Raw genomic sequence first — 57,671 nt, 5'->3', positions numbered from 1 at the left:
CTTTGGGTAGAAATCACCCGCTGATTTAGCGATTTCAATAAAGGGCCCGGCCATTTCACTGTGTCGGGCGTTGTTTGCCCCTAACTTGTCTATACAGGATTAGATTATGTCATCTGCAACTCACGACATTCGCGTCTGCCATCTGCATCCCGGTCAGGTTGACCTTGCCACGCTGCGCGCGATTTACTCCGCCGAAAAACGAGAAAACTCGCAGCAACATTGGAGCGTTCGCGTTGAACTGGCCGAGGAAGCGCGCGCGGGCGTGCTGGCGTCACAGGAAACGGTGAACCGCATCGTCGAGTCCGGCAAGGTGGTTTATGGCATCAACACCGGGTTTGGCAAGCTGGCGCAAACTCGCATTCCGGCAGAGCGTCTGGCCGAGCTGCAGCGCAATCTGGTGCTGTCGCACAGCGTCGGGATTGGCAAAGAGCTGGCCGATAACGTGGTGCGTCTCGTGATGACCACTAAGATCCTCAGCCTGTCGCGCGGCCATTCTGGTATTCGCATGGAAGTGATTGATGCACTGATAAGCTTGCTCAATGCGGGCGTGCTGCCGTGTATTCCAGAGAAAGGCTCGGTGGGCGCGTCGGGAGATTTGGCTCCGCTGGCCCACCTGTCGCTGATGCTGATCGGCGAAGGGGAAGTCACCGCGCAGGGCGTTCGCATGTCGGCGGTAGAAGGGCTGGCAACCGTCGGTTTGAAACCTATTGAGTTGGGGCCAAAAGAGGGGCTGGCGCTGCTAAACGGCACGCAGGTATCGACCTCTCTGGCGCTGGCCGGGCTGTTTGAAGCTGAACGAGTCTTCTCCGCAGGCTTGGTGGCCGGAGCACTGTCGCTGGAAGCCATCAAAGGCTCGGTGAAACCTTATGATGCGCGCATTCACCAAGCGCGTGGCCAACTGGGGCAAATCTCCGTTGCAGCTGCAGTGACGGCTTTGCTGGAAGGGAGTGACGTTGTCACCTCTCACGCCAACTGCGGCCGGGTGCAAGATCCTTATTCTATCCGCTGCGTGCCACAGGTGATGGGCGCATGCCTTGATAACCTGCAACACGCTGCCCGCGTTTTGCAAATCGAAGCTAACGCCGCTTCGGATAACCCGCTGGTGTTTGCCGAGAATGGTGATGTTATCTCTGGCGGTAACTTCCACGCCGAGCCGGTGGCCTTCGCCGCCGACATCATCGCGCTGGCGGTGGCCGAAATTGGGGCTATTTCCGAGCGCCGCCTGGCATTGCTGCTCGACACCGGGCTGTCAGGCCTGCCGCCGTTCCTGGTTAATGACGGCGGGGTGAACTCCGGCTTTATGATTGCACAGGTGACCGCCGCCGCGCTGGCCTCTGAGAACAAATCGCTGGCGCATCCGGGCAGCGTGGACAGCCTGCCAACTTCCGCCAATCAGGAAGACCACGTCTCTATGGCGACCTACGCCGCCCGTCGCCTTGGCGACATGTGTTTCAACACTTCCGTGGTGGTGGGCATTGAGGCGATGGCTGCCGCGCAGGGCATCGACTTCATTCGCCCGCTGAAAAGCTCTCCGCTGCTGGAGAAAGAGTTACAGGCCATTCGCCAAGACGTGGCCTATTTGGAAAAAGATCGCCTGATGGCGCCTGACGTAGAAGCCATGCGCCTGTGGGCCAGTCGCGGGCAGTGGCCATCGGTCATTGAAGCTTTGTTACCGAGTTTTAACTGATTAATAAGGAATTCAACATGAATGCACCTCAGAAAACGGCGGTTGCTCGCGCGGTTCGCGCCCCTCACGGCACGGAATTGAGCTGTGAAAACTGGCTGATTGAAGCGGCCTACCGGATGATCCAGAACAACCTCGATCCTGACGTGGCCGAGCGCCCGGAAGATCTGGTGGTTTATGGCGGTATCGGCAAAGCGGCGCGCAACTGGCCGGCCTTCGAAGCGATTTTAGACAGCCTGCGCAAGCTGCACGCTGATGAAACGCTGCTGGTGCAATCCGGCAAGCCAGTGGGGATTTTCCGCACCCACGCTGACGCGCCGCGCGTGCTGATTGCCAACTCTAACTTGGTGCCGCACTGGGCGAACTGGGACCATTTCCACGAGTTGGATAAAGCCGGGTTGATGATGTACGGCCAGATGACCGCCGGTTCGTGGATCTACATCGGCGCGCAGGGCATCGTGCAGGGAACCTATGAAACCTTCGCCGAGGCGGGCCGCCAGCACTACAACAGCAATCTGCGCGGTAAGTGGATCCTGACTGCCGGTCTTGGCGGCATGGGCGGTGCACAGCCTCTGGCTGGCGTACTGGCAGGAGCCTGCGTGCTGGCGATTGAGTGTCAGGAGTCGCGCATCGATTTCCGCATTCGCACCCGTTACTTGGATTACAAAGCGTACAGCATCGAAGAAGCCTTGGTGATGATTGAGAAAGCCTGCGCGGAAAAACAGGCGATTTCCGTTGGCCTGTTGGGTAACGCGGCGGAGCTGATGCCGCAGCTGGTGGCGCGCGCCAAGCAGGGCGGCCTGCGCCCGGATATCGTCACTGACCAGACTTCGGCCCATGACCCGCTCAATGGCTACCTGCCGGAAGGCTGGACGCTGGAGCAGTGGCAGGACAAACGCGTCTCTGACCCGCAGGCGGTGGTGAAAGCCTCTCGCGCGTCGATGGCGAAACACGTGCAGGCGATGCTCGACTTCCACGCCATGGGCATTCCAACCGTGGATTACGGCAACAATATTCGTCAGGTAGCGAAAGAGGAAGGTGTGCTGAATGCCTTTGATTTCCCGGGCTTTGTTCCGGCTTATATCCGCCCGCTGTTCTGCGAAGGCAAAGGCCCGTTCCGTTGGGTGGCGCTCTCCGGCGACCCGGAAGATATCTATAAAACCGACGCCAAGCTGAAAGAGCTGTTCCCGGACAATGCTAATCTGATCAACTGGCTGGATATGGCTCGCGAGCGCATCGCGTTTCAAGGGCTGCCGGCGCGGATCTGCTGGTTGGGCCTCGGCGAGCGTCATATCGCCGGACTAGCCTTTAACGAAATGGTGCGTAACGGCGAGCTAAAAGCGCCGGTAGTGATTGGGCGGGACCATCTGGATACCGGCTCGGTGGCCTCGCCAAACCGCGAAACCGAAGCGATGAAAGATGGCTCCGACGCGGTTTCTGACTGGCCGCTGCTCAACGCGCTGCTTAACACGGCGGGCGGCGCTACCTGGGTCAGCCTGCACCATGGCGGCGGCGTAGGCATGGGCTTCTCTCAGCACGCGGGGATGGTCATTGTCTGCGACGGCACCAAAGAAGCCGATGCCCGCCTGTCACGCGTGCTGTGGAATGACCCGGCAACCGGCGTCATGCGCCACGCCGACGCGGGTTATCAGCAAGCCATCGACTGCGCCAAACGCAATGACCTAAACCTGCCAATGGTGTGAGTAAGCTAAGTTAGAAAGACAAGGGCAGGCGCGAGCTTGCCCTTTTTAATGGCGAGGATTAAACCGGCACGTGAACGTGCTTTTTGATGTTTTTCAGCCAGGTGATCATGGTGAAAGTCATGATAACCAGCAGCGCCCAGGAGCTCCATTTACCCAGATGCACGCCGGACCAGCTGCTGAGCTGATTAGGGTAGCGCCAGATAGTAAAGAAGGTGCTGATGTTCTCCGCCAGCCAGATGAAGAAGCCAATCAGAATAAATGCCAGAATCAGCGGCATGCGGCGTGGGGTATCGTAGGGAGTGAACACCACATAGCTGCGGGCGTAAAGCCCCAGTACCAGCGCGGTGATGTACCAGCGGAAATCGCCAATGTAGTGATGGGTGAAGAAGTTCACGTAAATCAGCAGCGAGCAGATGGCGGCCAGCGTATAGGGCGGGTAGTTGCGCACTTTAACGTCCAGTAGCCGCCAGCACTGAATCATGTAACTGCCCACCGCCGCGTACATGAAGCCGGAAAACAGCGGCACGCCGAACAGCTTGGTGTAGGCGAAATCCGGGTAGCTCCACGAGCGAATGCCCGACGAGGTTTTAAAAACTTCCAGCGCAAAACCGACCACGTGAAACAGCATGATGGCTTTAAACTCATCCAACGTTTCAAGCTTGCTGGTCAGCATCCACACCTGAATAAACAGTGCGACCAGCAGCAAAACGTCATAGCGCGGGACATGGAATATGCCGCCGCGCGGCACCAAAAACACCGCCAAAAAGAACAGTCCGACGAAGATACAGGCGCGCGCCTCTTTCACCCCGAAGAAAATAAATTCGGTTAAAAAGCGGCGAACTCCGCGAATTGGCTGCTTTTCGCGGGGTTGAGTCAGAAATAAATCCAGTCGTTGTAAAGGGCCCATGGTCGTCCTTGAATAAAATCCCCATTGCAGGAAAGCCGCTAAATTTACTTCATCACGCGCAGTTGCGCACGCTCATTATAGAAACGGCGGTAGGCGAGGTAGCCCGCGATGATGGTGGATACGCTGGCGGTGCCGAGCAGCATAAAGGTGACCATTATCTGGTACTTAATGGCTTTTACCGGATCGATACCGGCGAAAATCATCCCGGACATCATGCCCGGTAGACTGACGATGCCGACGGTCTTAGCGGCATCGACGGTGGGGATCATCGCGGCGCGAATGCTGTCGCGAATAATCGAGCCGGACGCCAGCTTGGTGGATGCGCCGAGGCTGAGCATCTCGAGGATTTTTTGCTGGTTATCCATAAAGCGCTGGTTGAGATTGCTGTAACACAGCCCGACCGCCACCATGGCGTTGCCCGCAATCATGCCGGAGACGGGGATCACCTGCATCGGCAGGAATTCAATCGAGCGGCTGAGGATCAGGATCACCAGCGTCAGCGCGGTGCTGGCGGTAATAGCGATAAAGGAAATCGCAAAGCCGTTATCAATATTCCGGCTGCGCTTTTTGGCGTTAAAGGCGGCGTTGAAGCAGATAAACAGCACCATCAGCACGGTGAGCCAGCCGTCATTGAGGTCGAAAATGTACTTGAGCACGTAGCCGACCACCACCAGTTGCACGATAGCCCGCGCGACGCTCCAGATGATGTCCTTTTCTAGCCCGAGCTTCTCGCGTTTACTGACCAGCAGGGCGACGATGACCAGAATGAGGGCCAGCGCCAGTGATTCGTTAGTGATGTTATGCTGGCTCATGGTCGATGCTCTCGGCGGCGCGGTGGCTTAGGGTAATGACGTTTTTGGCGTGGCGGATCTCATTGCTGTCGTGGCTGACCCAGAGTACGGCGAGGTTCTCCTGCTCGACCAAATCGGCGATGATCTGATTGACGTTGTGCTTATTCTCTTCGTCGAGGGCGCTGGTAATTTCATCCAGCAGCAGGATATCGGGCATAAATTGTAGATTGCGCAGCAACGACACGCGCTGCTTCTCGCCGCCAGACAGCTCTTGGGCTTTCTTATCAAGCATATCCGTCGGCAAATTGACGCGCTCTAGCCACTGTTTCACTTTGGCTTCATCCATCTTCTGGCCGCGAATTTGATAAGGCAGCGCCAGATTGTCGCGCACGGTATCGCCAAACAGCGAAGGGGTCTGGAAGCAATAGGAGACCTGCTGGCGATATTTTTCCGTTTTTAAGCCGGTAATATCGTCGCCTTTGAACTTGATGGTACCGCCGGTCTGGGTTTGCAGCGCAGCAATGATCTTCAGCAGCGTGCTTTTGCCACTGCCCGAAGGCCCGGTCAGCAGCGTGAATTCACCCGGATTGAGGGTAAATGAAACGGGTTCCAGCAGGGGGCGTTGATTGAGGGTAAAGCTGACTTCCTGAAGGTCTAAAAGGGGCGCAGACTGCGGCATGGCGTCTTCCTTGGTGGTCCATTGAATGCGCGCATAATACCACTCAGTTTGTGTCAGGTAACAAACTGAGTTGCTTCAAATCGTTTACAAAAGCCTTGGCAGTCGATGGACGGGCTGCATCACAGCCCTTTGGGGATTTCCCGATAGAAACCTATACCAATCAGCCTGCCAAACAGGAAGGGCACAAACTTACGGCTGCGCAACCAAAGCTCCATACGGCCCGGTGGTTTGCTGCGTTTCTTCTGGCCCGCTTTGCTGATCATGATTTGCAAAGACTGGGTTGCCCAAGTAGGAAAGGCGCGACGGCGCTGGACGCGCTGTAAGTGCTTCAACTCCAGCCTGCCTTTGAGCAGCGGGGCGCTGATGATATTGGCGGTAGCCACGGCGTCCTGAATCGCCAAATTCACCCCGACGCCGCCAATCGGCGACATGGCGTGGGCGGCGTCGCCAATGCACAAGATGCCCGGCTTGGCCCACTCTTTCAGGCGGTCGATGCGGATTTTCAGTAGCTTGACCTGATCCCAGTCGGTGATGTCGTGTTGCAGGCGGCTCAGCTCGAAAGGCGACACCTCGGCGATAAGCTCGATAAAGGGCTGTAAACCCTTCTCGCGCAACGCGTCGAGGCTGTCTTTGGCGATGGAGTAGCCGCATTGCCAGTAGTCGCCACGGTCAATCATGATGAAATTCTTTTTCGGCCCGCGATGGCCCATCGACCACTGCGGGTCATCCGCCAGTTTGTGGATTTTCAGCCACAACACGTCACGTGGCGCGCCGAAACGGCGGATTTCCATCCCGGCCTGCTCGCGCACAATAGAGTTACGTCCGTCACAGCCAACCACAAGCGTAGAGTCAATCCGTCGCGACTCGCCGTTAACCACTGCGTTCACGCCTTTAACCACGCCATTCTCTTCAATCAGACCTTTCACCTCGGCGTTGTGCAGCAGGGTAAAGTTAGGCAGCATTGCGGCCTTGCTGCTGATGAAATTGAGGAAATCCCATTGCGGCATAAAGGCGATGAATTTGCACTGGGTCGGCAAGTGGCTGAAGTCCGCCAGCGTGGTCTCCTTGCCGTCGATTTCGCCATACAGCTTCTCAGCGCGTTGATGAGGCAATTGCAAGAATTCGTCGAGAAAGCCTAATCGCCAGATAATTTCCAGCGTTGAGGGGTGAATAGTGTCACCACGGAAATCCCGCAGGAAATCGGCATGTTTCTCCAATACGGTAACGGTAATACCTTGGCGGGCAAGAAGATAACCCAGCATCAAACCCGCAGGGCCGCCGCCAACGATGCAACATGAAGCGGAAGAGTGTTCAGAATTAAAGCTCATGGAACCTGTCCGGCAGAAAATGATTTACATGATAATAATTATCATTTGAAGGGGTGGCGGTCAATCTTTTGACCGCTTTTAAATTCAACTTCAAGGTTGAAATCGTGGGCACCGGCCCACACCGGCAAGGGGGCGCCGCCTCCACACCGGCCCCAAGGTCAAAACCGTGGGCTCGCCGCCCACACTGCTAAAACCTTGCGTTGCCACGCAAACTGGCCCAGAAGGCGCGTAAGCGCGCGTCCTCTGGACTCCCGCGCTTTTTGTTGCTGGAAGATCGAGGCTGCGCAGGGTTAGAATGGACGTGTTTCAGCGACCTTTGTGATCGCCGCGAAATGCCGCCGCTTAGGCGGTCCCCTCGCTGCGGGATTACAACCCGCGTAAAAAGACACGCGGTTTTCCACCTCTTGCTCGGCGTCACTTCTGAACGCGGCCTATGGGCATCTACACCGAACCGTTTCATTCCAATTCAAAAAACAATCCTGAAACTACTGAAACAGCACGGTTGAAATGCCTCAAAACCGCAGTCAGAAATGACGCCGAGGGAGTGGTTCGAGACCCAAGGCTCGAAGCCCGAACTGAGGGAACCGCCTAAGCGGCGGCATTTCGCGGTGTGAACGGAAGTGACTGAAACACGTCCATCCAACTAGCGGAGCGCGCAGTGAAAGAGCCTGGGGGTCCAGGGGGCGGTGGCGATATGCCGCCCCCTGGTCGGTGTGGGCCGACGCCCACGACCTTGACCTTAAATTTGAAATAAAAAAAGGCCGGTCAGCTTTCCCTGACCAGCCTTTCTAACCATCGTTCAAGCGAAACCCTAAACTGCTGGTTTGGCGATCACGTTGCGGTTTTCCATGCGAACTTCGGCGATCTGCACGTCGATGATATCACTCTGACGGTAGGCGACTTCGCCCTTAATCAGTACGGTGCCGGTGTCGGCGCTGCATACCAGCTCGTCGCGCACGCTGTGCAGGAACGGAGCAGGGATGAAGGCGACGGCGCCGATATCTTGTAGGCGAACGCGCAGGCCACCGCGAGTGACGTCGATGATTTCGGCGCTGAACTTGGTGTCAGTACCGACTTTATCTTCTAAGTAACGCGCGTACAGCCAATCACCGACATCACGCTCGGCCATGCGGTTGGCGCGGCGGCGCTCTGCCAGTTGCACGGTCATCTCGTCCTGTGGCTTCTCAGCGGCCTGCTTGGTGATCATCGCCTTCAACAGGCGGTGGTTGACCATATCGCCGTATTTACGGATTGGCGAAGTCCAGGTGGCGTAGGCTTCCAGACCCAGACCAAAGTGCGGGCCAGGAACGGTGCTGATTTCGGCGAAAGTCTGGAAACGACGAATGCGGCTGTCGAGGAACTGCGTTGGCATCGCGTCAAGTTTACGACGCAGCGCGCAGAAACCCGGCAAGGTCAGCAGTTCTTCAGCATTAGCTTCAACATCATTGGCTTGCAACACGGTGATGGCGTTCTCAACCAGCAGCGGGTCAAAGCCGGTGTGCACGTTATAAACGCCGAAACCAAGGGTGTCGCGCAGGGCGATGGCGGCACAAACGTTCGCCGCGATCATCGATTCTTCTACGATGCGGTTCGCAATGCGGCGATGCTCGGCGACGATTTCCAGCACGTTGCCTTTCTCGCCCAGAATGAAGCGGAAGTCAGGGCGGTCTTTGAACACCAGCGCATTCGCGGTACGCCACGCGCTGCGCACGTCACAGACGCGTTTCAGCAGGCGAATCTGGTCAGCAATCACATCACTTTGTGGCTGCCATGCGCTTTTCTCTTCCTGCTCAATCCAGTCGGAGACATCGTCATAGGCCAGTTTTGCTTTTGACTCGATGGTTGCCGCGAAGAAGCGAATGTCGCTACCCAGCGCGCCATCGGCGGCGAGGGTGACGCTACATGCCAGCACCGGGCGCTGAACGTCCGGCCACAGCGAGCACAGGTCGTCAGACAGTTCGCGCGGCAGCATCGGGATGTTGAAGCCCGGCAGGTAGTTGGTGAATGCGCGTTTTTTGGCGATATTGTCCAGCTCGGTGCCTTCGGCCACATAAGCCGTTGGATCGGCAATCGCGATATTCAGTTGCAGGGTGCCGTCGCCGTTGTCTTTAACATACAGCGCGTCATCCATGTCCTGAGTGCTGCCACTGTCAATAGTGACAAACGGCAGGGCGGTCAGGTCTTCGCGAGTCAAACCTTGATCAAGGATTTCTGCAATTTCAGATTTAGGGGCTTCGCGTTCCAGATTATGGCGCGCCAGCGTGACCCACCAAGGGGCCAGATCGTCATCACCGGTGGTGATCCACTCGGTTAATTCGGCCTGAAAACCACGATCGCCTTCTTTCAGCGGGTGGCGACGCATCTCTGCTACACACCAGTCGCCGTCATTGACTTCGTGATTGATGTTGCGCGCGGTGCGGCACTGGATGGCGTCACGCAGCAAAGGATGGTCCGGCACGATAGACAGACGGTCATCTTTCTTGGTTACGCGGCCAACAAAGCGCGTGAGGAAAGGTTCAACCAGCGTCTCAGGCTGAACCACTTCGCGGTCCTTCTCGGTCTGTAAAGAGGCAATCACGCGGTCGCCGTGCATGACTTTTTTCATGTACGGAGGCGGAATGAAGTAACTTTTTTGACCGTCTACTTCAAGAAAGCCAAAGCCTTTCTCAGTTCCTTTAACGATGCCTTCAAGGCGGGGAGTCTGAGAGTGAAGTTGCTGTTTTAGCTGCGCGAGCAGCGGGTTATCTTGAAACATATCGTCCAGAGAGTGGGGTTAAAGTGGCTCGATTAGCGGCAGACAGTTTTACGCGAAATGGCCGCGTGCGGCAAGCAATAACCCCCTCTTTCACGACATAACCTTGTCGCGAAAGAGGGAATGCAGACTTGAAGATTAGGCGATGCGTTGCAGATCGACTTTCTGCTCGCAGCGGCGGATAGCCACCGGGATCGCTTTAGAGGTAGGGGTGTGAGTTTGGTCACCGAAGCTGGACATTGGCACCAGCGGGTTGGTTTCCGGGTAGTAGGCCGCCAGATTGCCGCGCGGGATGTCGTAGCTCACCAGTTTGAAGCCGGTCACTTTGCGCTCGACGCCGTCGGTCCACAGGGTTTCGATTTCCACCAGTTCGCCATCCTTCATACCTAATGCCGCTAAGTCGTCAGGGTGGATGAACAGCACTTCGCGCTGGCCGTAAACGCCGCGGTAACGGTCATCAAGCCCGTAAATGGTGGTGTTGTACTGGTCGTGGGAGCGCAGGGTTTGCAGCGTAAACGGCGCATCCTGATTGCCCTGTGGGATCAGCTGTTCAGGTAGGCTTGCCGCGCTGAAGTTGGCTTTGCCGGTAGGCGTGTTGAATTTCAGCTCGGCCGCTGCGTTACCCAAGTAGAAGCCGCCTTTAATGTCGCAACGGGCGTTAAAATCGGTAAAGCTTGGGATAGTGGCTTCGATATGGTCGCGGATCAGGTTGTAATCGTCCGCCAGCGCCATCCAGTCGAGGTATTTGTCGCCCAGCACGGCGTTAGCAATCCCGCAGACAATCGCCGTCTCGGAACGCTGCTCTGGAGATAACGGGATACCGACACCTTCGGAGGCGTGAACCATGCTGAAGGAGTCTTCAACGGTAATAAACTGCGAACCCGTGGCCTGCATATCCAGCTCGGTACGGCCAAGGGTAGGCAGGATCAAGGCTTCGCGGCCCGGCGTTAAGTGGCTGCGGTTCAGCTTGGTGCTGATTTGCACTGACAGGTCGAGATTGCTCAGCGCCTTCTCGGTACGCAGGGTGTCCGGTGCCGCCGCCGCTAAGTTACCGCCGAGGCAGATAAGCACTTTGGCGTCACCCTTCAACATGGCTTCCAGCGCTTCAACCGTGTTGTGGCCCGGGTTGCGCGGTGGGGTGAATTTGAAGTGGGCTTCCATGGCGTCGAGCAGGGCTTTTGGCGCTTTTTCGTCGATGCCCATGGTGCGGTTGCCCTGCACGTTACTGTGACCGCGCACCGGACACAGGCCCGCGCCCGGCTTACCGAGTTGGCCAAACAGCAGTTGCAGGTTGGTGATTTCACGCACGGTAGCCACGGAGTGTTTGTGCTGAGTGATACCCATCGCCCAAGTACAAATCACGCGCTCTGCCTGCACGTAGATAGACGCCGCTTCGCGAATTTCTTCTTCGGAAAGGCCAGACTGCTCGACGATTTTCTCCCAAGAGGTAGCATCCACCACCGCCAGATACTCATCCACGCCCGCGGTGTTCTGGGCGATAAAGTCTGCGTCGAAAATGGTGCTCAGGCCGTTGGACACGCGGTCGCGATCGGCTTCCAAGAGGGCTTTAACAATGCCGCGAACCGCCGCCATGTCGCCGCCAAGGTTTGGCTGATAGTAGGCGGAGCTGATGCGTCCAGACTTGGTGGTCACCACTTCCAGCGGTTTTTGCGGGTCAGCAAAACGCTCAAGACCGCGCTCGCGCAGGGTGTTGAAACTGACTACTTTCGCGCCGCGATCGGCGGCGTGGCGCAGGCTGTGCAGCATGCGCGGGTGGTTAGTGCCGGGGTTCTGACCGAAGACGAAAATGGCATCGGCCTTTTCGAAGTCGTCGAGACGAATGGTGCCTTTACCCACCCCGATACTCTGCTTCAAGCCAACGCCGCTGGCTTCGTGGCACATATTGGAGCAGTCAGGGAAGTTGTTGGTGCCGAACATGCGGCCAAACACTTGATACAGATAAGAAGCTTCGTTGCTGGCGCGGCCGGAGGTGTAGAAATCAGCCTGATCCGGGCTTTCCAGACCTTTTAAATGGCTGGCGATCAGCGAGAAGGCGTCGTCCCAGCTAATAGGCTCATAGTGGTCAGTGGTGCGGTTGTAGCGCAGCGGCTGAGTCAAACGGCCCTGGTACTCAAGGAAATAGTCGCTCTGTTCGCGCAGTTTGCTCACGCTGTGCTGAGCAAAGAACTCAGGCTCCAAGGCTTTACGTGTGGCTTCCCAGCTGACGGCTTTGGCGCCGTTTTCACAGAAGCTGAAGGTGCTGTGGTTGTCGTCGCCCCAGGCACAGCCCGGGCAGTCGAAGCCGCGACCCTTGTTCACGCGCATCAGGTTGCGCAAGTTAGAAAGGACTTTTTTGCTGTCGAAGACGTAACGGGTGGTGGCTTCTAATGATCCCCAACCACCGGCAGCACCGGTATAAGGTTTGATCTCAGTTTTGAATTTCATATTTTCGCTTCGCAGGTGTCATTCGAAAAGCCGAATGTGATAAGTGACATGCAATCGGCGGTGCTGAATTGTTAAACCGATTGTTAATTTTATGTCACAAGTTTAGGACTGAAGAGGGGATTTCGTCTAATCGAATGGCGCAATCGTGAGATAGAGCGCGTTTATCGCGGGAAATATCAACAAATTGTAACTAAGCCGTTTCATTATGAAACGCTTAGAAAAATAAACAGGGTTTAGTCGTGCGTCTTTATAGTGCACCCTATGCGCCAATCCGTTTTCTCCTGCAAATTTCGCTGTTTTAGCCTTCATGGAACAAGGTTTGGGGAGTATTGAATCTATTTTAGCCACATGCCGAGCTAAATGCGGCCTGTGGCGTTTGGCGTTATAAAGGAACAAGCCGTGAAACGTAGCGTATTGAGTGTATTAACTGGCGTATTAATGTTATCAGCAGGCGCGGCGAAAGCCGTTGCGCCATTAGATTTCCCAGTGGCTCCGCCAAGTATTGACGCAGAATCCTTTGTATTGATGGATTACGGCAGTGGTGATGTGCTGGCGGCGGGCAACCCGGACGAGCGCCGTAACCCGGCCAGCCTGACCAAACTGATGACCGGTTATGTTATCGACCGCGCGCTGGATAAACACAAAATCACCATGGATGACGTGGTCACCGTGCCGCAAGAAGCCTGGGTGGCAGGTAACAAAAGTCTGGCCGGTTCTTCCCTGATGTTCCTCAAGCCGGGCGACCGCGTCACCGTGCGCGACCTGATCCGCGGCATTATCGTGACCTCCGGTAACGACGCCTGTGTGGCAATGGCCGACTACGTGGCCGGCAGTCAGGACGCGTTCGTTGGCATGATGAACCAATACGTCACCTCTATGGGGCTGACCAACAGCCACTTTGAAACTGTTCACGGCCTCGACGCGCCGGGCCAGTACACCACCTCTTATGATTTAGCCAAGCTTTCTCGCGCCATTATTGGTGGCGAACCTGAGGAATATCATATGTATAGCGAAAAGTCGCTGACCTATGACAACATCACTCAGCAGAACCGTAACGGCCTACTGTGGGACAAAAACCTGCAAGTTGATGGCCTGAAAACCGTCCACACCGAAAGCGCTGGCTTCAACATTATTGCTTCTGCGACCGAGGGCAACCGCCGCCTGATCGCCGTGGTGATGGGCGGTAAAAGCTCAAAAGGGCGCGAAGAGCAGGCGCGCAAGCTGCTGACCTGGGGCTTCCGCGAATACACCAGCAAGCAGATTTTCAAAGCGGGACAAACCGTTTCGACAGAGAAAGTTTGGTTCGGCGACCATCAGGACGTCAAGGTCGGCTCGCTGGATGACGTGTTCATCAGCGTGCCGCAGTCCGACGCCGACAAGCTGAAAGCCCAATACGTGCTGACCAATCCGCAGATCGACGCGCCGCTGAAGAAAGGCCAAGAGCTGGGCAGCATCAACATTGTTGATAACGGCAAAACCATTAAAACCATTCCGCTGGTGGCACTGGAAGATGTGGCTAAAGGCGGGATGTTTAGCCGTTTAGTGGATTATGTGAAGTTAAAGATCTAGTTCAGCGCTTGGGGCTGAATGACGTGGGGGAGGCGCGAAAACGCCTCCCTTTTTGTTTAAGTTCAGAAGGTTAGCTGGGATATCTACTCTTTAACCAAACGACTTGAGACTTGTAACATGCCGCCGTGGCTGGCACTGCCGGTGAATTGCAACGCAGAGTGCCCGGCAAGATTATCGAAAAGTCTGACACCCTCTGCGAGCAGAACCGGGATGTAGGTCAGGGTCATTTCATCCACCAATGACGCCGTTAAAGCCTGCTGAATCATATTCCCGCCATCAATATAAACGTCTTTGCCATTCGCCAGAGTTTTAGCTTGACCAATCAACGCATGGATATCACCAGACACCGCCTTGATGGTCGGAGAAGCAGGGCGGGTAATAGCCCGCGAGGTGGCGACCAGTACCGGGACATCGCCGTAAACCCACTGGCCCATAGCCTCCAGAACATCATAAGTGTTGCGGCCCATCAGCATGCATCCCACTTGTTCCATAAATGGATCAAATTGCAGGAAGTTGGCGTCGTCCGCTAAATCCCCCGCGCGGGAGTGATCTTTGTTCAACCACGCTAAGTCGTGGTTTGGCCCTGCGATATAGCCGTCCAGCGAGCTGGCCATATACACTCTTACTTTGGTATGCATCTGATTAGCCATCTTTTCCTCCTTAAATGTTACGGCTAAGAATAATCCGGTTTTACAAAATGTCACACTTTTTTGTGCAGCCACTATTCACCACCGTTATCTATAACAATGGTCCCTTCACGACTTTCATCCGCCGCGCCGTTATACTCTCTACCATTACTCCTATCTATCACGCGGCTTCTTTACGACCCTATGGACATCAAGCAACTCATTTACCTCTGCAATCTTGAACGCGAGCGGCACTTTGGCCGTGCGGCAGAGGCTAGTTTTGTCAGCCAGCCGACGCTTTCTATGCGATTGAAAAATCTTGAGAAAGAGCTAGATCTCAACTTGATCAATCGCGGTAATAATTTCGAAGGTTTTACGGCGGAAGGCCTGCGGGTACTGAGCTGGGCGCGTGAGATTGTTGCGGTCTATGAAGGGCTCAAGCTGGAAGTGGAGTCGCTAAAGCAGGGGCTGAGCGGTACCTTGCGCATTGGCGTGATGCCGCAGTGCAGCATCTCTCTAGCGCGATTGATAAAGGCGGTGAATGATACCCATCCGGGGCTGGATTATCGCGTGGCGGAAGTCAGCGCCGATCAGCTGATTGAAGCCCTGAGCAGTCACGCGGTGGACGTCGGTATCGGCTTCTTTGAGTTTTCCACCCTCAATGAGCTGCGTTTCCAAGTTGCGCCGATTGACGATGGCGGCGTTGACGTGGTGTATCACCCCGACCACTTCCCGCAGTTGCAAAACGCCACACTGCTTACCGCCGAGCAGGCCGTGGAGTTGCCTCTGTGCCTGTCGGAGCCGAGCCGCTATTTCCGCCGATATCTGGATAATCACTTCCGTCAGGCCGGTTTAGTGCTGCACCCGACCCTTGAAAGCACCTCGATTTTCCAACTGATGCAGGGCGTTTTTGTCGGGCTGGGCTGCGCGCTGGTTCCCCGTGGTCATTTGATTGATGAGATGCATCCGGCGCTGAAACGTTGCCCGTTGGATATTGCGCCAATGAGTCGCCACGCCGCGCTGGTGGTAGCTGAAGCAGGGCGCGCCACGCCGCTGGCCCAGCACTTTTTCAACGCCGCCGCGCTATGGATAGCACAACAGCCTAACCTTCAACCCTGAAGCTTTTCGTTCTGTAACATTACGAGACGTTTTCCTATTGATGAAATGAATGTTTAAGACCAAGCTTTACGGGCTTATTTTGCATAAAAGCGGCAATCAAAGCCCGTAAGAGAAATTAATGGAGTTACACATGAAAGCATTAAAAACAGTGTTGTTAGCCATCGCGGCAAGTGGTGTGTTAGTTGCCGGCGGTGCGCAGGCAAATAATCTGTTGAGTTCATTGCAGGACGCAGCCAATCAGCAATTAAACGGCAGTAACGGTGCCACGGCGGGCAACGGGGCCAATTCAGGGGCTTCTTTGATGTCGCTGCTCAACGGCGGTGATAGCGCGCTGACCTCGAAAAGCGCCACCAACGTTGCGGGCGTTTTGCAGTATTGCGTGAAGAATAACGTGTTGTCGCAAGCCAGCACCGAAAATGTGAAAGACAAGCTGTTAAGCAAGCTGGGCATTGAAAGTGCCGCAGGCGCGCAGAGCCAGGATTACCAAAACGGCCTCGGCGGCTTATTGCAAACCGGCAAAGGGCAGAACGTTGACCTCAACAATCTGGGGAACGGCCTGTCGCAGGTGAAAGAGAAAGTGAAACAAAAAGCCTGTGATGTGGTGTTGAAGCAGGCGAAATCCTTTATTTAATTTTTGGGTGTGCGGCCCAATTCCGCTAAGGTCTTGGGCGGCGGCCCAAACCCGCTTTTAAAATCTTTAAATTCAAATTCAAATTCAAATTCAAATTCAAGGTCGTGGGCACCGGCCCACACCGGCAAGGGGGCGGCCAGTCGCCGCCGCCCCCTTGACCCCCGGGCTTTTTTAACTGCGCGCTTCGCTCGTTAGGCGGACTTGTTTCAGGTACTTCCGTTATCCACCGCAAAATGTCGCCGCTTAGGCGGTGCCTTCGCTTCAGGCTTCGAGCCTTGGGTCTCGAACCGTTCGCTCAGCGCCATTTTTGACTGCGGTTTTGAGGCATCTCAACCGTACCTTTTCAGTGATTTTCAGATTTTTTGTGAATGAAACGGCTCGAAGTAAATGCCAGTAAGTCGCGTTCAGAAGTGACGCCGAGGGAGTGGTTCGAGACCTATGGCTCGAAGCCCGAACTGAGGGAACCGCCTAAGCGGCGGCACTTCGCGACGATCTCCGTGGTTCCTGAAACACGTCCATCCCAACCCTGCGCAGCCTCGATCTTCCAGCAGAAAAAAACGCAGGGTTCCAAGGGAGGCGCGTTTACGCCTCCCTTGGTCGGTGTGGGCCGACGCCCACGACTTTGAACTTGACCTTAAAAGTTTCCTCAGCTTTACCAAAGCCCCAAAAACTTATTCAACCTTTTCTTTAAACTCGCATAAGTCCTCAATCACACAGGACCCGCACCGTGGTTTACGTGCAATACATGTATAGCGCCCATGCAAGATAAACCAATGGTGGCAATCGAGTTTGAACTCGGCGGGGACCACTTTCAGCAGCTTATCTTCGACATTCTCGACGGTCTTGCCGGGGGCGAAATTGGTGCGATTACAGACGCGGTAAATATGGGTGTCGACGGCGATGGTCGGCCAGCCAAAGGCGGTGTTGAGCACCACGTTGGCGGTTTTACGGCCGACGCCGGGCAGTGCTTCTAAGGCTTCGCGGTTTTCGGGGACTTCGCCGCCGTGCTTTTCCAGCAACAGGCGGCAGGTCTTGATCACGTTCTCAGCCTTGGAATTAAACAGGCCGATGGTTTTGATGTACTCCTTCACGCCGTCCACGCCCAGCTCCAGAATTTCGGCAGGAGTGTTGGCAATCGGATACAGCTTGGCGGTGGCTTTATTGACGCTCACGTCAGTGGCCTGCGCCGAAAGCAGAACCGCAATCAGCAGCTCGAATGGCGTGGTGTACACCAGCTCGGTGGTCGGGTGCGGGTTATTCTCCCGCAGCCGGCTGAGAATACTGATGCGCTTCTCTTTATTCATGACGCGTTACCCGCGCTGCCTTTCGGCAAGGTTGACTGCTGGGATGCGTGTGCTTTGGCGGCCTGACGCGCTTTTTGGCGTTGGTCAATCAGGTACTTACCTGCTAACAGCAGGCCCAAACCAATAAACGCGCCCGGCGGAAGCATGGCGAGCAGGAATGGGTTATCGAGGTGGATCACTTCGACGCGCAGCACCTTGGCCCAGCTGCCGAGCAGCAAATCTGCGCCGTTAAACAGTACGCCGCTGCCGAGAATTTCACGGATCGAGCCTAATACGAACATCGCGGCGGTGGCACCCAGGCCGGTCATCATGCCGTCGAGGGCGGCCAGATGCACCGGGCTACTGGCGGCGCAGGCTTCGGCGCGGCCCACCACAATACAGTTGGTGACGATCAGCGGGATGAAGATCCCCAGCGCCATATACAGGCCGAAAGCGTAGGCGTTGATTAGCATCTGCACGGTACTGACCACTGAGGCGATGATCAGCACGTAAATCGGAATACGGATCTCATTCGGCACCCAGCGGCGGAAAGCCGAGATCATGGCGTTGGTGCAGGTCAGTACCAGCGTGGTTGCCAGACCCAACCCCAGCGCGTTAGTCGCCGTGGAGGTCACCGCCAGCAGCGGGCAGAGGCCCAGCAGCTGTACCAGCGAGGAGTTATTGGTCCACAGACCCTGAACAATTATCTTCTTGGCTTCACTCATCACGGGCTCCACAAGGGGTGAGGTTTGAAAGCTGAGACGGTACCGTCTCGATAAACAGTGCCGTGCGTTTTACTGAACGCACCACGGCGCGCGGGGTAATGGTCGCGCCAGTAAATTGGTCGTACATGCCGCCATCTTTCTTGACGGCCCAGCGCGGGTCGTCAGGGCCATTAATCACCTGATTAGCAAAGCTTTTGATCCAGTCAGAGATGCGAACTTCGATTTTGTCGCCGAGACCGGGCGTTTCATGGTGTTCAAGAACCCTCGAGCCATAAACTTTGCCATGAAAATCAGCGGCAACCAACAGTTGGATCGCGCCGGAATAGCCATCAGGGGCGGTAGTTTCAATTGCAGCGGCCACCGGTTTGCCATCCATGCGCGCCAGATAGAGGCGGTGCGGTGTGGCAGTCCCCAGTGATTCGTCCGTGACGTTGTAACATTCGTTCTGCATGTCATTGTTATAGACACTGGAAGGGATCACTTCGTCAAACAAGCTTTTTTGCTGTAACAGCGCCTGATGGGCAATGGTTGGCTTAGTAAGCAAGTTAACCATCGCGGTCATGCCGGTCATCAGCGCGCCAAACACCGCCAGCGTGACACCGTGGCGGCGCATGGTTTGAAGCATTTTACCTTTTTCCATACTGTCCTCAGCGATGCCCGTAAACGCGCGGTTGGGTGTAGTGGTCAATCAGCGGCACGGTGATGTTGGCCAGCAAGACGGCGAAGGCGATACCGTCCGGATAACCGCCGTAGGTGCGAATAAGCCACACCAGCAGGCCAATCAGCGCGCCAAAGATCAGGCGGCCTTTCGGCGTGGTGGAAGCCGTCACCGGGTCAGTGGCGATAAAGAACGCGCCCAGCATGGTGGCCCCGGAGAACAGGCCAATCAGCGGCGAGGGGTGAGCCTCTGGTGAGAGTCCCCAGGCAACGCTGGCGCAGAAGGTCAGCATGGCCAGCATGCTCAGCGGGATGTGCCAGCTAATGATTTTGCGCCACATCAGGAACAGGCCGCCGACCAGAAAACCGAAATTGATCCACTGCCAGCCCAGACCTGCCAGAACGCCACCAAACAGCGGCTCGGCCAATACCTGATCGGTGCTGTGGCCGGAGCGCAGTCCGGTTTTAAAGGCGTCCAGCGGCGTCGCCTGAGTAATGCCGTCGACGTTCATCTGCAATTGATAAGCCGTCAGCCCCTGACTGTTATGGCCGCCAAAGATGGTCAGCAGCGTGTCGGTAAAGCCCACAGGGTGATGCTGCAAGGCGCCCGGCGGCATCCAGGTTGTCATCTGCACCGGGAAAGAGATCAGCAGTACTACATAGCCGACCATCGCCGGATTGAAGGGGTTCTGGCCGAGGCCGCCGTACAGCTGTTTGGCGATCACAATGGCGAAAATCGTGCCAATCACCACCATCCACCACGGGCCGAGCGGCGGCAGGCTGACGCCTAGCAGCACGGCGGTGAGCAGCGCGGTGTTATCTCCCAAACGTTTTTTGACCGGCATTTTGCGCAGTTGCAGCACCGCGCCTTCGGTCAGCAGGGCAATCACAATAGCCAGTGCCAGCTGGACCAGCGTGCCGTAACCAAAGAACCAGACCTGCGCCAGCAGGCCGGGAATACAAGCCACCACCACCATCAGCATGATGGCGCTGGTGCTTTGCCGGTTATGGGTGAAAGGAGAACTCGCGATTCTAAAAGCCATTTATTCCTCGTTCGACATAGTCTGAGCAGCCGCTTTACGCGCCTTAACTCGAGCGATCGCAGCAGCCACGGCGGCTTTGCGTGGATCGCTTTCTTGTTGTGTTGGTTCTGATGCAGCCTGTTCAGACGCGTCTTCCTGCGCGGCGGCCTTCTTGGCTTTGGCGCGGGCAATGGCGGCGGCGACGGCCGCTTTACGCTTGTCCTCTACCGACGGTTCAGTCGGTGACGGTGTCACGGAAAGCGTGCTGTCAGTGGCTTCAATCACCACGCCGCTGTTACCGGCTTTCTTAGCTTTCACGCGGGCGATAGCGGCAGCCACCGCGGCTTTACGCGCGGCGTCGTCATCGCTGCTGACTGGAGCAGAAGGCGTGGTGACGGTTTCGGAGGCCACAGGTGTTTCCTGCGTGGCAGCCGCTTTTTTAGCTTTGGCGCGGGCCACGGCAGCAGCGACGGCGGCCTTGCGGGCATCATCGTTGTCGGTTTTTTCGGCGGCTGGAGCAGCAGGAGTAGCTTCTGGTGCTGCAACTTCAGCACCTTCGGCCGCGGCCTTTTTAGCTTTAGCACGAGCAATCGCCGCGGCCAGAGCCGCCTGACGCGGATCGGCTTCCGCCGCTTTCTCTTGAGATGCAGTAGGGACAGGAGCCTCGGCGGCTTTCTCTGCCGTGGCTTTTTCAGCGACTGGGGTATCCAGCTTCACGGCGGCTTTTTGATGTTTCTCTTCGCGCGCCAGCTTCTCGCGCTCCATGCGCGCCTGTTTGGCTTCGAAGCGCGCCTTGGCTTCGGTGGCTTTGGCGGTTTCTAAATCGACTGCGCGGATCTCGGCTTTTTCCTGGCGGTAGTACTGCACCAGCGGAATATTGCTTGGGCAGACATAGGCGCAAGCGCCGCATTCGATGCAGTCGAACAGGTTATGGTTGCGCGCTTTTTCATGCTCCTGCCCCCGGCTGAACCAGTAAAGCTGCTGCGGCAGCAGGCCCGCCGGACAGGCGTCGGCACACAGACTACAGCGGATACAGGCTTCTTCCGGCTCGGGCTGGCCTATTTCGCTTTCAGAAGGTGCCAGCAGGCAGTTGGAGATTTTCACTACCGGCACGTCGAGGGATGGCAGGGTGAAGCCCATCAGCGGACCGCCCATAATCACCATCTTCTGTGGGCTTTGGGGACGCAGCGCGCCTTCAACCATCAGGTGGGAAATTGGCATGCCGATACGCGCCCAGACGTTGCCCGGCTTTTCCATCGCTTCGCCGGTCAGCGTCACCACGCGCTCAATCAGCGGCTCGCCGTCAATAATGGCGCGCTTGATGGCGAACACCGTGCCGACGTTCTGCATCAGCACGCCGATATGCGAGGAGTGATGGCCTTTCGGCACTTCGAGTCCGGTCAAAATCTTGGTGAGCTGCTTGGCACCGCCGGAAGGGTATTTGGTCGGCACTACGCGCAGCTCGAACTTCACGCCGTCAGCTTGTTCAGCTTTAATCGCCTGCTTCAGGGCGCTAATGGCTTCGGGCTTATTGTCTTCAATGCCAATCAGCACGCGCTCTGGCTTAAGCATGTGGCAGAGAATGCGCGTGCCTTCGAGGATCTCAGCCGCGTGTTCTTGCATCAGCCGGTCATCGGCGGTGATGTAAGGCTCGCACTCGGCGGCATTGAGGATCAGCGTGCGGGTAGAGGTCAGTCCGCCCTGAAGCTTGCTGGCAGTAGGGAAACCCGCGCCGCCCAGCCCGGCTATACCGGCCTGATGGATACGCGCATTCAACTCGGCGGCGTCCAATTGGCGATAATCAGTGACAACGTCACGCTCGCACCAACGGTCTTCTCCGTCGGCAGAAATCAGGATGCACAGCTCTTTCAGGCCCGACGGATGGGCGGTGATGTGTGGCTCGATGGCGGTAATAACGCCAGAGGTCGGGGCGTGAACCGGCACGGTGCGGCCGCGACCGGTGGTCAGCGGCTGGCCTTTTAATACCCGATCACCGGATTTCACGCACAGCTCGCCCTCAGGGCCGAGGTGCTGCTGCAGAGGAATAATATAGCGCTCGGACAGCGGCACGCGGCGCAGGGGCACGTGGCTCGACTGGGTCTTCATTTCTGGCGGATGGATGCCGCCGTCGAAGTCCCACAGTTTGTCTTTCTTGAGCGCAGAAAACAGATTAAACATGGCGTTCCGCTTACTCCGCATGAATGACTTGCACCGGAATGGATTTCATATCCCATTTCCAGTTTGCGGTGGTGGTTTTAATCGGCAGCATTTCAATGCAGTCCGTCGGACAAGGCGCGACGCACAGATCGCAGCCGGTACATAAATCGGTGATCACAGTGTGGACGGCGCGGGTCGCGCCGACGATGGCGTCAACCGGGCAGGCCTGAATGCACTTGGTGCAGCCGATGCAGTTGCTTTCGTCGATATAGGCTACGGTGCGCACGGGCACGGCTGGCGCGGCGTCATCGCCCAGTGGCTGCGGCTCAACGTTCAACAGGGCAGCCAGTTTCAGCATCACGGCTTCACCGCCGGGGACGCATTTGTTGATGTTGTCACCGTTGGCGACGGCCTCGGCGTAAGGCTTACAGCCCGGATAACCGCACTGTGCGCACTGGCTTTGCGGCAGAATATCGTCAATCTGATCGACAACCGGATTACCTTCAACGGCAAAACGGCGCGACGCATAGCCCAGCAGCAGCCCGAAAACCAGTGCCAACGCCGTGAGCGCGCCAATCGCAACCCATAATTCAAACATTAGAATTTCACCAGACCGGTAAAGCCCATAAAGGCCAGAGACATCAAACCGGCGGTGACCAGTGCAATTGAAGAGCCTTTAAAGGGCGCGGGGACATCCGCCACCACCAGGCGTTCGCGGATAGCGGCAAACAGCACCATCACCAGTGAGAAGCCAAGAGACGCGGCGAAGCCGTACAGCGCGGACTGCATGAAGTTGTGCGCCTGGTTGATGTTCAGCAGCGCCACGCCCAGTACCGCGCAGTTGGTGGTGATCAGCGGCAGGAAGATGCCGAGCAGGCGATAAAGCGACGGACTGGTTTTGCGCACCACCATTTCGGTGAACTGCACCACCACGGCGATCACCAAAATGAAGGCCATGGTGCGTAGATAGACCAGCCCCAAAGGCATTAATACGAAGGTGTTTACGATCCACGAGCAGATATTCGACAACGTGATAACGAATGTTGTGGCCAATCCCATGCCGATCGCGGATTCCAGCTTTTTCGACACGCCCATGAACGGGCAGAGGCCGAGAAACTTAACCAAAACAAAGTTGTTCACCAGTACGGTACCGACGAACAGTAACAAGTATGAAGTCATAACATTGCCTGAAGATTACTGTTAATTACTGTAGAGAGATCCGCGCATGATGGGCAGGCGCGACAACCGCTAAAGCTAAAAATATTGTCTGAAATAACCTCTCCACAGACAACGGAGTCATTGTAGGGTTATTCCGTGAACGTCTCTTTAACGCGACGAGAACGTTTGAAATAGGGCACTAACAGCGCCGCTGGCAGCAGTGACAGCAACAGATTGCGCACCGCCATATCGTCATTGATTGGCGAAAACGCGAAGGCTTTGATAGCCAGCAGCACGGTACACAGCAGCCAGATGGTGAATACCTTCGGCACCACTCGGCGACGTTTACAGAACTGCATCAGCAGCACGATGGTAAAGGCACCCATGGCCAGCGCAGTCACTACGGAGAAATACCATTGCAAAGTAAAGGCTTGCGAATTAGTTATCAGATATTCGCGCGACTCGGGCACAAACAGCGCCATCGAGAACAGGACCAAGGTCAGCGCGACGCTCAACAGCGTAACAATCAGATAAGCCAGAGGAGCGAGTAACCAGCCGCCAATGCGTTTATATTCCGTTTCACGGGAGATCGGTTGTTGAGACATAATCAGCCTTAAGTTACTTTGGATGCCGAATAAACGGGCGATATAGCCCTATTCAAGGCGCAGAAGTTTACCCTGAGATGTAAGCCAGCTCTATCGTATTCATGTGATTGAACCCTGAGTGGCTTATGGATGAGCAATATTGGTTAATCCCTGACAATCAAATGACGCGAAAACGTTCAACAACCGACGCCATAAAAAACGCCTGAGCTTGCTCAGGCGTTATTGTTTGCGGGGAAGGGAAATATCATCAGTGCAGCGGAACAAAAATCTCGGTGGCGACCACCACCACAATCAGGCCCGCCAGTACCGGCACCGAGGTGCGCTTCACTACTTCAAATGGCGAGATTTTTGCCATACCCGCCACGGCGACCACCACGCCGGAAACCGGGGAGATGGTGCGGCCGAGGTTTGAGGCTTGCAGCATCGGGATCACCAAATACTCTGGATTGATGCCCATTTTGGTGGCCAGTTTCGGGATCAGCTCGACGAAAGCGTAAAACGATGCGTTGCCCGAGCCGGTGGTCATGGCCGCCAGCACGGTGATGATCACCAACACCAGCATCATCACCAGCCCGCCGGAACCTACATTTTGCGCCAAACCAATCAGGCTGCTGATAAAGCCCACGGTGCTTAAGCCTTGGGCGAAGACCCCGGCGGCGACCAGCAGCATCACCACGTTGGCGAAAGCGTCCGCCATGCCGCGATAGGCGACGTCCAGCCCGGCGAATACGGCTTTGCCGCTACGATTGCGGAAGGTTTCGATAATCGCCGTCAGCGCCATGCAGATAACCAAAATGGTGATGATGTGCAGGTTCGGCCCCCATTTGCCGTCGAATACCAGCACGCCAACAATCGGGGTAAATGGCAGGATGGCGTAAAACCAAGGGGCATTGGTTTCCACGGTGGTGACGGGTGTTTCTTCAATAATCTGCGCCGTGCCGGCTTCGCGTTTGTCGAGGAAACGCTGCCAGAAGAAGTGGGCAATCGCCATCACCACGATGGCGGCGATAGAGATTGGCAGGGTGACCTTAAAAGCGAAATCGACCAGCGGCATGTTGGAAGCTTGCGCGGCCAGCACCACGTCGCCGGAGGTTGGCGAGAGAATGATCGCCGCCGGAGAGGCGCAGATGGCGGCTGCGGCACCGCGACTGATGCCGACGTTGACCATGATCGGGAACAGGGTTGCCATCAGCAGCACGCCAAGGCCGGTGGCCGAAGAGACGGCGAGCGACATCAGGCAAGCCAGAATATAGGCCGCCACCATCAGGATATAGGGGGAGTTGATCATCTGTAGCGGGCGCGAAGCCAGGCGCACCACCACGTCGTTGGCACCGATGTGGGTCATGTAAGCCGCAAAGCCGCATAGCATCATGATCATCATGCCGAGGTCGCCGCCGCGACTCATCAGCAGGATTTTGACATATTCGACGATATCGGTGCTGTTCCAGCCGGTGGATTTAGTGCCTTCCGGCAACACGTTGTGGCCCATTAGGGCGCTGATGATTAACAGCAGCAGCCCGCCCACCATGAGCACGCCGGTGGGCGAATAGCCTTTAATAATGTAGCGGCCTACGATAACGGTTATCACTAGCCCTATAAGCAAGTCCCACATAGATTCAGATCCCCAGAAATAAGAAATAATGATGCATAAATAACGACATGGATAAGCACTGTGCACAATCTGGGCACATAGCGTCTATGATGTTTATCAAGGTAATCATCCATGTTGTGAATAAAAACACTGGGTGATTTGTTTGTTACGAAGGAGATGAAGATGTCTGAAACGCTGCGCGTTGGGCTAGTCGGTTACGGCTTTGCCAGTAAAACTTTTCATTCCCCGCTGATTGCCGGTACGCCGGGCCTTGAGCTGGCAGTGGTCTCCAGCAGTGACGCCAGCAAAGTGCAGGCGGACTGGCCTTCGGTGCAGGTGGTGGATAGCCCGGAGAAAATCTTCGCCGATGCGACTATTGATCTGGTGGTGATCCCAACCCCCAATGCCACCCATTTCCCGCTGGCCCAGCAGGCGCTGGAGGCCGGGAAGCACGTGATTGTCGACAAGCCTTTTACCGTCACGCTGGGCGAGGCGCGCTCGCTGAACATTCTGGCGCAGGAGAAAGGCAAGGTGCTGTCGGTGTTCCACAACCGCCGCTGGGACTCGGATTTCCTCACCGTGCAGGCCTTAATCAATGAAGGGACGCTGGGGGAGATTGTCTATTTCGAATCCCATTACGATCGTTTCAAACCCCAGGTGCAGCAGCGCTGGCGGGAGAATGACGAGCTGGGCAGCGGCATTTGGTATGACTTAGGTTCACACCTGCTGGATCAGGCTTTGCGGCTGTTTGGCCTGCCGGACACCATCCAGTCCGATTTGGCCGTAGTCAGGCCGGGCGGCAAGGCGGTGGATTACTTCAACACCACGCTGACCTACGGCCGCCGCCGCGTGGTGCTGCACAGCACGGTGTACGCCTCGGCCGAGACGGCGCGCTTTATCGTGCAGGGGGAAAAGGGCAGTTTTGTGAAGTATGGCCTCGACACGCAGGAAGAGTGCCTGAAAGCCGGGCAGCGCCCGCCGCAGGCCAAGTGGGGAGAAGATCCGCGCGACGGCGTGCTGACTCTGAGCTATGAAGGCGTGCTGGCGGATAAGCCTCTGCCCACCTTGCCCGGCGATTATCCGGCTTACTATGCCGGAGTGCGCGACGCCATTCTCGGGCTGGGGGAAAATCCGGTTCCGGCCAGCGATGCTATTCGCGTGATGGAGTTGATTGAGCTAGGTATTCACTCTTCCCATCAGCAAGCCACCTTGAAAGTCCCGAAAAGTTGAGCGACATTGATGACTTAGACGCCGCGCATTGCGGCGATTTTTTTGCAAGGAACTCTACATGTCTTGGTTACAGCGACTGCGTATTGATAAATTTCTGCTGATTTTGGTCAGCGTGGTGGTCATCGCGTCATTCTTTCCCTGCGAAGGGATCTACAAAACGATTTTTGAACACCTGACCACCGCCGCCATTGCGCTGCTGTTCTTTATGCACGGCGCCAAGCTGTCGCGTGAAGCGATCATGGCCGGGATCAGTCACTGGAAGCTGCATCTGGTGGTGTTTCTTAGCACCTTTGCGCTGTTCCCGCTGCTCGGTTTAGGGATGAAATGGCTGGTGCCGCTGGGTATTTTAACTCCGACGCTCTATTACGGTTTTCTCTATCTCTGCGCGCTGCCTGCCACCGTGCAGTCGGCCATTGCTTACACGTCGGTGGCGGGCGGTAACATCGCGGCGGCAATCTGTAGTGCTTCTGCGTCGAGCATTCTCGGTGTGTTCCTCTCGCCGGTACTGGTTGGCCTGCTGATGCACACGCAGGGCGGCAGCAGCAACACCTTGCACGCCATTGGCTCGATTGTGCTGCAACTGATGGTGCCGTTTATTATTGGTCACCTGTGCCGCCCGCTGATTGCCGGCTGGGTGCAGCGCCATAAGAAAATCGTCAATATCACTGACCGTTCTTCGATTCTGCTAGTGGTGTATGTCGCCTTCAGCGAAGCCGTGGTCGAGGGGATTTGGAGCCAAATCGACGGCTGGTCGCTGTTGGCGATTCTGGTCTGTTCTCTGGTGCTGCTGGCGATTGTACTGATTATCAACACACTGGTGGCGCGCTGGCTGAGTTTCAGCACTAAAGATGAAATCACCATTGTGTTCTGCGGTTCGAAGAAGAGTTTGGCGAACGGTATTCCGATGGCCAACGTGCTGTTCCCGGCCTCGGCGGTGGGCGCGATGGTGCTGCCGCTGATGATTTTCCATCAGGTTCAGCTGATGGTCTGCGCGGTGTTGGCTCAGCGTTATGCGAAGAAAGTGGCAAAAGAAGAAGTTGAACGGGAAGGCAGTAAAGCGGCTTTAGAGCAGTAAAACAGTCAGTTAGAAAGAGGGGATGAGGCGTTTGCCGCCTCATCCCCGTCTCATTAGGCTTTCACTTTGGCGCGAATGGCGTCTTTTTCAGACTCGCTGAGGAAGGCCATGGTCAAGCCATTCTCCTGCGCCTGACGGATTTCATCAGACGTCAGCCCCGCTGCCGGAGCCGCAACGCGGTATTCGTGCTCAATCTCAATCCCCTGAACCGCCGGGTCATCGGTGTTAATTGACGCCAGAACGCCGTGACGCAGGAAGGTCGCCAGCGGGTGGCTGTCGAGCGCCGCCACGGTGCTGGTTTGGATATTGGAGGTCAGGCAAGACTCGATACCAATCTGGTGCTTGGCTAAGAAGTCCATCAGCTCAGGGTCTTCTGCCGCTTTCACGCCGTGACCGATACGCTCTGCGCCCAGCTCGCGAATCGCCTGCCAGATGCTCTCCGGGCCTGCCGCTTCGCCCGCGTGGACGGTAATGCGCCAGCCCGCGTCACGCGCACGGTTAAAGTGGCTGAGGAACAGGCTGCCGGGGAAGCCCAGCTCGTCACCGGCTAAGTCCAGCGCGGTGATGCCGTCGCGGTGGGCCAGAAGGCCATCCAGCTCTTGCAGACAGGCTTCTTCACCGAAGGTGCGGCTGAGAATACCAATCAGGCGCACGTCAATGTCATGCTCCTGACGACCACGACGGATACCGTCAATCACGGCTTCAACCACGCCCGCCACGGGCAGGTTGTGGGTCATCGCCATGTAATAAGGTGAGAAACGCAGCTCGGCGTAGTGCAGGCCGGCATTGGCGGCGTCAGCGACGTTTTCCTGCGCCACGCGGCGGCAGGCGTCGAGATCGCCGAGCACTTTCACGCCCCAGTCGAGTTTCTGCAAAAAGCTGACTAAATCTGGCTCAGTCTTGGTCACCTGAACGTGAGGACGCAGGGCGTCAAGCTCGGTAGCGGGCAGAGTGAGGTTGAACTGGCGACCTAAGTCGAGGATGGTTTGAGCGCGAATATTGCCATCAAGGTGGCGATGAATGTCAGTCAGAGGGAGGCGTGTATCAATCATAGGGTGCACTCATTATCGTTTGAAAAGTGCGGGGCATTATAACCATTGAGCGGGATTTGTGAAATTTTGTTGCGCAACAAAGTGAGAAATAAGCACTTTGTTGCGCGTAAATAGTGCAAAGCAGGCAGATTGCAGTGGTTTACGCCTTAAGGGCGCGGATCCCAGCGATTAACTTCGCCACGCCCATTTCGACTTTGGCGCGCGGGCAGCCGACGTTCAAACGCAAGAAACCTTCGCCTTCCGCGCCATAGGTGTAACCCGGCATGATGGCGACTTTCTGGTTATCTATCAGTTCGCGCTGCAAGGCTTTGTCATCCAGCTTCAGCGGGCGCAGGTCAATCCACGCCAGATAGGTCGATTGCGGCGGCTGCCAGTTTAGCTCCTCAAAGGCCGCATTCAGGGTGTCAGCGACATAGTGCAGGTTGCCTTCCAGATAGCCGCGCAGCGCGTCGAGCCAGACGTCGCCCTGGCGATAGGCCGTGACGTGAGCCAGTACGGCTAACACCGCCGGGGAGGAGAGGCCGTCGCAGGCTTTCAACTGATGCAGATAGGCGTCGCGCTGCGCCGGGTCGCTAATCAGGCCATAAGCCCCGGTCAGGGCCGGAATGTTGAAGCTTTTCGAGCCGGAGGTCAGCAGCGCCCACTGGCCGGTTGCCACTTCATTCCACGGCGTATGGCAGTTATTTCCCCAAATCATATCCATGTGAATTTCATCACTGATCACGCGCACATTGTGGCGCTGGCACAGCTCGGCAATCAGCGTCAGCTCGGCTCTGCTCCATACTTTACCGGTTGGGTTGTGCGGGCTGCACAGCAGCAGCAGGGTGCAATCCGGCGCGGCCAGCTGTTGCTCAAGCAAATCGCTATTGAGCAGCCAGTCGTTGCCCTGTTTCTCCAGCGGGCAGGCGATAAGCTTGCGCTGATTGCCGTCAATCACCTTGAAGAAGGCGTCATAGGCGGGAGTGAAGGTCAGAATGCCGTCGCCCGGCTGGGTCCACTGGCGAATCAGCTGCGCGACCATGTAAATCACCGAAGGGCCGTAGACCAACATGTTGCGGTTAATCTGGCTGTTAAAACGCTGCTGGTACCAATGCTCAATCGCGCCCAGAAAATCATCATGCTGCCAGCGGCTATAGCCCAGTACGCCGTGCTGTAGGCGTTTTTGCAGCGCCTCGAGGATGCAGGGCGCGGTGGCAAAATCCATGTCGGAGATGGTGAAAGGCAGCAAGTCAGCACTGCCAAAACGGTCTGCGACGTAATCCCACTGGGTACACCAGGTGCCGTGGCGGTCAACCGGGGTGGAGAAATCAAAAAGGCTTGTGGACATTTTCGCTCCCTGAAATCGGGTCATTCTAGAAGGTGAAAAGGGCGACCTGACGTCGCCCTGTAAGCTTGGATGATTATATGGTGGCCGGTTCCGGCGCGGCGCTATTTTTCGCGTCGCGGATCAGCCAGTCGAGTTCATCTTTCACTGACTGAACCTGCGGGCCGATCACCACTTGCAGGTTGTGCTCGTTGAGATGCACCACGCCGATGGCGCGATTGGCTTTCAGCGTCGCATCGTCAACCAGCGACATATCATGCACCGACATGCGCAGGCGGGTGATGCAGTTGTCGAGCGAGACAATGTTGTCCGCGCCGCCCAGCGCGCTAAGGATCACCGGCACGTTGTAGCCAGATTTGCTGTTAGAGGCCACTGGCGCTGCGCTTGGCATAGATTCAGATTCGCGGCCCGGCGTTTTGATGTTAAAGCGCAGGATAGAGAAGCGGAAAATCGCGTAGTAAGCGGCGAACCAGATAGCGGCCACCACCGGCACCAGATACCACTTGGTGGCCGTACCGTGCAGGATACCAAACACCACGAAGTCGATGATGTTGCCGTCGGTGTTACCGATGGTCACGCCCAGCACGGACATAATGGTGAAGCCCAGACCGGTCAAAATAGCGTGGATGATATACAGCACTGGCGCAACAAACAGGAACAGGAACTCGATGGGTTCGGTAGTCCCGCCGACCACGCAGGCCACCACGCCGGAAATCAGCAGGCCTTTAATTTTATGACGGTTTTCTGGTTTAGCGCAGTGGTACATTGCCAACGCCGCACCCGGCAAGCCGCCGAGGAAGGCTGGCATTTTACCTTGAGACAAGAATTGGGTGGCGCTTTCAGAGAAGCCGTGGGTGGTCGGGCAAGAGAGCTGGGCTTGGAAGATAGTCAGCGCGCCGCTCACTTCACGACCACAAACGTCCATGGTGCCGCCCGCTTCGGTAAAGCGGATCAGGGCAACCAGAATGTGGTGCAGGCCAAACGGCAGCAGCAGACGTTCGCCGGAACCGAAAATCATCGGCCCAAAGATACCGGCGTCGTGGATCAGGCGACCCAAACCGTTAATCCCGGCAGCAAAGAACGGCCAAATCAGAGGAATGACCAGACCAACCAGACCTAATACTACGGTCGTGACAATAGGTACAAAACGGGTACCGCCGAAGAACGCTAGCGCATCCGGCAGGCGGATAGTGTTGTAACGCTCATGCAGCACATAGACGATTACGCCGACAATTACCGCGCCAAGAATACCGGTATCGATAGACTGGATGCCGAGGATCATCTGGATGTTATTGGCTTTGAGGATCAGCGGGTCCACCGTCGGCAGCACGCCGCTGGCGGTCAGGTAGAAGTTAGTCGCCAGATTCAACACGGCGTAACCCACAAAGCCGGAGAACGCCGCGACGCCTTTATTTTCACGCGCCATACCAAGTGGAATGGCAATTGCAAACATCACTGGCAGGAAGCTGAAGGCGAACGAACCGACTTTGCTCATCCACGTGAAGATCAGTTGCAGGATGGGATTACCTAAAGCCGGTAACAGGGTGGTGACATCATTGCTGCTTAATGAGCTACCGATCCCCAGCATAATGCCGCAGAAGGAGAGCAAGGCTACTGGCAACATGAAGGTTTTACCTAAACTTTGGAAAAACTCCCAAAGCGTGACGCGTTGTCTTTTATTGGCTGGCATACTTATTCCCCTGAAGCGAAAAAAATGAACCGGATTAATCTTATGGCGGATAAGATAAAACGTTTTACCTAAATAAATCGTGCTTTGGTTCACATTACTCACGCATGCCCGCAAGATAAGCTTAGCGGCAGATTAAACGTTTAACCTAAAGTCGATTTATTCAGCATGCGGCGGGTGATGCAATAAACCCGCCACTCATGGAGTTTTAATGAAAGAAGTCACAGGATGAGCCAGAAAAAAGTCACCATAATTGATGTTGCCCAGCATGCAGGCACGTCCGTGACCACTGTTTCACTGGTGCTTAGTGGTAAAGGGCGTATCTCTCCAGCCACCGCCGAGCGGGTGAATCAGGCCGTCGAGCAGTTGGGGTTTGTGCGTAATCGGCAAGCCAGTACGCTACGCGGCGGGGAATCCGGCGTGGTGGGGCTGATCGTGCGTGATATCTGCGAGCCTTTCTATGCCGAGATGACCGCCGGTCTGAGCGAGATGTTTGAAGCTCAGGGTAAGGTGTTGTTTTTATTGCAAAGTGGTTCGTCAGGCAAAGGCTTAGCGCGCTGCTTCGAGACGCTGTTGACCCACGGCGTTGACGGCATAGTGATTGCTGGTGGAGAGCACGCCCCGGCAGGACTGAAAGAGAAAGCCTGCGAGCAGGGCGTGCCGCTGATTTGCGCCTCGCGCGCCAGCGGCATCGACGGGGTTGATTTAGTGCGGCCCGACAATATGCTGGCGGCAAAAATGGCGACGGAATATTTAATTAAACGCGGCCATAAGCAGATTGCTTATCTCGGCGGGTTAAGTGACTCGCTCACCCGCGCGGAGCGTTTGGGCGGCTTTTGCGCCACGCTGGTGCAATACGGGTTGCCATTTCGCAGCGAATGGATCATCGAGTGTGACTATCAGCAGAAGTGCGCCGCCGACGCCGCCGAGACGTTATTGCGCCACTATCCCAAGATCAGCGCCATCGTCTGCCATAAGTCGTCGGTCGCCATGGGAGCCTATTTCGGCGTGATGCGCACCGGCAATCTCATTGGTGGCGGCGCAGTGGATAATTTCTTCCAGCAGCAAATCGCGTTAATCGCCATGGAAGACGCCCCGGAGGCTGAACTCACCGAACCGCCTTTAACTTCTATTGCCAGCTCCGCCCGCGAGATAGGCCACGCCGCCGCTCGAAGATTGCTGCAGAGAATAGGGGGCCAGAACCTCGAAACGCAGAATATTATTGTGGCACCGGGGTTGATCGAGAGGGCCTCAGCGTAAGGGTTTTCAATTGCATCTTTAAATTTAAGGTCAAGGTCGTGGGCACCGGCCCACACCGGCAAGGGGGCGGCCAGTCGCCGCCGCCCCCTTGACCCCCGGGCTTTTAACTGCGCGCTGTCGCTAGCTTGGCGGACGTGTTTCAGGGGCTTCAGTTCTCCACCGCAAAATGTCGCCGCTTAGGCGGTGCCTTCGCTTCAGGCTTACTCGGCCTCTGGCCTCGCCCTTCGGGTCGTTGCTTTGCAACGCTGTCTCGCTTCGCTCGGCTCGAGCCTTGGGTCTCGAACCGTTCGCTCAGCGCCATTTTTGAGCGCGGTTTTGAGGCTTTTCAACCGTGCCATTTCAGTGAGTTTTGCCTTACTCCCTCACCCTTATAAGTGGTAGGAGCAAAGCAAGTCAAACCACCTGAAACGGCACGGTGTAAATGCCAGTAGGTCGCGTTCAGAAGTGACGCCGAGGGAGTGGTTCGAGACCTTAGGCTCGAAGCCCGAACTGAGGGAACCGCCTAAGCGGCGACACTTCGCGGCAAACACCATGGCCGCTGAAACACGTCCATTCCGACCCTGCGCAGCCTCGATCTCACAACAAAAAAACGCAGGGTTCCAAGGGAGGCGCGTTTACGCCTCCCTTGGTCGGTGTGGGCCGACGCCCACGACCTTGACCTTGAAGTTGATTTAAAAAGATGCAATTGAATTAAAAGATACAATAAAAAAAGCCCACCAAAGTGGGCTTTTCACTAAACAAACGCAATTATTACGGTGTATTAGGCGCTACAGGGGCAACTGGTGGAGCCAGCGGGGAGGCTGCTGGAGCCTGGGTTTGTGGCTGAACCGCGTTGCCGCCGAAGATCCCAAACAGACCGGCGAACTCTTGCAGGGTCATCTTCTGGCCGTTCAAATCAACCTGATTGTCGGCGTAGTGGAAGCTGCTGGAGATAGCGTCGTCTTTCAGCGTAGTGATCTTGAACATCTGACCCATAGCTGCCAGACCTTGAACCTGCTGTTTAGCCAGTTTCTCTGCGTCATCGCCGGTATAACCTTCGATTTTCGCCGTCTGGGTGGTCAGCTCGGTGGCCATGGCCAGTGGGATGTTCAGTTTAGCGTCAAGCTTGCTCACCAACTGGGAAATCAGCTGATCTTCAGTCTGCGCCTGAGAACCGGCCGCCGGATCTTTCAGATCTAACTGAAGGGTGAAGGTACTTTCACCTTTGCTGTTCTTCCAGCTCAGTGGGTCGATACTGATGCTTGGATTGCCTTTCAACAACAGAGGCAGATTATCCACTAACAGCTCAGTAGCCTGCTGCTGGTAAACGGCCGGGTCAATATCGCCAGCCTGTGACAGCAACTGCTGTGACTGCTGGTTGTAGCTGTCGGAGAAGGCTTTCAGCGCGGCGGCGTCCAGTTTGTCGATTTTCACCGTCAACTTACCTGAGCCAAAATCGGTATTCTGAATCTTCAGCGCATCAATGGTGTAATCCTGCTGGCCTTTGATGTTGCTGCCTTCTTCGCTGAACTTGCTGACCAGCTTGAAGTTATCCAGAGAAGCCGCGTCTTTGCCATCAACATTGACTGCCACTTGTTTGATGGTCAGATTCTGATCGCCGATGCCCACTTTAGACGCGCCCTGATTGGTGTCGCTATCCAAAGAAAAGCCGTTCAGGGTCACTTTTTCTTGCTGGCCGAACTGGTTCTGAGAAGTGATGGCGATGCTATCGCTCTTCGCATCCAACTTCATCTTGGTCAGCTCTTTATCCACCGCGACATTGATGTCCGCGCCGCCGAACTGCAACTTGCTGTTGTTCTTATCGTAATCAACCGGAATGAAGTTGATTGCCGAAGAGCTGTCGCCGTTATAGGAAACGCGCGTATCGGCCGTCACCAGAGACTTGCCCTTAGTCACGTCAAACAGCGGTTTCAGCGTGGCGGTGTTTTCCAGTTCGCTGTGCACTGACGCCATGCTTGGGATCAGATTGAATTTTTTCAGCTGAGCTGCCGGGAAGGGACCGTGATCGATAGTTTCGATAAAGGAGATTTCATCACCGGTTTTCAGCGCGCTGGTGCCAGCAGCAGCGGCCGCGGCATCAGGTTTCAGAATGATGCGCACCTGGCTGCTGAACAGCCCACGGTGGTAGTCTTGATAGGAGACGTTAACCCCGGCTTTTGGGAAAGAGGATTGGATCTGGCTATTCGCGTTGGTCGCCACTTCAGCCATATGTTGTTCAATCATTTTGCCCGTATACCACGAGACGCCTGTCCAGGCCGCGCCAAGTACCACAATGACGCTTACAGCGACTAACGATTTTTTCATAGTTCTGTTCATCCTTAGATAATGTCCCGAAATAAAAAACGCCTTACGGCGCGATTTATTGTGGTGTAAGTGGGGCGTCAATGGCAAATTTTTCACAAAAATGAAGCATTTCGCCTCAACCCCTACTTATATTTACTGCTTGATTACATCACGTTCAGCATCAAAGCTTATTAAACACGCGTGCAATTCGGCCGTTGCCGCTCACTTCAACCGGCGATTCGCTGGCGGAAAGATAACCAGATTCCCCCGGCTTCAGCACCAGCGTCTCTTCACCTTTTTCCAACACCGTTTGACCTTCAATACAGAAGATAATCGCCGCGCTGTTTTGCGCCAGCGTTTGTGGCTCAGGTGACAAGCTGTGAATCGAGAAAGCAAAGTCTTCGACTGGGATCGGGAAGCTCAGCTCAGCGCCTTTTTCCACCGGCGAGGTTAAAAGCTCCCCAGCAGGTTTAGCAGTGAATTTCAGATTGTCCAGCAGCTCGGCGATATCAATGTATTTCGGCGTCAAACCTGCGCGTAACACGTTGTCCGAGTTCGCCATGACTTCCAGCGCCACACCGTTGAGATAGGCGTGCGGCGTTTCGGCATACAGGAACATGCCTTCGCCCGGCTTGAGGGTGATGACATTGAGCAGCAGAGGGGAGAACAGGCCGCTGTCGTCCGGATAGAATTCGCTGATGCTGCGGATGGTGTCCCAAGGCTGGCCTTTCTGGTTATTCAGTGCCGATTTCAACACGCCCAGCGCCAGAGACTTTGCCTCGCCTTCAAGGCTCAGCAGGCTGGCGAACAGGGTGCGCAGATGCTCTACATCGGGGTGCGTCAGGAATTCAGCAATATGCGGGTTAGCGCCAGAAACCGGCTGCAACAGCGACACAATTTCACGCAGCTCGCGGAAACCATTCATCGCCTGGAAAGGCGTCAAGGCATAGACCAGCTCAGGCTTATGGTTGGCGTCTTTATAGTTACGTTCGGCGGCATCAATCGGGATACCGGCGGCGTTCTCTTTGGCAAAGCCACACTCCGCCGCACGCTTGCTTGGGTGAACCTGAATGGACAGCGGCTGATCGGCGCAAAGCACTTTAAACAGGAAAGGCAGCTCGCCGAAACGCGCGGCGACTTTCGCCCCCAGCTCTTGCTCCAGGTTGGCGCTAATTTGACTGCGCAGGGCGATTTCCTGACCGTCGCTTCCTTTAACGTAGGAGCTGCTTTTTGGGTGAGCACCCATCCAAAGTTCAGCCATCGGCTTACCTTCAGGATTGGCAATGCCATAAAGGTGGGTTAATGCGTCGGTGCTGCCCCAGGCGTAGTTTTGTACACCGTTGTTCATTTTTTGCATATTTCGTCCTGAAATCCCCGTTATGCAGGGGATGATGTGAAGAAAATTACTGTGGCGTAGTAAACAATGAGCGCGGGCGGTTAAGCAACTCCTGATGATGAAAAAGTGCTGTAAATGCGAGAAATTATCAATTAGCGATTCTGAAACGCGATGCCTGACCTATACTCGACGAGTCGCCTAAAGAAGATCTGCGTGGCAGTTCCTGGCGGTAAACCTTTGCAAAGCATAAATATTAAATTTCACCAGAAACGTAATTAGGAGAAATATTATGGCGGCAACACGCACTGAAAAGGACTCAATGGGGCCTATCGATGTACCGGCTGATAAACTCTGGGGGGCACAGACTCAGCGCTCTCTCGAGCACTTCCGTATTTCCTCCGAAAAGATGCCTGAGGCACTGATCCACGCACTGGCGCAGACCAAACGCGCAGCGGCCAGCGTCAATCTGGATTTGGGCCTGCTGCCGAAAGAGCGCGCTGATGCGATCATTGCCGCCGCCGACGAAGTGCTGGCTGGCAAGCATCCTACCGAATTCCCGCTGGCTATCTGGCAGACAGGTTCCGGCACCCAAACCAACATGAACATGAATGAAGTGCTGGCTAACCGGGCAAGCGAGATCCTCGGCGGCGAGCGTGGAGAAGGGCGCAAGGTTCACCCGAACGATGATGTGAACAAGAGCCAAAGCTCGAATGACGTCTTCCCGACGGCGATGCACGTCGCCGCCGTCATTGAGCTGCGCGAAACGCTGCTGCCTGAGTTGAAAGAGCTGCACAAGACGCTGGCGGCGAAATCCGAGGCTTTCAAAGATATCGTCAAGATTGGCCGTACCCACCTGCAAGACGCCACGCCGCTGACGCTCGGCCAAGAGATCTCTGGCTGGGTGGCAATGCTGGCCCACAGCATGGTGCATATCGAAGCCAGTATCCCGCACATTGCAGAATTAGCCTTGGGCGGCACGGCGGTTGGTACAGGGTTGAACACCCATCCTGAGTACGCGGTGCGCGTCGCCAAAGCCTTGGCCGAAGAGACTAAACAGCCGTTCGTCACCGCGCCGAATAAGTTTGAAGCGCTGGCGACCTGCGACGCTCTGGTGCAAGGCCACGGCGCGTTGAAAGGCTTGGCGGCGTCGCTGATGAAAATCGCCAATGATGTGCGTTGGTTGTCTTCCGGCCCGCGCTGCGGCATAGGCGAGATTTCCATCCCTGAAAATGAGCCGGGCAGCTCCATCATGCCGGGTAAAGTGAACCCAACCCAGTGCGAAGCCATGACCATGCTGTGCGCACAGGTGCTGGGTAACGACGTGGCGATCAACATCGGCGGCGCGTCGGGCAACTTCGAGCTGAACGTCTTCCGACCAATGGTCATTCACAACTTCCTGCAATCCATTCGCCTGCTGGCCGACGGCATGCGCGGCTTTAACGAGCACTGCGCCGTAGGCATCGAACCCGTCCGCGACCGTATTACCCAGCTACTCAACGAGTCGCTGATGCTGGTTACCGCGCTCAACACCCATATCGGTTACGACAAAGCGGCTGAAATCGCCAAAAAAGCGCACAAAGAGGGGCTAACCTTGAAAGGCTCTGCGCTGAAACTGGGTTATTTGACCGAAGCCGAGTTCGACGAGTGGGTTAAGCCGGAGGATATGGTGGGGAGCATGAAGTAGGTTGTAAACTTGGGGCAGTTTTGGGGCCCCTTTTTAAATTCAACTTCAAATTCAAGGTCGTGGGCGTCGGCCCACACCGACCAAGGGAGGCGTAAACGCGCCTCCCTTGGAACCCTGCGTTTTTTCTTTTGTGAGATCGAGGCTGCGCAGGGTTGGAATGGACGTGTTTCAGGCACTTTAGTGATCGTCGCGAAATGCCGCCGCTTAGGCGGTTCCCTCGCTGCGGGATTCCAACCCGCGTAAAATAACACGCGGTTTTCCACCTCTTGCTCGGCGTCACTTCTGAACGCGACTTACAGGCTTCTCAACCGTGCCTTTTCAGTGGGTTTGACTTTGCTCCCTCTCATTTTTAAGGAGAGGGCTGGGGTGAGGTTTCCTGCAACCTGATCTGTTCCAGTAATTTTTTCTCAGGTTTGGTTTTTGCTCCTCCCCCTGAAAAGGGGGAGGCTGGGAGGGGGTATTGCAGCAAACTCAGCTCTCAACAACTTGATCAGCCGACCAATCCGTATATAAATGCAGCCGCTTTATTAGCAAGTTCAGCGACTGCGCTTCGGGCTTATATTTGTGCTTCACGGCACTCACATCGTAATCATGCAGCTCGCCAAGCTTGGGCACTTGCACATTGGGTGACTTCAAACAGAGGGCGATGAGGGGCAGTGGGCAGGGGTGCTGAACTTGCTTCTGGCTATTGCGATACCACACGCGGGCGATGGGCTGGACCTTTACCGGGCGCTTAATCTTCAAAATAGCATGTTCAGGAATGCGCTTTACGTCATTGATTTCACGAGTGACGTTATCCATCCACTGCTCACGGCTGTAAGGCGGCACAGAGCGACCGGCTTTCAGACTTTTGTCTAACTGGGCCAGAACATCATCGCGGCTGACATTCTTGATGATGTGCTTATTCGCCCAACCGAAGCGCACTGAATCCGGGTCATTCAAATAAGAAATGGTGCGGTAGGCATTCAAGGTAATCAGACCGCGCAGGTGAGTGTGCACAAATTCAAAACGCTGCTCGCGGGCAAGACCGGATTCCACGGTAACAATATGTTCCAGCTCGGCTTTCAGCTTATTCACTTCCTCTATCAACAGCAGGGCGGCCTGATGTTCTGCAGCATCAACGGCATAGCACAGCACGCCGGGCAGGCGGACGGCGGACTTACTGCTAACATTCTCCCCCTGATGGTGAATAAACAGATTCTGGAAATGCTGCAGCGCCAGCTGCTGCGCGGCTTCACCGACGTAAGGCGTCACCTGAATACGGTCGGCAGGGTTGTGCTCCTCGCCTTTGGCGATCTCCGGCAGGCTGAAAACCCGCGCCTGGATAAGCTCCAACTGCTTTAACAAACGGCTGAGATCGCCAAGTGCCAGTTCTAACTCATTGAAACAACTGTTCATTCGCCCAATTAGGTCGTAATTCGCCATACCGCCTCCATTTAGTTACAACATACAATATAGTCGAAAAGTGAAAGGGTGCACAACTCATCTTCTGAGACGTTTTTAAGGTTGAGGAAATTTTGTCTGGCAGAAAGAAAAGGGCGCGAACGCCCTTAGATGGAGGAAGTTACTTAACGGCGACTTGTCTAGATTCGGCGAGATGCATCAGACGGAAACCGACCAGCACGGCGACGGCAAGCATCAGGCAGATAAAGGTGGTGATGCCATTCCAGCCGAAGCTGTGCCAGAAATATCCGCCCAAGGTCCCGGCCACGCTGGAACCGGCGTAGTAGGAGAATAAATAGAGTGATGAAGCCTGACCTTTGGCGCGGCGCGCGCGGCGGCCGATCCAGCCACTGGCAACCGAGTGGGCCGCGAAGAACCCGCCGGTGAACAGCACCATGCCGATGAAAATGCTCCAGACAGCGGGCAAAGCGGTGATCAGAATGCCGACCAGCATCAGGCCGATTGACCCTAGCAGGACAGGGCCGCGACCATAAACCCCAGTCAACGCGCCCGCTTTCGGCGAGCTATAGGTTCCCATCAAATAGACCACTGACAGCACGCCAACCACCGCCTGACTCAGATGATAAGGGGTGCTGAGCAGGCGATAACCGATGTAGTTGAACATAGTGACGAAGCTACCCATGATCAGGAAACCTTCGAGGAACAGCAGCGGCAGGCCGCTATCGCGCCAATGCAGTTTGAAATTGATCGCCAGTTTGCGCGGCTTCAGCGAACTTGCTCTAAAGTGTTTCGAAGCGGGCAGAATGCGCCAGAACATGATGGCGGAGCACAACGCAAACACCCCAATCACCGCGACGGCCACCCGCCAGGAGAAGAAATCGGTCAAGACGCCGGTCACCAGTCGGCCACTCATGCCGCCAATAGAGTTACCGCTGATATACAGGCCCATCGAAAAGGCCACCACGCTCGGGTGAATCTCTTCGCTTAAATAGGTCATGGCGACGGCGGCCACGCCGCTGAGGGAGAGGCCAATCAGTGCCCGCATCACCAAGATGCCGTTCCAGCTCTGCATAAAGGCACAAATCAGGGTACATCCTGCGGCAAGCATCAGTGCCACCACCATCACCGATTTACGCCCCACGGCGTCAGACACCGGGCCAGTGAACAACAGGCCAATGGCCATTAATCCGGTTGAAGCCGACAAAGAGAGGCTGCTGGCCGCCGGTGACACGCCAAACTCTTGCGATAACACGGGCAAAATCGGCTGAACGCAGTAGAGAAGGGCAAAAGTCGCCAGACCGGCGGAGAACAGCGCCAGCGTCACTCGGATAAACTGCGGCGTGCCACGTTTAATAAAAGGTGTTTTGCTTAAAGGAGTGGTCGGCGTGGCGGGCATTAAGTCGTCATCGTTAACTGACAGCCGATCTTCATTGGGAGTGGCGGTTTTTCGCCCTGCGATGTTCACTGGGTTTCCTTAGCGAGAGCCAAATTAATACAAAAAAGATGTAAAAATTTTATCAGTGAGACATCTTTTGTCTAATATATTAATCTCTGTTGATTAAGACGTTAAACCTCTCAATGGGTAACTATGAATAACATTGAACTTCGCCATTTACGCTATTTTATTGCCGTTGCCGACGAGTTGCATTTTGGCCGCGCGGCGGAGCGCCTGCATATTTCGCAACCGCCGCTAAGTCAGCAGATTCAAGCACTTGAAGCCACGATTGGGGCTAAGCTGCTTAATCGCAATAATCGGAATGTCAGCCTGACCCAAGCCGGAGAGGCGTTCTTAAAAGAGGCGCGCCAGATCATCAGCCGCGTCAACGACGCTTCGCTGCAAGCGTCGAAAATCCATCAGGGGATTGCCGGCAATCTGACGCTGGGCTTGACCTCTTCCGCGCCGTTTCTGCGTCGCGTTCAGCGCACCATTCAACGCTTTCACCTGCAATATCCCGAAGTGAACATTCGGATAGAAGAGATGAACAGCACCCAGCAGATCGAACCTTTATTGGAAGGAAGGATCGACCTTGGGGTCATGCGCAATCGCCAACTGCCGGAGGTTTTGCACCATCAACTGCTGCTCTCCGAGTCGCTGGTAGCCGTGGTGCATGAGGACAATCCGCTGGTGAACCTTCCTGAAGGTGAGCTGACTTTTCAGCACCTGGCTGACCAGCCTTTTGTGTTTTTCTCCAAGGATTCGGGAACATCGATGTATGACGATATTCGCGCCTTGCTCGGTTCCCACGGCATCACGCCCTTTATTACTCAGGAAGTGGGCGAGCCGTTGACCATTATTGGTCTGGTGTCGGCGGGGCTGGGCGTATCGATTTTACCTGCGGCTTATTTGCGCATTCAGGTGGACGGCGTGCGCTATTTGCGTTTCGGCAAGCAGCAGGGAAACACGCAGGTTTGGATGGTCAATCACCGTCATCGCGAGCTCAGTGCGCCAGCGACCGCTTTTATGAAACTTATGATGCAGGATAAAAATCCGTGAAACCGCTGTTTTTACAGTCAATTCTTAAAGGGTTTTAATTCAATATGTGCACCAAATCACATAACGAATCAAATAGTTGACGACATATAGCAAAAACCCCACCATAGCCATTAATCTTTATTTTGAAGCGCGAAAAATAACGGAGTTTTTTCTGTGATCCCTGATGGGCAGCCTGGGCATATTGATCAAATAAAGCAAACGAACGTCGGTGCCGTATACCGGCTGATAGATCAGTTTGGACCCGTTTCGCGTATCGAGCTGTCGAAAAAAGCGCAGCTTGCCCCCGCCAGTATTACCAAGATTGTTCGTGAACTGTTACAAGCTCATTTGGTGCAAGAAACTGAGTTTCAGGAGCCAGGCAGTCGCGGGCGTCCCGCCATCGGTTTGGTGCTCGACACTAATGCCTGGCACTACCTTTCTGCGCGCATCAGCTTAGGGGCAATTACCCTCGGGCTGCGTGATCTGAGCAGTAAACTGGTGGTTGAAGAAGAACTGGCTCTGCCCGCCGCGGCGGATAAACCTCTGCTTGAACGCATTGTCGCTGAAATCGACCAGTTCTTTATTCGCCATCAGCGCAAACTCGAACGCCTCACCGCCATCGCTATTACCTTACCGGGGATGATTAACGCCCGCGAAGGGGTGGTGCATCGCATGCCGTTTTACGCAGACGTCGATGAAATGCCGCTCGGCGCAGCGCTTGAAGCCCATACCGGCCTGCCGGTTTTCGTGCAGCATGATATTGGCGCCTGGACCATGGCCGAAGCCTTATATGGTGCCTCTCGCGGCAGTCAAAACGTGATTCAGGTGGTTATTGACCACAATGTCGGCGCAGGGGTGATCACCGGCGGCCGCGTGCTACACAGCGGCAGCAGCAGCGTGGTGGAAATGGGCCACACGCAGGTCGATCCTTACGGCAAACGCTGCTATTGCGGCAATCACGGCTGTCTCGAAACCGTCGCCAGCACTGATAATATTCTTGAGTTGGTTCGCCAGCGATTAACTCAGGCGGTCAACTCCAGCCTGCAGGGCATTCCGCTGACAATTGAGGCGGTATGCGACGCGGCAAATCGCGGCGACCAGCTGGCCCGCGATGTAATTATTAATGTCGGCCACAGCGTAGGGCGGATCCTCGCCATCATGGTTAACTTGTTTAATCCTGAGAAAATATTGATCGGCTCGCCGCTTAATTTCGCCAAAGAAATTCTCCATCCGGCAATAATGTCCTGCATTCAACAGCAGTCTCTGCCGGCTTATAGCGAAAATATAAAACTCGAATCCACTGAGTTTTATAACAAAGGCACCATGCCGGGCGCGGCATTAGTCAAAGACGCGCTTTATAACGGCTCTCTGTTAATTAAACTGCTACAAGGTTAATTATTGGTATGAATTAGCCTTGTAGGTTTCCCGCCAATATAATAAAAATCCTAAATTCAAACTTCTGTTTGCCAGTGGACAAAACATTGCGCTAACGCAAATCGTTATCGATTGGTATCGCCTAGACTTTCCCCTGTACATTGTCTCAGGCGCACTCGCCGGAGATAAATCCTCAGTTAAACGGAAGATCCTGGAGCCAACATTCCATGTTAACGCACTTTTTCGTCACGGGTACGGACGCTCGCGTAGGTAAAACCATCGTGACGCGTGCTTTGCTACAGGCTTTAGCCGCGCAGGGGCACTGCGCATTGGGCTATAAACCGATTGCGACAGGGAGTCAGGAACTGGCAGATGGCATTCGAAATAAAGATGCCGTGATACTGCAAAATTCATCTTCTATTTCTTACCCTTATGACAAAATAACGCCGCTGGCACTGTTAGATGAAGATATTTATGCCAGTAATACGCCAGATAATGTGTTTGAAATAATGACCTCTGGCCTGAAGTTTATGCGTCAGGGCGGTGATATTGTGGTGGTTGAAGGCTGTGATGGCTGGAGAACCTTGATCACCCCCGATCGTTTTTATTCTGATTGGGTTCGTCTGGAAAATATTCCGGTTATTTTAGTCGTGGGTATTCAAGAGGGTTGCGTGAGCCACGCCTTATTAAGTGCTCAGGCTATTAATACCGATGGGTTATCGTTAGCGGGCTGGGTCGCCAATCGTATTAACCCTTGCCTTGCGCATTATCAGCAAACAATTGATGCCATTAGCCATAATATTTCAGCGCCGCTGCTGGGGGAAATTCCCTATTTACCGCGCGCTGAATCTCGCGATATGGCGAAATATATCGATTTATCCCTGCTGCCTATTGGTCATAGCAAGACTGCCTGATTCATTGCAGTGAAAGTGACCACTTTTCGCCCCGCCGGATGGCTCTCATCCGGCGGGGCTTTTTCAATTTCGTTAGCACGCGACCGATAAACCTTCCCGCAATCTCGCTGATATACTGCAAAATTCATTCTCGACTGAAACATAAGAACAACAGATTAAGCCTATGAATCAGACTGCTTTCGTCCCCTTAGTCAGCCACAAGCGCCGCCCCCTTATACTGATCGCCTGCATGTTGTCGATGTTTATGGCGGCAGTCGAAGCCACCATTGTGGCGACCGCCATGCCCACCATCATTGCCGATTTGGGCGGGTTCTCGCTGCTTGGCTGGGTGTTTGCGGTCTATCTGCTGACTCAGGCGATCACCGTGCCGATTTATGGCCGACTGGCAGATTTATACGGCTGCCGAAAGGTGTTTTTCATTGGTACTACGCTGTTTTTGATTGGCTCGGTGCTCTGTGGCTTCTCGCCGTCTTTGCCGTGGATGATTGGCTTCCGCGCCTTACAGGGTCTGGGCGCCGGAGCGATCACCCCGATTGCCACCACGCTGATAGCTAATGTATATGGCCCGCAGGAGCGCGCCAAGGCGCAGGGCTACCTTGCTAGCGTGTGGGGCGTTTCAGCGATTGCCGGTCCGCTGCTCGGCGCGTTTATCGTTTCGCATTTCCACTGGGCGGTCATTTTCTGGGTCAACGTGCCTTTAGGGCTGTTAGCCATGGCGATCCTGTGGCGCTTTTTACCGGCGGAAAGCCAGCGCAAGCAGCACATTCTGGACTTGGCCGGAACCACTTATCTGACCTTGTCGGTCGCCTCGCTGTTACTTGCCATGCTGCAAGCTGAGGCTTTTGGCTACTGGGCCTTAGCGCTTGTTGCCTTCGCGCTGTTCACCGGCTGGCTGCTGGTTCGCCAAGAGCGCAAAGCTCCTGAGCCACTTTTCCCGCTGGCCCTGTGGCAGAGCAAAGTGATTATCGCCGGGAATATTGGCGGGCTGGTGATTGGTGCCACCATGATGGGCATTAGCGCCTTTTTGCCGACCTTCGTGCAGGGGGTGATGGGCGGAACGCCACTAGAGGCGGGCACCACGCTGGCGCTGATGTCTATCGGCTGGCCGTTGGCCAGTATGCTGAGTGGCAGAATTATGCACGCGACGTCATACCGCGCTACGGCGATGATCGGCGGTCTGCTATTGGTCAGCGGCAGCCTGATTTTACTGCTGTTATCGCCATCTTCCGGCCTGTGGTGGGCGCGATTAGCGGCCTTAACTATCGGCGCGGGGATGGGGCTGTGTAACACCACGTTTTTGGTTTCGGTGCAAAATGCCGCCGAGCCAGCGATCCGCGGCATTGCCACGGCGTCAACGGTGTTTACCCGCATGCTCGGGTCGGCCATTGGCACGGCGCTGCTTGGCGCAACCTTGAACCTTAATCTGGAAAAACGCCTGCCGAATATCAGCGATCCGGTGCAGCAGCTGATGGAAAAAAGCCAGCGAGCCAATATCGACTCCACCCAGCTCGGCATTATTACCGACAGCGTGGCGGCGTCACTGCATTGGGTGTTTATCGTCGCGGCGGTGATTTCGGTGTTTGCGCTCGCCGCCGGAAGATTAATTCCGGCGGGAGAACGCCCGGTGGGCGCAGCGCAGCGGGAAGGGCAGTGATTAAGGCTGTTTGACCTTAAAGCTTTCGTCGAAGGTGTTCTTCACCTCCAGCTTGACCGGCAGTAAGCCCTGATCATGGTAGAAATCAGCGGTTTGTTGCTGCTGGGTTTGAGTCTCTTCATCGATGGATTGCCAGTAAGATTTACGGCGTTCGAAGGAGAGACGAGCCGCAGGCAGCGGGAAGCCGATAATTTTGGCTAACTGCTGGCTGTACTCATCCAGATGCTGATAGGCCCACACTTGCGAATCGCTCAGGCGCTGCAAGTAGTCAGTAATGGCTTGGCGCTTGGCGTTATCTTTCAGCGCTGAATCGGTGGCGGCCAGGAAGCTGTTGCCAGACCACAGTCCGCGCCCATTCACCACTACCCGCAGATGATCCTGCGTTTCGGCGAAGGCGGTGTAAGGTTCCCACGTCGCCCAAACATCTACTGAACCCTGCGTCAGCGCCAGCTTGGCGTCGCTCGGCGGTAAGAAGCGGAAGGTAACATCTTTGGCGGAAAGCCCGGCCGAGGCCAATGCCTTCAGCGCCACAAAGTGACCAATAGAACCACGGTTAGTGGCGATGCTTTTACCTTTTAAATCCGCCGCTGTTTTGATTAGGCTGTCAGGCTTGACCAGCAGCGCCGTGCCGTAGGCGTCTGATTTATCCACCGCAATGGCTTTCACCTGCGCCCCGGCGGCTTCGGCAAACAGCAGCGGCGCGTCGCCAATGATCCCTACGTCCACGGCCTGCGCGTTGAGCGCTTCGGCGAGAGGCGCGGCGGCGGGGAATTCCGACCATTCGATTTTGTACGGCAGGTTATCCAGCTTTCCCGCCGCTTCCAGCTGGGCGCGCATATTGCCTTTCTGGTCGGCGACGCGCAGCGTCACTTCATCGGCCCACGCCAGATTTACGCTGCCCATCAGGGTGGTGGCAACCAGCAATTTTCCCAATGATTTCATTATGGTCATTTTTATACCGTCGATTCGTGTTGAGGGTGTTTTTGAGCCAGACGCGCGGCGATTTTTTTGCGCGTTAGCGGGATCAGCTCTTTGCCATATTCCACTGCGTCGTTGAGTGGGTCGAAGCCGCGAATTAAGAAGGTGTGGATCCCTAAATCGTAATATTTCAGCAGGGCGTCGGAAACTTGCTCCGGCGTACCGACCAGCGCGGTGGAGTTTGAACCGCCGCCAATCAGCCCGGCAATGCCGGTCCATAGACGCTCGTCGAGGCGATCCCCCTGAGCCACGGCGTTGAGCAGCCGCTCGGCGCCGACGCTTTGCGGTTTTGGCGCCTGAGACTGGCCATTGCGGGCAATCAGCGCGGCGGCTTTTTCGCGAATAGTTTCGGCCTTGGCCCAGGCTTCTTCTTCGGTACGGCCGAGAATAGGGCGGAAGGAGATGCTGAATTCAATCTCGCGCTGATGGCGCGCGGCGGAGGCTTTCACCGCCTGTACCGTTTCGGCTGCGCTGGCCAGCGGCTCGCCCCACAGGGCAAACACATCGGCCTGCTTGCCCGCCACGCGGATGGCGTCTTCCGAAGAACCGCCGAAGAACACCGGCAAATGCTGATTGAAAGGTTTGATGGCCGAGAAGGCGTTTTCCGCCTGATAAAACTCCCCTTGATGGTCAAAGCCTTTGACCGAATACCACTCGTTTTTCAGCACATCGATATACTCGTCGGTGCGTGCGTAACGGCCGGACTTCGGCACAAAGTCGCCGTCGCGGCGCTGTTCGGCGTCGCTACCGCCGCTGATGATATGCACCGCTAAACGGCCGTCGAGCAGGTGATCGAGGGTCGCCAGCTTTCGCGCCGCAAGTGTCGGGGCTACAAACCCGGGGCGATGGGCTAACAGGAAGTGGATACGGGAAGTGTTAGCTCCCGCGTGCGCGGTGACTAAAAAGGCATCAGGTTGGTCGGAGGCGTAAGCCACCAGAATGCGGTCAAATCCCGCATCCTCGTGGGCTTTGGCGAAGTCGGCGATATATTTCTTATCGAATATTGGCCCCGTCGCGGGAATTATTTCGGAGGCCAAACGATGGCCGATCATACCAATGAATTGCACGCTCATGGGCTGTCACTCCTGGTTGCATAAGTTGCCAGCGCATAGGCGATGGCAGGAGCGTATTACCTTAGACAGCCTTTTACTATGTTAGAAATTAATTTTTATCATAAGTTAATATAAAAATTGTGCATTAAAAGGATTGGATATTATGCCTGCGGCTGATCGACAGCCAGAGGGGCGAGATCCAGCCCTTGGGCGATGGCCGCCGCGAAGGCGTCAATGGCCGGAATTTGGCTGGCGGGCACGTTCGGGTACACCAGCCACAGCTGGCTGCGCGGCGCGAAGTCCTGCAAACTGTAAATTTGCAGCTGCGGACGCAGGGCGTGGCGCTCGACCAAGGCGCGAGGCATCAGCCCTAATCCGCGACCTTCGGCAATCAGCGACAGCTGCAAGGTGACGCCAAACGCCTCGAGATTCAGCAGCAGCGGCAACCCCTGTTCCGTCAGGGCGCGTTGCAGCGCGGCGCGAAAACCACAACCTTCCGGATTCAAAATCCAGCCACGCTGATAGCCTTCCTCCAGTTTGCGCAATGGCGGCACCTTGGGGTCATTCGGCCCAACCACCACTAAATCCACCGAACCTAACGCCTGACTTTCTAAGCCGGAAGGGAACTGCTTGCTGGCGGGAAACAGCACCACCGCCGCCTCCAGCTCCTGACGCTGAACCCGCAGCAACAGCTCTTCACCCCAGCCGCTGGAGAGGCGCGGCTGCACCTGCGGGAAGTCGGAAGACAACATTTTCAGCGCCGGCAGCAGGCTGGTTTCACTCAAACTTTGCGGCACGGCCAGACGCAGCAGTCCGGACGGCGGGTGGTCCGCCGCCACCAAATCGCTCAGGGCTTCTACTTCACGAAGAATGTTGCGGCACTGCTGGAAGACGCGTTTACCCATTAATGTCGGCTTGAGGGGTTTGGTCTGGCGATTGAGTAGCGCGATGCCCAGAGATTCCTCGAAGTTCTGCACCCGGCGGGTGATAGCGGGCTGGGTCAGCCCTAACTCCTCGGCGGCGAGGCGGGTGGATTGCAGACGGATCACTGCGACGAATGCCGTCAGATCTTCTATTTTCATAAGTGGAGCAGTCCCTTTAAGTCGCGTCTTCGAAGACGACAATCAGTCCAGCATAAAGCAAATCTTGGCCCTAAGTCGGCACTCACAGCACATTTTTATGTGTGATTTGCATATTAGCTTATCCATAAAATGAATTTTGCTTGGTCAGTGGCGATGCTAGCCTGCAAAAAGGGCTTATCTTAAGAGGCAATTATGACAATTCGACATTACGCGCCGTTACGCGAGTTTTTGGCGTCGCTCACGCGATTAGTGAGCGAGCCGCACGAGGAGCAGGAGGTGCTGGCGCAGGGGGCGGAGCTTTTGGGCCAACTGGTGGCGAACGACGTCTGGCTGGATGACGAATTTGCCGTGCCGCATCCCGACCATTACCAGCAATATCTGCTGTATGCCGACCCGCTGTCGCGCTTTTCGGTGGTGAGCTTTGTTTGGGGACCGGGCCAAATCACGCCAATCCACGACCATCGCGTGTGGGGGCTGATTGGCATGCTGCGCGGCGAAGAGATCAGCCAAAACTATGTGCGAAACGGTCTGGGCAAGCTGGTGCCAGAAGGCCAGCCGGTGCGATTAACGCCGGGAGCCGTCGAGAAAATCTCCCCGTCCGAGCTGGATATTCATCAAGTCAGCAATGCGTTTAGCGACCAGGTTTCGGTCAGTATTCACGTTTACGGTGGCAACATTGGCGCGGTGTCGCGCGCGGTTTACCTGCCGGACGGCCAGCAAAAAACTTTTATCTCCGGTTACTCCAATCGCACCTTGCCCAATGTCTGGGACCTGTCGAAAGAGCAACATCTATTGAAAGAGAAACAACATGACTAAAACTTCGTCCACGCCCTTACGTCATTTCGCCGAACTGCGCGACGCGCTGCTCAATCAACAAGAAGTTGCCCTGATCGATTTGCGCGAAGAGGCCGCCTTTGCCACCGGGCATCCGCTGTTTGCCGTCAATCTGCCATTATCCAAACTGGAGATAGAAGCACTGGATCGCCTGCCGCGCCGCAACACGCCCATCACTTTGTACGACAACGGCGAGTTTTGGGACGAAGAACAGGGCATTCGCAAAACCACCCGCGCTCTGGCGACGTTCAAGGCGCTGGGCTATCGCGATATTGCGCTGTTAGCCGGGGATTTGGCGGGCTGGCGCGAAGCGGGCGGCGAAATCTTTATTGATGTGAACGCGCCGGGCAAAGCCTTCGGCGAGTGGGTTGAACACCATTATCACACGCCATCGTTCAGCGCCGAGCAGGTGCAGGCGCTGCAACAGCAAGGGGCGGACATCGCTATTCTGGATGTCCGCCGCTTCGACGAATTCAACACCATGAGCATTCCCAACGGTGTCAGCGTGCCGGGCGGCGAGCTGGTCCTGCGCCTGCGCGACGCGGTGCCGAACCCGCAAACGCAGGTGATTATCAACTGCGCCGGACGCACCCGCAGCATTATTGGTACGCAATCGCTGATCAACGCGGGCATTCCTAATCCGGTGGCGGCGCTGCGCAACGGCACTATCGGCTGGACGCTGGCGGGGCAGGCATTGGCTCATCAGCAACAGGCCAGCTTCCCGCCGCTGAGTTTCTCTTCAAAACAGGCGGCGGCAGAGAGTGCCCAAAACGTAGCCCGTCGCGCCGGGGTGAAATACATTTCAGCCGAAACGCTGGACGAGTGGCAGCAAGACAGTTCCCGCACGCTGTATCTGTTCGACGTGCGCACGGCTGAAGAGTACGCGGCGGGGCATTTTCCCGGCGCGCGCCACGTGCCCGGCGGGCAATTAGTGCAAGAAACTGACCACTACGCCAGCGTGCGCGGTGCAAGAATTGTGCTGGCAGATGACCAGCAGGTGCGCGCCGAGCTGGCGGCCTCTTGGCTGGCCCAGATGAACTGGGAAGTTGCGGTGCTTGACGCCGCGGCGGCGGATTTCACCGAGCAGGGTCACTGGCAGGCGAAAACGGCGGCGGCTCCGGCTGTCGAAGAAGTGCTGCCCGCCCAGCTACAGCAGTGGCTGGAGGAGGGGAGTACTGGCGTGATTGACCTGACAACCAGCGCCAACTTCCGCAATCGCCGCATTCCGGGCGCGCTGTGGACCACTCGCGCTAATATTGCGCAGGCCGTGCGTCGCCATCCGGCGGTGTCACGCTGGGTAGTCACCTGCACCAGCGGGCTGTTAGCACGTTACGCTGTCACCGAAGTGGCGGCGCTCACTGGCTCTCCGGCCTATCTGTTGCAAAAAGGCACGGTGGGCTGGATTGATGCGGGTCTGCCGCTGGAGCTCGGCGACTCTGTGTGGATTGTGAATGCGCAAGATCGCTACCGTCGCCCCTATGAGGGCACCGACGTCAGCCCGCAGGCGATGCAGGATTATCTCGACTGGGAGTATGGTTTAGTGGCGCAGTTGGAGAAGGACGGGACTCACGGCTTTAAATTATTACAGGCTTAGCGGGGAAGAATCAGGGCTCAATCACTGAGCCCTGTAAACAAAATGTCAATCAACGACGGCCGCGTGGATGCGTTCTGGCGGTCCAGTCGTAGGTTGCCGTCGAGCTGGGTACAGCTTTCAGACGACGCTTCTCGGCGCGCGCTTTAGCGGCAACTTTCTCTTTCTCTTCCATCAATTTATCAATGTAATTGTCTTTGATGCGGTTGGTTTCTGAATTGGTCAGATCACGACCTTGAGCTTTACGGCTCTGGTCAAGCAGCGTTTTAAGTTCGCGCTGTTCGCTTTCCGTCATATCTTGCTGGGTAAGTCTTTTCATTGTGCTGCATCCGTGTGAGGAAAGTGACCTTCAGTGTAGCGCCTTTTCGGCCCCTTTCATCTATAAGATTTACTTATTATCCAATTCGTCACTGCAGGCATATTCTTTTGTTTAACAATGAAAATGTTAGCTTCTGAGAGAACAAAACATGTCTGTTTTAATGCGCGATACCATCACTCTGCATGATGCAACCATAGCCGACATGGTTCAGGTTCAGGCGATTTACGCTCACCACGTGATCCATGGCATTGCCTCTTTTGAAACTGAGCCGCCGACGCTTGACGAAATGCTCACCCGCCGCGAAAAAGTGCTCAGCCAAAATATGTGCTATCTGGTCGCCAAACGGGATAAACAGGTGTTGGGTTACTGCTATCTGGCACCTTATCGCCCGCGCTATGCTTACCGTTTTACCTGTGAAAGTTCGGTCTATATCGCCGAAGGGCAACAGGGGCTGGGCATTGGTAAAAGGCTGATGCAGGAAGCTATCCGCCGCGCCACCGAGGGCGGCTGGCGACAGATGATTGCCAACGTTGGCAATAGCGAGAATTTAGGGTCTATTGGCCTGCACCAATCGCTGGGTTTCCAGACCATCGGCACCTTAAAAAGCGTCGGCTTTAAGCATGGCCGCTGGGTGGACACCGTGCTGCTTCAGCTGGAATTAGGGGAGGGCGATGTGACGCTTCCTTCACCTGCCGTTTAATCCTCCAACTCACGCCTTCTCCCCCTGCGACTGAAGGCGTAACGCCATACCCTGCTAAATTTACTAGGTTTTTTCGCTTTAACTTCCACCCTTGCAATACTCTCCGTGACAGGAGATCTGCATTATCTTCTGCACATCCCTCGCCAGGCTCACCACCCTCTGGGCGCCTCATTGCTACCCGTTTTCAGCTGCCGCACGGCTATTACCGTTGTGTCAGGGACCAGCAATCAACGCATCATCGCCTCGAAGCGAGAAATTTGAAAACGTAGAGGTGCTCACTCCAAACATCAATAAGGAATCCCTATGAAAACGCTCAATACTATTTCTGAATTGCAAAACCAAGATCCACAAGAAGATATGAACGTATTTGTAAAAGGCTATTACTCGGCGGGTGACGGCGGCGGCGGGCACTATTATTGGGACCCGCCAAGCAGTCAATCGGTGAATCAGGGCACGGTAATTGGCTCTGTCCACAGCTCGAGCGGGCGCTGGCTGCTGCTCGATCAGGATGTGGGCGATTTCCGCACCTTCGGCATTTTTGATAATACTATCCCCGCCGATGATGCCCTCGATGCCTTAGTGAATGACGCCGCGTTCAGTCAGATTTATGCCTACTCCGACCTGCTGTTTCAGCGCCGACATCGTTTTACGCGTTCAGACATCACCCTCGACTTCCAAAATCACACCCTTTATACCCACGGCATTGAGCCTACCGGGCCAGACGATCCCTTTGCCGCCGTGATGTTCTTTCAGGGCGGACTGGTCGGCTCGGCCATCACCTTCACACTCACCAATACCTTGCCCGAACTGACGGATATCTTCCCGGTCGGTGACTCCACGCAATTTAAGGTGGGGGATTGGTTCGCCGTCGAAGTCAAAGCCATCAAGGGTTCTGCCGAGCGCGAGCTGCAAAAGTTGGTGAAAGTGATCGCCATTATCGACCCAACGCATATTCAGGTGGGTTATGCCAACGGCTGGGAACTGCAGCCGGGGCGGGTGATTAGCTGGCAGAAGGTTGAGCCAGTTCATCACGTTACGGTGCAAAATCTGCAATTTATCGGTGCCGGCACCGACCAGCTGACCGGCAGCCATCCTGTGGCTTTTGAATACGCCATTTATGCCAACGTGCAGGGCATTCACTCTACTGGCTCTTTCTGGCCGGTGGTGATGCGACGCTGGAATACCTATTACTTCACCAAACAGTGTTCACTGATGAACCCGCCGAACACCGCCTACGGCGGCGCGGGTTATCTGACCCAGCAAATTTACTGTCTGTACGGCCACGTCAGTGACTGCAACGTCGCCAACGCGCGGCATTTAAATGACTTCACCGGCTCGGCCTATTGTCTGGTAGAAAACTGCCACGCCAACGGGCAAAGTGCCGAAAAGGGGCCATTCGTCACCCACGGCCAGTATGAGCATGACCTGACCTACACCGGCAACTCCGGGCTGATGACCTTCGCCAACTCCGGCGCAACCTGGGGCGGCAGCGCTAAACGCATTAATGTGCGCAAACAGCTTTGCCCGTGGTTTGTGGCGCAGTCCAGCGTGAGCGAACTGACGCTGGAAGACGTGGTGGTGATCGCCGACCCGGCAATTCCCCAGTCCGGCATGTTGTGGGTCAATGTCGATGGTCTGCACATGACGGGCTGTACGGCGGATCGCGCGCTGAGGATCAGTCAGGTGTCGCGGCGCTCGGCGCGCAAGAATGTGATTCAGCAGTGCCAGTTCTCTTTGCTGGATGACAAAGCGCCGGTGGTGAGGGTCAACGTCACCTCGCCGATCGTCTTTATTGATACGGTGTTTAAAGGGATCAACGGGCATCCGTTCGCCAGTACCGCGCCGCTGAGCTTTGTGCGCTGCGACTTCGTGGGTGATGTGACCAGCACGCCAATCCTCCTTTCTTCGACCCAACTGACCTTTGATAGCTGCCGGATTGATGGCGGCCTATTGACGTGGCAGGGGAGCGGGGCGGCGCAGTACAACATTTTTGCCTCAGTCTTCACCAATAGCCGCCTCGACTTCACGGCCTTTAACCCAGCGACCAGCTCAATGATCGCCGTGAATAATCGGCTGAAAAGCACCGCCGTCATTGCCCAGCCTGTACCCGCTGATAATGTGATTTTGCAGCAAAATATCACGCTTCTATAACCGCCAATGCATGCCTGCGATGAATAGGTCTTATTCATTGCAGGCCTCTACCTCGCCTTGCCGCAATCGCTCAGTATCTCCTCCAGACGAATCTTGTCGATTCGAACTCGTTATCACTGGAGATACCCGATGTCACTTCAAGACAAACTCGACGCTTTTAAAGCAGATTTTCTTGCCGGAAAACCGCCTTACAACGCGCCGCCGGAAATTCACCCGATTATGGCACGGGCGACGGCGGAACTGATTGCCAGCGGGCAAGCGGAAAGGGCAGTTAAGGTTGGCGATCGCGCTCCCGCTTTCTTGTTGCAGGATGAAAATAATCAGCCCATTTCCTCTGCCGAATTACTGGCCAAAGGCCCGCTGGTTGTGACCTTCTATCGCGGGGCTTGGTGCCCGTATTGCAATATGGAGTTGCAGGCTATCAATGAGGTGCTGCCAGAGATTCAGGCGCTGAATGGTAGCGTAGTGGCGATTTCGCCGCAGACGCAGCCCAATAGCCGCAAGGTGGTGCGTAATAACCAGCTGAGTTTCCCCGTCTTGAGTGACGTTAACGGCGAGATTGCTGCAGCATTTGGCCTGCGTTTCCGCCTGCCGGACTACTTGATTGAGCTTTACGCCAATCTGAAAAACGATCTGCCACTGATCAATGATGATCCGAGCTGGACGCTGCCGATGCCCGCGCGCTACGTCATTGGGCAGGATGGCGTGGTGCTTTATGCCGAGATAAACCCGGATTACACCCAGCGCCCGGATCCAAGCGAGCTTCTGCCGGTGCTTAAGCTGGTTGCCAACTAATATAACTCGCGCCGGAGTCGGTTTAGTCGAGCGGGTTTAACACGTTTTCGACGAAAGCCACAAAGGCGCGGGCCTTGGCGGAAACCAGTCTGCCCGAGGGAAAAACCGCCCACAGATCAACAGGCGGTAGCTGCCAGTCGCTCAATACGATCTGCACCTCTCCCTGAGCCAATTCCGGCGAGAACATCCACTCTGACGTCACTGCTAACCCAAGATGAGACAGCAGGGTAGTGCGCATTCCTTCGGCGGCGCTGACCCGAACTCGGCCCGAAAGTGATACTTCAACATGCTGATCTTTCTGACGAAAACGCCAGTTTTCGCCACCGCCGCGCTGTGAATAGATAATGGCCTGATGCTGGCTGAGTTCCTGCGGGGTTTGCGGAAATCCGGCGCGGGCGAAATAGGTAGAAGTACCCACCACTCGGCGCGGACTTTGCGCGATGCGTCGCGCGGTCATGCCAGAATCCTGCAACGCGCCCATTCGCAGTGCGACGTCCATCCCTTCGACAATCAAATCAATGTTGCTGTCGCTCAGGCGCAGGTCGATATCCAAATCGGGATGCTGCTCTAGAAAACCGGGCAGCTTTGGTAAGATGTGCATACGGGCGAAAGTCACCGCCGCGCTGACGCGCAGAGTGCCAGACAGCCCGGCAGAGGCATCGCGCACCGCCTGTTCGGCCTCATCGGCTTCTATCACCGCGCGCTTGGCGTGCTCGTAAAACCGCTGGCCGACGTCGCTGGGTGTAAGCCCGCGAGTCGAGCGTAGCAGCAGGCGAACGCCCAGCCGCTCTTCCAGCCGGGCAATGGTTTTGGATATCGCCGGTTGCCCAAGATTGAGCTGCTTGGCCGCCATGGAAAATGACCCCGCTTCAACCACGCGAATATAGGTTTCCATCTCAATTAATCTGTCCACTGCGCCGCTGTCCTTCAGTTCAAATGCCGGGGAATAGAGTTACCGCACCTTAATACCAGCACAAGCTAGCAGGGCGCAATAGCATTTATTCCTCACAGGAATAAATGCCGAAAATGCCCTCAGATGAGAGTCAATTGCGGAATTTAACGATAATCATTATCATCTTTTCCCTGCCCATTTGATCCCGAGACGTTATGCGTATCACCTGCCGAATGTTGTTGCTAGCCAGCCTATTAGCCCCGGCGCTGGCCAGTGCTAAAACTGTTGTAGATATCTCTAACCGAACTGTAGAAGTGCCCGACAACCCGCAGCGCATCGTGGTAGGGGAAAGCCGGATGCTCTACACGCTGGCGCTGGTCGAGGATGGTAATCCGGCTAAAAATATTATTGGCTGGCCGGGGGATATGCAGAATCTCGACCCGCAAAGCTGGCAGCTGTATGTCAAAGCTTTCCCGCAAATCGCCCAGATCCCGCAAATGGGCAAAAACAATTTCACCCAGTTCAATGCTGAAAAAGTGATCGCACTGAAGCCGGATTTAGTGATTTTGCCGCGCTATGCCAAAACGCCGACCGACGAAGACCAAATGCTTGGCCGTCTAACGCAGGCAGGCATTCCGGTGATTTATGTCGATTTGCGCATTGACCAGCTCAACAACACCATTCCGAGCATCAAACTGCTGGGCGACGTGCTGAATAACCCGCAGAAAGCCGCACGCTTTATCGCCTTCTACCAGCAACATATGAACCTGATTAAAGAGCGGATTGCGGGCTACCACGGCAAGAAAACCACCGTGATGTTGCAACTCCAGCTTGGCCGCCGTCAGACCTGCTGCACCACGGTTTCTCATGGCAATCTGGCTGACTTAGTGGCCTTCGCCGGTGGCGACAATATTGCCGGAGGCATTTTCAAAAGCGTTTATGGCCAGATGAACCCGGAGGCGGTGATCGCCGCCAATCCTGATGTCTATATCAGTACTGGAATGGGCACGCCGGACGGCAAGTCGCAAGGGAATATCCAGCTCGGGCCTTTGGTGTCGCAGGAGCAGGCCGAAAGCAGCTTCCGGCAGGTGATGG

The 57,671-nt window shown here is 55.7% G+C and carries 48 protein-coding genes and 1 other RNA gene (2 of these 49 running past the window's edge); 20 read left to right on the top strand and 29 right to left on the bottom strand.

What is annotated here, in order from left to right:
- The 3 genes from ACT3RR_RS10805 to hutU all read left to right on the top strand — a co-directional run.
- Positions 1-24, top strand: partial view of a HutD/Ves family protein gene (locus ACT3RR_RS10805; RefSeq protein WP_496200291.1) — the 3' end only. It extends 549 nt beyond the left edge of the window; only the last 24 of its 573 coding nucleotides appear in the window; the start codon falls outside the window, past its left edge; the stop codon is at positions 22-24.
- An 82-nt stretch (positions 25-106) separates the two neighbouring features.
- Positions 107-1,687 carry a histidine ammonia-lyase gene (gene hutH / locus ACT3RR_RS10800; protein ID WP_496200290.1) on the top strand — a complete coding sequence of 527 codons (1,581 nt, stop codon included), beginning with the start codon at positions 107-109 and terminating at the stop codon, positions 1,685-1,687.
- Positions 1,688-1,704: 17 nt separating this feature from the next.
- A complete protein-coding gene (hutU, locus tag ACT3RR_RS10795; protein ID WP_353501983.1) occupies positions 1,705-3,387 on the top strand; it encodes a urocanate hydratase in 1,683 nt (560 codons plus the stop codon).
- A 58-nt stretch (positions 3,388-3,445) separates the two neighbouring features.
- Here hutU and ACT3RR_RS10790 read toward each other — a convergent pair whose 3' ends face one another.
- From ACT3RR_RS10790 to ACT3RR_RS10765, 6 genes are all read right to left on the bottom strand, one after another.
- Positions 3,446-4,294: a DUF817 domain-containing protein gene (locus tag ACT3RR_RS10790; RefSeq protein WP_185687803.1), complete on the bottom strand. Its 849-nt coding sequence runs from the start codon at positions 4,292-4,294 to the stop codon at positions 3,446-3,448.
- A gap of 44 nt (positions 4,295-4,338) precedes the next feature.
- Positions 4,339-5,106: an iron efflux ABC transporter permease subunit FetB gene (gene fetB, locus ACT3RR_RS10785; protein ID WP_496200289.1), complete on the bottom strand. Its 768-nt coding sequence runs from the start codon at positions 5,104-5,106 to the stop codon at positions 4,339-4,341.
- Positions 5,093-5,764, bottom strand: a complete 672-nt coding sequence (gene fetA / locus ACT3RR_RS10780; RefSeq protein WP_353501986.1) for an iron efflux ABC transporter ATP-binding subunit FetA — start codon at positions 5,762-5,764, stop codon at positions 5,093-5,095. Before fetA ends, fetB begins: the two co-directional genes overlap by 14 nt.
- A gap of 119 nt (positions 5,765-5,883) precedes the next feature.
- The gene (locus tag ACT3RR_RS10775; protein WP_496200288.1) at positions 5,884-7,092 is read right to left on the bottom strand and encodes an FAD-dependent oxidoreductase; all 1,209 of its coding nucleotides are present in this window, start codon (positions 7,090-7,092) and stop codon (positions 5,884-5,886) included.
- A gap of 811 nt (positions 7,093-7,903) precedes the next feature.
- A complete protein-coding gene (locus ACT3RR_RS10770; RefSeq protein WP_496200287.1) occupies positions 7,904-9,847 on the bottom strand; it encodes an exoribonuclease II in 1,944 nt (647 codons plus the stop codon).
- A gap of 135 nt (positions 9,848-9,982) precedes the next feature.
- The gene (locus tag ACT3RR_RS10765) at positions 9,983-12,289 is read right to left on the bottom strand and encodes an FdhF/YdeP family oxidoreductase (protein ID WP_353501990.1); all 2,307 of its coding nucleotides are present in this window, start codon (positions 12,287-12,289) and stop codon (positions 9,983-9,985) included.
- 399 nt (positions 12,290-12,688) lie between these two features.
- Here ACT3RR_RS10765 and dacD point away from each other — a divergent pair, with 399 nt between their 5' ends.
- Positions 12,689-13,858 carry a serine-type D-Ala-D-Ala carboxypeptidase DacD gene (dacD, locus tag ACT3RR_RS10760; RefSeq protein WP_496200286.1) on the top strand — a complete coding sequence of 390 codons (1,170 nt, stop codon included), beginning with the start codon at positions 12,689-12,691 and terminating at the stop codon, positions 13,856-13,858.
- 83 nt (positions 13,859-13,941) lie between these two features.
- On the opposite strand, the gene ACT3RR_RS10755 is transcribed toward dacD, so the two are convergent.
- Positions 13,942-14,508 carry a dihydrofolate reductase family protein gene (locus ACT3RR_RS10755; protein WP_496200285.1) on the bottom strand — a complete coding sequence of 189 codons (567 nt, stop codon included), beginning with the start codon at positions 14,506-14,508 and terminating at the stop codon, positions 13,942-13,944.
- Positions 14,509-14,688: 180 nt separating this feature from the next.
- Here ACT3RR_RS10755 and ACT3RR_RS10750 point away from each other — a divergent pair, with 180 nt between their 5' ends.
- Together ACT3RR_RS10750 and ACT3RR_RS10745 are read left to right on the top strand one after the other, a co-directional pair.
- Positions 14,689-15,603 carry a LysR family transcriptional regulator gene (locus ACT3RR_RS10750; RefSeq protein ID WP_496200284.1) on the top strand — a complete coding sequence of 305 codons (915 nt, stop codon included), beginning with the start codon at positions 14,689-14,691 and terminating at the stop codon, positions 15,601-15,603.
- Between the two features lie 130 nt (positions 15,604-15,733).
- A complete protein-coding gene (locus ACT3RR_RS10745) occupies positions 15,734-16,234 on the top strand; it encodes a YjjA family protein (protein ID WP_353501994.1) in 501 nt (166 codons plus the stop codon).
- 671 nt (positions 16,235-16,905) lie between these two features.
- Here ACT3RR_RS10745 and nth read toward each other — a convergent pair.
- The 9 genes from nth to dcuC all read right to left on the bottom strand — a co-directional run bounded on the left by nth (position 16,906) and on the right by dcuC (position 25,453).
- Entirely contained in the window at positions 16,906-17,538 is a 633-nt protein-coding gene (gene nth / locus ACT3RR_RS10740; protein WP_485900433.1) for an endonuclease III, read from the bottom strand.
- Positions 17,535-18,242, bottom strand: coding sequence for an electron transport complex subunit E (locus ACT3RR_RS10735; RefSeq protein WP_353501996.1), 708 nt, complete (start codon positions 18,240-18,242; stop codon positions 17,535-17,537). The genes nth and ACT3RR_RS10735 overlap by 4 nt, the downstream gene beginning before the upstream one ends.
- Positions 18,235-18,867, bottom strand: coding sequence for an electron transport complex subunit RsxG (gene rsxG / locus ACT3RR_RS10730; protein WP_353503963.1), 633 nt, complete (start codon positions 18,865-18,867; stop codon positions 18,235-18,237). Before rsxG ends, ACT3RR_RS10735 begins: the two co-directional genes overlap by 8 nt.
- Positions 18,868-18,889: 22 nt before the next feature.
- Complete coding sequence (gene rsxD, locus ACT3RR_RS10725; protein ID WP_353501997.1) at positions 18,890-19,942, bottom strand: electron transport complex subunit RsxD; 1,053 nt, start codon at positions 19,940-19,942, stop codon at positions 18,890-18,892.
- A complete protein-coding gene (gene rsxC, locus ACT3RR_RS10720; protein ID WP_496200283.1) occupies positions 19,943-22,099 on the bottom strand; it encodes an electron transport complex subunit RsxC in 2,157 nt (718 codons plus the stop codon). It abuts the gene before it with no gap.
- A 10-nt stretch (positions 22,100-22,109) separates the two neighbouring features.
- Positions 22,110-22,676, bottom strand: coding sequence for an electron transport complex subunit RsxB (gene rsxB, locus ACT3RR_RS10715; protein ID WP_353501999.1), 567 nt, complete (start codon positions 22,674-22,676; stop codon positions 22,110-22,112).
- Positions 22,676-23,257 carry an electron transport complex subunit RsxA gene (gene rsxA, locus ACT3RR_RS10710; protein WP_034790318.1) on the bottom strand — a complete coding sequence of 194 codons (582 nt, stop codon included), beginning with the start codon at positions 23,255-23,257 and terminating at the stop codon, positions 22,676-22,678. Before rsxA ends, rsxB begins: the two co-directional genes overlap by 1 nt.
- A 128-nt stretch (positions 23,258-23,385) precedes the next feature.
- Positions 23,386-23,841: a DUF2569 domain-containing protein gene (locus ACT3RR_RS10705; RefSeq protein WP_353502000.1), complete on the bottom strand. Its 456-nt coding sequence runs from the start codon at positions 23,839-23,841 to the stop codon at positions 23,386-23,388.
- A gap of 247 nt (positions 23,842-24,088) precedes the next feature.
- Positions 24,089-25,453, bottom strand: a complete 1,365-nt coding sequence (gene dcuC / locus ACT3RR_RS10700; RefSeq protein ID WP_353502001.1) for an anaerobic C4-dicarboxylate transporter DcuC — start codon at positions 25,451-25,453, stop codon at positions 24,089-24,091.
- 162 nt (positions 25,454-25,615) lie between these two features.
- On the opposite strand from dcuC, the gene ACT3RR_RS10695 reads away from it, so the two are divergent.
- The gene (locus ACT3RR_RS10695; RefSeq protein WP_485900438.1) at positions 25,616-26,662 is read left to right on the top strand and encodes an oxidoreductase; all 1,047 of its coding nucleotides are present in this window, start codon (positions 25,616-25,618) and stop codon (positions 26,660-26,662) included.
- Positions 26,663-26,720: 58 nt separating this feature from the next.
- The gene (locus tag ACT3RR_RS10690; protein ID WP_496200282.1) at positions 26,721-27,737 is read left to right on the top strand and encodes a bile acid:sodium symporter family protein; all 1,017 of its coding nucleotides are present in this window, start codon (positions 26,721-26,723) and stop codon (positions 27,735-27,737) included.
- Between the two features lie 53 nt (positions 27,738-27,790).
- On the opposite strand, the gene add is transcribed toward ACT3RR_RS10690, so the two are convergent.
- The 3 genes from add to malX form a co-directional block, all read right to left on the bottom strand.
- Positions 27,791-28,789, bottom strand: coding sequence for an adenosine deaminase (gene add / locus ACT3RR_RS10685; protein ID WP_496200281.1), 999 nt, complete (start codon positions 28,787-28,789; stop codon positions 27,791-27,793).
- A gap of 139 nt (positions 28,790-28,928) precedes the next feature.
- Entirely contained in the window at positions 28,929-30,116 is a 1,188-nt protein-coding gene (locus tag ACT3RR_RS10680) for a MalY/PatB family protein (RefSeq protein WP_496200280.1), read from the bottom strand.
- 73 nt (positions 30,117-30,189) lie between these two features.
- Positions 30,190-31,803 (bottom strand): maltose/glucose-specific PTS transporter subunit IIBC, encoded by a 1,614-nt coding sequence (gene malX, locus ACT3RR_RS10675; protein ID WP_353502006.1) that lies wholly within the window; start codon positions 31,801-31,803, stop codon positions 30,190-30,192.
- Positions 31,804-32,028: 225 nt separating this feature from the next.
- Between malX and malI the strand changes: the two genes are divergently transcribed.
- Positions 32,029-33,060 (top strand): Mal regulon transcriptional regulator MalI, encoded by a 1,032-nt coding sequence (gene malI, locus ACT3RR_RS10670; RefSeq protein WP_353502007.1) that lies wholly within the window; start codon positions 32,029-32,031, stop codon positions 33,058-33,060.
- Positions 33,061-33,261: 201 nt separating this feature from the next.
- Here the strand turns inward: malI and ACT3RR_RS10665 are convergent.
- The 3 genes from ACT3RR_RS10665 to manA all read right to left on the bottom strand — a co-directional run bounded on the left by ACT3RR_RS10665 (position 33,262) and on the right by manA (position 36,700).
- A non-coding RNA gene (locus ACT3RR_RS10665) (RtT sRNA) lies at positions 33,262-33,343 on the bottom strand.
- A 467-nt stretch (positions 33,344-33,810) separates the two neighbouring features.
- Positions 33,811-35,364, bottom strand: coding sequence for a YdgA family protein (locus ACT3RR_RS10660; RefSeq protein ID WP_496200279.1), 1,554 nt, complete (start codon positions 35,362-35,364; stop codon positions 33,811-33,813).
- Between the two features lie 160 nt (positions 35,365-35,524).
- On the bottom strand, positions 35,525-36,700 hold the full coding sequence (gene manA, locus ACT3RR_RS10655) for a mannose-6-phosphate isomerase (RefSeq protein ID WP_353502009.1): 1,176 nt from the start codon (positions 36,698-36,700) through the stop codon (positions 35,525-35,527).
- Positions 36,701-36,968: 268 nt separating this feature from the next.
- Between manA and fumC the strand changes: the two genes are divergently transcribed.
- On the top strand, positions 36,969-38,363 hold the full coding sequence (fumC, locus tag ACT3RR_RS10650; protein ID WP_353502010.1) for a class II fumarate hydratase: 1,395 nt from the start codon (positions 36,969-36,971) through the stop codon (positions 38,361-38,363).
- 471 nt (positions 38,364-38,834) lie between these two features.
- Here fumC and tus read toward each other — a convergent pair whose 3' ends face one another.
- Together tus and ACT3RR_RS10640 are read right to left on the bottom strand one after the other, a co-directional pair.
- Positions 38,835-39,788, bottom strand: coding sequence for a DNA replication terminus site-binding protein (gene tus / locus ACT3RR_RS10645; protein WP_353502011.1), 954 nt, complete (start codon positions 39,786-39,788; stop codon positions 38,835-38,837).
- Positions 39,789-39,927: 139 nt separating this feature from the next.
- Entirely contained in the window at positions 39,928-41,163 is a 1,236-nt protein-coding gene (locus ACT3RR_RS10640; RefSeq protein WP_496200367.1) for an MFS transporter, read from the bottom strand.
- A 192-nt stretch (positions 41,164-41,355) separates the two neighbouring features.
- Between ACT3RR_RS10640 and ACT3RR_RS10635 the strand changes: the two genes are divergently transcribed.
- The 4 genes from ACT3RR_RS10635 to ACT3RR_RS10620 all read left to right on the top strand — a co-directional run bounded on the left by ACT3RR_RS10635 (position 41,356) and on the right by ACT3RR_RS10620 (position 46,182).
- The gene (locus ACT3RR_RS10635; protein ID WP_486031007.1) at positions 41,356-42,261 is read left to right on the top strand and encodes a LysR family transcriptional regulator; all 906 of its coding nucleotides are present in this window, start codon (positions 41,356-41,358) and stop codon (positions 42,259-42,261) included.
- 153 nt (positions 42,262-42,414) lie between these two features.
- A complete protein-coding gene (mlc, locus tag ACT3RR_RS10630; RefSeq protein WP_486031005.1) occupies positions 42,415-43,635 on the top strand; it encodes a sugar metabolism global transcriptional regulator Mlc in 1,221 nt (406 codons plus the stop codon).
- Between the two features lie 206 nt (positions 43,636-43,841).
- Complete coding sequence (bioD, locus tag ACT3RR_RS10625; RefSeq protein ID WP_353502014.1) at positions 43,842-44,528, top strand: dethiobiotin synthase; 687 nt, start codon at positions 43,842-43,844, stop codon at positions 44,526-44,528.
- A 163-nt stretch (positions 44,529-44,691) separates the two neighbouring features.
- Complete coding sequence (locus tag ACT3RR_RS10620) at positions 44,692-46,182, top strand: MDR family MFS transporter (RefSeq protein WP_496200278.1); 1,491 nt, start codon at positions 44,692-44,694, stop codon at positions 46,180-46,182.
- On the opposite strand, the gene ACT3RR_RS10615 is transcribed toward ACT3RR_RS10620, so the two are convergent.
- The 3 genes from ACT3RR_RS10615 to ACT3RR_RS10605 all read right to left on the bottom strand — a co-directional run bounded on the left by ACT3RR_RS10615 (position 46,183) and on the right by ACT3RR_RS10605 (position 49,294).
- Positions 46,183-47,124, bottom strand: coding sequence for an ABC transporter substrate-binding protein (locus ACT3RR_RS10615; RefSeq protein ID WP_353503965.1), 942 nt, complete (start codon positions 47,122-47,124; stop codon positions 46,183-46,185). It lies immediately after the preceding gene.
- Between the two features lie 11 nt (positions 47,125-47,135).
- Positions 47,136-48,233, bottom strand: coding sequence for an LLM class flavin-dependent oxidoreductase (locus tag ACT3RR_RS10610; RefSeq protein ID WP_496200277.1), 1,098 nt, complete (start codon positions 48,231-48,233; stop codon positions 47,136-47,138).
- Between the two features lie 140 nt (positions 48,234-48,373).
- Positions 48,374-49,294, bottom strand: a complete 921-nt coding sequence (locus tag ACT3RR_RS10605; protein ID WP_496200276.1) for a LysR family transcriptional regulator — start codon at positions 49,292-49,294, stop codon at positions 48,374-48,376.
- A gap of 192 nt (positions 49,295-49,486) precedes the next feature.
- Here ACT3RR_RS10605 and ACT3RR_RS10600 point away from each other — a divergent pair, with 192 nt between their 5' ends.
- On the top strand, positions 49,487-50,110 hold the full coding sequence (locus ACT3RR_RS10600) for a cysteine dioxygenase (protein ID WP_496200275.1): 624 nt from the start codon (positions 49,487-49,489) through the stop codon (positions 50,108-50,110).
- The gene (locus ACT3RR_RS10595) at positions 50,103-51,722 is read left to right on the top strand and encodes a rhodanese homology domain-containing protein (protein WP_496200274.1); all 1,620 of its coding nucleotides are present in this window, start codon (positions 50,103-50,105) and stop codon (positions 51,720-51,722) included. The genes ACT3RR_RS10600 and ACT3RR_RS10595 overlap by 8 nt, the downstream gene beginning before the upstream one ends.
- A 49-nt stretch (positions 51,723-51,771) precedes the next feature.
- On the opposite strand, the gene ACT3RR_RS10590 is transcribed toward ACT3RR_RS10595, so the two are convergent.
- Positions 51,772-52,038 carry a YjbD family protein gene (locus tag ACT3RR_RS10590; RefSeq protein ID WP_034790355.1) on the bottom strand — a complete coding sequence of 89 codons (267 nt, stop codon included), beginning with the start codon at positions 52,036-52,038 and terminating at the stop codon, positions 51,772-51,774.
- 148 nt (positions 52,039-52,186) lie between these two features.
- Here ACT3RR_RS10590 and ACT3RR_RS10585 point away from each other — a divergent pair, with 148 nt between their 5' ends.
- The 3 genes from ACT3RR_RS10585 to ACT3RR_RS10575 all read left to right on the top strand — a co-directional run bounded on the left by ACT3RR_RS10585 (position 52,187) and on the right by ACT3RR_RS10575 (position 55,684).
- Positions 52,187-52,738, top strand: a complete 552-nt coding sequence (locus ACT3RR_RS10585; RefSeq protein WP_486030995.1) for a GNAT family N-acetyltransferase — start codon at positions 52,187-52,189, stop codon at positions 52,736-52,738.
- 303 nt (positions 52,739-53,041) lie between these two features.
- Positions 53,042-54,889: a hypothetical protein gene (locus ACT3RR_RS10580; protein ID WP_496200273.1), complete on the top strand. Its 1,848-nt coding sequence runs from the start codon at positions 53,042-53,044 to the stop codon at positions 54,887-54,889.
- Between the two features lie 129 nt (positions 54,890-55,018).
- Positions 55,019-55,684 carry a peroxiredoxin-like family protein gene (locus ACT3RR_RS10575; protein WP_496200272.1) on the top strand — a complete coding sequence of 222 codons (666 nt, stop codon included), beginning with the start codon at positions 55,019-55,021 and terminating at the stop codon, positions 55,682-55,684.
- Positions 55,685-55,706: 22 nt separating this feature from the next.
- Here ACT3RR_RS10575 and ACT3RR_RS10570 read toward each other — a convergent pair whose 3' ends face one another.
- Positions 55,707-56,597 (bottom strand): LysR substrate-binding domain-containing protein, encoded by an 891-nt coding sequence (locus tag ACT3RR_RS10570; RefSeq protein WP_496200271.1) that lies wholly within the window; start codon positions 56,595-56,597, stop codon positions 55,707-55,709.
- Between the two features lie 194 nt (positions 56,598-56,791).
- Here ACT3RR_RS10570 and ACT3RR_RS10565 point away from each other — a divergent pair, with 194 nt between their 5' ends.
- Positions 56,792-57,671 carry the 5' portion of an ABC transporter substrate-binding protein gene (locus ACT3RR_RS10565; RefSeq protein WP_496200270.1) on the top strand. The gene runs 236 nt beyond the window's last position, so the window shows 880 of its 1,116 coding nt (coding positions 1-880); it begins with the start codon at positions 56,792-56,794; its stop codon lies beyond the right edge, outside the window.

Origin of the sequence: Ewingella sp. AOP8-B2-18 (assembly GCF_052376015.1) — a bacterium.
In the GTDB taxonomy this organism is placed as follows: Bacteria; Pseudomonadota; Gammaproteobacteria; order Enterobacterales; family Enterobacteriaceae; genus Ewingella; species Ewingella allii.
This window is presented reverse-complemented; position numbering and strand designations above follow the sequence as displayed.

What these genes read in the sequence shown, in the direction of transcription:
- hutH (WP_496200290.1), top strand. Translation starts at nt 107, where the DNA reads ATGTCATCTGCAACTCACGACATTCGCGTCTGCCATCTGCATCCCGGT.
- hutU (WP_353501983.1), top strand. Translation starts at nt 1,705, where the DNA reads ATGAATGCACCTCAGAAAACGGCGGTTGCTCGCGCGGTTCGCGCCCCT.
- ACT3RR_RS10790 (WP_185687803.1), bottom strand. Translation starts at nt 4,294, where the DNA reads ATGGGCCCTTTACAACGACTGGATTTATTTCTGACTCAACCCCGCGAA.
- fetB (WP_496200289.1), bottom strand. Translation starts at nt 5,106, where the DNA reads ATGAGCCAGCATAACATCACTAACGAATCACTGGCGCTGGCCCTCATT.
- fetA (WP_353501986.1), bottom strand. Translation starts at nt 5,764, where the DNA reads ATGCCGCAGTCTGCGCCCCTTTTAGACCTTCAGGAAGTCAGCTTTACC.
- ACT3RR_RS10775 (WP_496200288.1), bottom strand. Translation starts at nt 7,092, where the DNA reads ATGAGCTTTAATTCTGAACACTCTTCCGCTTCATGTTGCATCGTTGGC.
- ACT3RR_RS10770 (WP_496200287.1), bottom strand. Translation starts at nt 9,847, where the DNA reads ATGTTTCAAGATAACCCGCTGCTCGCGCAGCTAAAACAGCAACTTCAC.
- ACT3RR_RS10765 (WP_353501990.1), bottom strand. Translation starts at nt 12,289, where the DNA reads ATGAAATTCAAAACTGAGATCAAACCTTATACCGGTGCTGCCGGTGGT.
- ACT3RR_RS10755 (WP_496200285.1), bottom strand. Translation starts at nt 14,508, where the DNA reads ATGGCTAATCAGATGCATACCAAAGTAAGAGTGTATATGGCCAGCTCG.
- ACT3RR_RS10750 (WP_496200284.1), top strand. Translation starts at nt 14,689, where the DNA reads ATGGACATCAAGCAACTCATTTACCTCTGCAATCTTGAACGCGAGCGG.
- ACT3RR_RS10745 (WP_353501994.1), top strand. Translation starts at nt 15,734, where the DNA reads ATGAAAGCATTAAAAACAGTGTTGTTAGCCATCGCGGCAAGTGGTGTG.
- nth (WP_485900433.1), bottom strand. Translation starts at nt 17,538, where the DNA reads ATGAATAAAGAGAAGCGCATCAGTATTCTCAGCCGGCTGCGGGAGAAT.
- ACT3RR_RS10735 (WP_353501996.1), bottom strand. Translation starts at nt 18,242, where the DNA reads ATGAGTGAAGCCAAGAAGATAATTGTTCAGGGTCTGTGGACCAATAAC.
- rsxG (WP_353503963.1), bottom strand. Translation starts at nt 18,867, where the DNA reads ATGCTTCAAACCATGCGCCGCCACGGTGTCACGCTGGCGGTGTTTGGC.
- rsxD (WP_353501997.1), bottom strand. Translation starts at nt 19,942, where the DNA reads ATGGCTTTTAGAATCGCGAGTTCTCCTTTCACCCATAACCGGCAAAGC.
- rsxC (WP_496200283.1), bottom strand. Translation starts at nt 22,099, where the DNA reads ATGTTTAATCTGTTTTCTGCGCTCAAGAAAGACAAACTGTGGGACTTC.
- rsxB (WP_353501999.1), bottom strand. Translation starts at nt 22,676, where the DNA reads ATGTTTGAATTATGGGTTGCGATTGGCGCGCTCACGGCGTTGGCACTG.
- rsxA (WP_034790318.1), bottom strand. Translation starts at nt 23,257, where the DNA reads ATGACTTCATACTTGTTACTGTTCGTCGGTACCGTACTGGTGAACAAC.
- ACT3RR_RS10705 (WP_353502000.1), bottom strand. Translation starts at nt 23,841, where the DNA reads ATGTCTCAACAACCGATCTCCCGTGAAACGGAATATAAACGCATTGGC.
- dcuC (WP_353502001.1), bottom strand. Translation starts at nt 25,453, where the DNA reads ATGTGGGACTTGCTTATAGGGCTAGTGATAACCGTTATCGTAGGCCGC.
- ACT3RR_RS10695 (WP_485900438.1), top strand. Translation starts at nt 25,616, where the DNA reads ATGTCTGAAACGCTGCGCGTTGGGCTAGTCGGTTACGGCTTTGCCAGT.
- ACT3RR_RS10690 (WP_496200282.1), top strand. Translation starts at nt 26,721, where the DNA reads ATGTCTTGGTTACAGCGACTGCGTATTGATAAATTTCTGCTGATTTTG.
- add (WP_496200281.1), bottom strand. Translation starts at nt 28,789, where the DNA reads ATGATTGATACACGCCTCCCTCTGACTGACATTCATCGCCACCTTGAT.
- ACT3RR_RS10680 (WP_496200280.1), bottom strand. Translation starts at nt 30,116, where the DNA reads ATGTCCACAAGCCTTTTTGATTTCTCCACCCCGGTTGACCGCCACGGC.
- malX (WP_353502006.1), bottom strand. Translation starts at nt 31,803, where the DNA reads ATGCCAGCCAATAAAAGACAACGCGTCACGCTTTGGGAGTTTTTCCAA.
- malI (WP_353502007.1), top strand. Translation starts at nt 32,029, where the DNA reads ATGAGCCAGAAAAAAGTCACCATAATTGATGTTGCCCAGCATGCAGGC.
- ACT3RR_RS10660 (WP_496200279.1), bottom strand. Translation starts at nt 35,364, where the DNA reads ATGAAAAAATCGTTAGTCGCTGTAAGCGTCATTGTGGTACTTGGCGCG.
- manA (WP_353502009.1), bottom strand. Translation starts at nt 36,700, where the DNA reads ATGCAAAAAATGAACAACGGTGTACAAAACTACGCCTGGGGCAGCACC.
- fumC (WP_353502010.1), top strand. Translation starts at nt 36,969, where the DNA reads ATGGCGGCAACACGCACTGAAAAGGACTCAATGGGGCCTATCGATGTA.
- tus (WP_353502011.1), bottom strand. Translation starts at nt 39,788, where the DNA reads ATGGCGAATTACGACCTAATTGGGCGAATGAACAGTTGTTTCAATGAG.
- ACT3RR_RS10640 (WP_496200367.1), bottom strand. Translation starts at nt 41,163, where the DNA reads ATGCCCGCCACGCCGACCACTCCTTTAAGCAAAACACCTTTTATTAAA.
- ACT3RR_RS10635 (WP_486031007.1), top strand. Translation starts at nt 41,356, where the DNA reads ATGAATAACATTGAACTTCGCCATTTACGCTATTTTATTGCCGTTGCC.
- bioD (WP_353502014.1), top strand. Translation starts at nt 43,842, where the DNA reads ATGTTAACGCACTTTTTCGTCACGGGTACGGACGCTCGCGTAGGTAAA.
- ACT3RR_RS10620 (WP_496200278.1), top strand. Translation starts at nt 44,692, where the DNA reads ATGAATCAGACTGCTTTCGTCCCCTTAGTCAGCCACAAGCGCCGCCCC.
- ACT3RR_RS10615 (WP_353503965.1), bottom strand. Translation starts at nt 47,124, where the DNA reads ATGAAATCATTGGGAAAATTGCTGGTTGCCACCACCCTGATGGGCAGC.
- ACT3RR_RS10610 (WP_496200277.1), bottom strand. Translation starts at nt 48,233, where the DNA reads ATGAGCGTGCAATTCATTGGTATGATCGGCCATCGTTTGGCCTCCGAA.
- ACT3RR_RS10605 (WP_496200276.1), bottom strand. Translation starts at nt 49,294, where the DNA reads ATGAAAATAGAAGATCTGACGGCATTCGTCGCAGTGATCCGTCTGCAA.
- ACT3RR_RS10600 (WP_496200275.1), top strand. Translation starts at nt 49,487, where the DNA reads ATGACAATTCGACATTACGCGCCGTTACGCGAGTTTTTGGCGTCGCTC.
- ACT3RR_RS10595 (WP_496200274.1), top strand. Translation starts at nt 50,103, where the DNA reads ATGACTAAAACTTCGTCCACGCCCTTACGTCATTTCGCCGAACTGCGC.
- ACT3RR_RS10590 (WP_034790355.1), bottom strand. Translation starts at nt 52,038, where the DNA reads ATGAAAAGACTTACCCAGCAAGATATGACGGAAAGCGAACAGCGCGAA.
- ACT3RR_RS10585 (WP_486030995.1), top strand. Translation starts at nt 52,187, where the DNA reads ATGTCTGTTTTAATGCGCGATACCATCACTCTGCATGATGCAACCATA.
- ACT3RR_RS10580 (WP_496200273.1), top strand. Translation starts at nt 53,042, where the DNA reads ATGAAAACGCTCAATACTATTTCTGAATTGCAAAACCAAGATCCACAA.
- ACT3RR_RS10575 (WP_496200272.1), top strand. Translation starts at nt 55,019, where the DNA reads ATGTCACTTCAAGACAAACTCGACGCTTTTAAAGCAGATTTTCTTGCC.